Source organism: Nocardia beijingensis NBRC 16342, assembly GCF_001612785.1.
Lineage (GTDB): Bacteria > Actinomycetota > Actinomycetes > Mycobacteriales > Mycobacteriaceae > Nocardia > Nocardia beijingensis.
On record NZ_BDBC01000055.1, the window covers coordinates 1 to 56,296 of the forward strand.

The window sequence follows — 56,296 nt, forward strand, 5'->3', positions numbered from 1 at the left end:
ACGAGCGCCCCGGTGTCGAAATCGGCCCCGATGCCCACCGCGTGCGCCTCCGGCAGCACATAGGACACCAGCATGGTGGTGCCGTTCTGCTGCCGCTTGCCCAACGTCACCGCGAACTCCACATCGGGATGGCGGCTCAGCGCATCATCGATCTCGCCCAGTTCGACGCGGAAACCACGGACCTTCACCTGGAAATCGGAACGCCCGAGGACCTCGATGCCGCCCCCGGCCAGCCGGCGGGCCAGGTCGCCGGTGCGGTACATGCGTGATCCGGGGTTGCCCGCCTCGCCGCCGAACGGGCTGGCGACGAAGCGCTCCGCGGTCAGGCCGGGCCGGTTGAGGTAGCCCTGCGCCAGCGCGGGACCGGACAGATACAGCTCACCGATCACTCCCGCCGGGGCCGGGCGCAACCGGGAATCCAGCACGAACAGACCGAATCCCGGTATCGCGCTGCCGATGGTGATCGGCTCACCCGGCACGAGCGGCGCGCTGCTGGTCGCGATGACCGTGGCCTCGGTGGGGCCGTAACCGTTGATCATCGCGCGGCCGTCCCCGCTCCACCGGCTGACCAGGTGCGGGCCGAACCGGTCCCCGATGACCATCACGACGCGCAGGTCGTCCAGGCCCGCCGGATCGACCGATTCCAGCGCTCCGGGCGTGATCAGCATGTGCGTGACACGTTCGCGCCGCAGCAGATCGGCGAGTTCGAACCCGCCGAACACCGTCGGCGGCGCGATCACCAGCGTGGACCCGGTGGCGAAGGCCAGCAGCAGTTCCAGCACCGAGACGTCGAAGTTCGGTGAGCAGATGTGCATCACCCGCGAGCCTTCGGTGACGTCGTAGCGCTCGCGTTCGGACGCGACCATCGCGCCCAATCCGGAGTGGGTGACCACGACCCCCTTGGGCCTGCCGGTCGAACCGGAGGTGAAGATGACGTAGGCCGGATGCTGCTCGGTGAGCGGACGCACCCGATCGGCGTACGAAACCGGGTGCGCGGGCCGCTGTGCGATCCGCTCCTGGTCGCGCGGGTCGTCGAGGTCGATCCACGGGATGGACGTGCCGAGCGCTTCGCGGTGCGCGGAAGTGGTCAGGCCGAGCGCGGCTCCGGAATCGGACACCATGTAGGCGATCCGCTCGGGCGGGTAGGTGGGATCGACCGGCACGTAGGCGGCGCCCGTCTTGGCGATCGCCCACACCGACAACACCGACTCGACAGAGCGCCGGATGCCGATGGCCACCACGTCGCCGGGGCCGACGCCACGATCGATCAACTCCCGGGCCAGCCGAGACGAGGATTCGTCGAGCTCTCGATAGGTCAGCTGGGTGTCGTCGGCGGGGTCACCTGTCGGACTGAACCGGATGGCCACCGTGTCGGCGGCGGACTCCACCGCGGCCGTGAGCAGTTGCCCGAAGAGCAGACCGCCGGAACGGCGACGGCGGTTTCCACGCGCAGAACGGCGGTCCATCTTCATTTTCCGTGCTCTCCTTCAGGTGGCGCCGGCACTCGCGGCCGTGCACCAACGATCCAACCCACAACCTCGCTACTTGCTCGCAATGGTGTCGCAGACAGCCTGCGCGCACTCTCGCGAGATGCCCCGGACGGTCTGGCCCCGTCGGGACAGTACACAGCCGGTAACCCGCCTACGGCACGGCATACTGCGGCGCGGGCGAATTATGCTGCGTCTCACACCTTTCACCGATCAAGTGTGCCAAGGCGGCGCCGACCCAGACGATGATTCCCGAGATGGCAAGCCGATCAGGCTATCTCGACTACCCCGGTGTCGTGGTCGCGGGACCTCTTGTTACCGTCCGCGGCGTCAGCCGACCCGGTCTCCGCGATGGACGCCTCCCGCTCGATCGGCGCGGCGTGCGCGGTCGGCACCGGTGCGAGGAATGTGGCCGGCACGAGGAGGCCCGCGGTGATCGCCTTCATGCGGACGAGTATTCGGTGAACTCCTCCGTCCCGCACGACCCCATTCATCGGGGCGCGGGGCACGTCATCCGGCCCGTGGTCAGCGGCCCGGATCGCCGCCCCGCGACATCAGTGCGAACCCAGCGGCCGCAGCGACCACGACGTCGCCTCGATCGGCACCGCCGCGGCGGATCGGGCTATGCGGCTGGTCCTGGATCCGGTGATGAATTCGGGATCGGTTCCCATGATGACCCGGCCCTCGCTGTTGACCAGCACCACCCGCTCACCGAACGCGCGGAATCGGGGCAGCAGGACTTCTTCGATGGAAGCGACCGGAACATCGGCGCCGGCGATTCCGAGGAAAGCGCCCGAATCGATCGTCACCGGAATCGCGAAGGTGCAGACATATTGATCGGTGCACGCGTAATCCAGGCACGGGCCGTGGACCCAGCGCCGACCCTGATCGCGCGGAATCGTGAACCATTCCATGGTCGTGTAGTCGTAGAAGTACTCGTTGTGGGGATTCAATTCCAGCACAAGGCGTTGCGATCCGCCCTCTGTGCCGAGGAACCACCATTCCAGGTATCGGGGGCGATCCGCCAGAACGCCGTCAGCCATCACCACGCCCGCGCTTTCGAACAATTTTCCGCGCCGCTCGAGTTCGCCGACGATGGTTTCGCGCAGCGGTGCGAGATCGGTCGACCGGGGCGGCTGCCGCAGCTTCGCGGCGTAGCTTTCCCACAGCGTCGTCAGCGCGTCACCGATGACGCCCAGCGATCGGTAGACCTCCTCGGCCAGCTCCGTGACGGCGTGAACGAGTGATTCGACGGTCACCGGGGGGTGAGAACTATCGGTATCCCTCATCGATCAACTGAGCTCCAAGCGTAAGGCGACGAGGCGGCGGATGCGTGATTCGGTTTGTGATTCTGCCAGTTCTCTGGCCCGGGTGTCGTCTTCTCTCTCGATCGCGTCCACCAGGTCACGATGAGCGGTGGCTTCGGCCGCCGGATCGAGTTTCAGCCGGGGCAGCCAGAGCAGAGCGGACAGTTCGGTCTGCAGCGCCACCTGGGCGCGGGTCAGGCGGGTGGATTGTGCGCACACCGCCATTTCGATATGGAAGCGGCTGTCGGCCCTGCGGGCCGAAATGGGCTCGCTGCTGTCCTGCAGCCGGTCGGCGAGGGTCCGCAGCCGCGCGATATCGCCCCGCAATCCGCGGCGCGCGGCGAACACGGCGGCGGCTCCGGTGACGGCGAAGTGTTCGTCGCCGAGATCGCGCAATTCCTGAACGCTCATTTCCTGCAAACGCGCCAACGCGGTGCCCTCGAGGATCTCCGCCGCTCCGCGGATGAAGCTGCCGCCGCCCCGTCCGCGCTTGGTGTGCACGATTCCCTGCTGGCGGAGTACGGCCAGCGCCTCCCGCAGGGTCATCGTCGAGACGCCCAGCTGGTTGGCGAGGTCGGTCTCACTGGGCAACTGCTGGCCGTCCACCATCAGGCCCAGGCTGATGGCGGCGCAGAGCCGCTGCACCACGGCCTCGGTCTTCGGGCCGCCACCCTCGAGGGGGGCCAGCACGGCGCCGAGCGCGGTCAACCCGGCGTTCTCCTGCTTGGACAACGCGACTCCTCGCGTGGGATGTAACTCGATCCTAGCCAACGAACACTTGAACTATGAACTCTGGATTCAGAGGTAAGTGTCGCTGATCGGACTCCCCGTCGTCCGTCGAGTCCGTCGCGTGTGCGCTCGGCGAACGTAACGCAATCCTTACCTGGCGCGCCTTGAACTATGAAATCTAATGTCTTAGGTTCAGACCGTGCATCTGTCTTTCCGAGCACCGGGACGCGGCGGCGTCACGAGCAGTCACACGCGCACCGGCGGTCACTCCACGGAGGTCGTGCCGAGTCGGCTCGGCAGGCGGCGCGCAGTACGGAGCCAGGGTGTCGGCGATGAATGACGTGCGCCATACCGAAGTCGACGGTATCCGCGTGACCTGGCGTTTCGTCCAGCACCACCTGATCGCGATCGTGGCGGTCGACAACGCCTCGGATGCCTCGCCTGTGGTCTCGTTCGGCCCGGGGAACTATCCCGACCTGGCGCAGGCGCGGGAACTTCTTCCGGAACTGGCGCGGCTGTGGGATGCGGTGCGCCGCGAATTCTGGGCAAAACTCATCCCGCCCTTCGGGCAAACAGCTTGGGCGTGACCCGGCCCACGCCGGTGAGCGCACCGCCCGGATCTGCGCGCCGCCACCGGTAGCCGCTCGGCTCCGTGCGTGTCGGCTGCGCGACCGGGCGGCGTCGTATCCGCGCGCGACCGGGCCTCAATCGCGCGAGATGGCCCCGTCCACGCGCCGCCAGATGCCGAGTGGGTTGTCCGCGCGGATCTCGTCGGCGAGCAGGTCCTCGGGGACGTTCTGATAGGCGACCGGGCGCAGGAAGCGCTCGATGGCGCGGCTGCCGACGGAGGTGGTCGCCGGCGCGCTGGTCGCGGGGAACGGGCCGCCGTGCACCACCGCGTGGCCGACTTCCACCCCGGTGGGCCAGCCGTCGAACAGCACCCGGCCCGCGATCAGTTCGAGCTTGCCCAGCAGGGTCCCGGCCAGCTCGCGATCCGCGGGCGCGGCGTGCACCGTGGCGGTGAGCTGGCCCTCGAGCTCGTCGACCAGGGCGGCGAACTGCTCCTCGCCGGTCACCCGGACGATGATCGACGCGGGTCCGAACACCTCCTGTTGCAGTTCGTGGTCGGCGCGGAACCGGTCGCCGGTGGTCACGAACAACTGCGGCACACCGGTGCACCCCGTCCCGGCGTCGGTGCCCTTCGCCACGGTCCGCACGGCGTCGGTGGCGCCCAAGCGGCGCACACCCGCCTCGAACGCGGACGCGATGCCCGGGTTCAGCATCGGCGCGCCCGGCGCGGCGGCGACCGCGGCGCTCGCCGCCGCGACGAAATCGTCCGCTCCGGGACCGTCGGCCAGGAAGACCAAGCCCGGGCTCGTGCACAGCTGCCCGGCACCGGTGGTCAGCGAGGCGACGAATTCTTCGCCGAGCCGCGCGCCGCGCTCGGCCAGGGCGCCCGGCAGCACGAACACCGGATTCACACTGGACATCTCCGCGAATACGGGGATGGGGACCGGCCGCGCCGCGGCTGCCGCGACGAGCGCGAGCCCGGCCCGCCGCGAACCGGTGAAGCCGACCGCGCGGATGCGCGGGTCGCACACCAGCGCCGAACCGGTGTCCACACCGCCGTGGATCAGCGAGAAGGTGCCCTCGGGCAGGTCGTGCTCCCGGACGGCCTTACGGACCGCGCGCCCGACCAGCTCGGACGTGCCCGGATGGGCCGGGTGTGCCTTGACCACCACGGGCGCGCCCGCCGCCAGCGCGGAGGCGGTGTCGCCACCGGCCACCGAGAAGGCCAGCGGGAAGTTGCTCGCCGCGAACACCGCGACCGGTCCGAGCGGGATCCGGCGTTGGCGCAGATCGGGTTTGGGCAGCGGGCTGCGCGCCGGGTCGGGCCGGTCCAGCCGGGCGCCCGTCCAGCTGCCCTCGCGCACCACGTCGGCGAAGAGCCGCAGCTGGCCGGTGGTGCGGCCGATCTCGGAGCGCACGCGGGCCTCGGGCAGTCCGGTCTCGGCGTTCACCCGGTGGACCAGGACGTCGCCGAGCGCCTCGATCTCGCGCGCGATGGTGTCCAGGAACGCCGCGCGCGCATCGAAGCCGGTGTGCCGATAGCGCTCGAAGGCGGTCGCGGCCAGTTCGGCGGCGCGGGCGACCGTCGCGGCGTCGGCTTCGCCGTACACCGGATCGAGGTCGGCGCCGGTCGCCGGGTTCGTCGCCCGGAACGCTCCGGCGGCGCCGGGGACGTCCGCGGCGCCCACCAGGTTGGCGCCGGTCAGAGGTGCGGCATCGGTGTGTGCGGTGGTCATAGGCTCACTTTCTGCACGAGGTCGGCCGGCTCGGCGAGTTCGACGTCGTCGAGGAAAGCCCCTTGACGAACATATGTTTGGGACCACGGCCAGGAGGCATTACCCCAGCGGACAAGCTCGACAAGGAGGTTCGGATGTCGGCTGCAGTTTGGGTAATCATCGTCGTCATCGCCATTGTCGTCGTCGCGGCCGTTGTCGCGCTCCTGGTCTGGCCGATGCTGCGCAGGCAGCGCCTACGCCGCAGATTCGGCCCGGAGTACGACCGCACGGTACGGGAGCACGAGGACCGCAAGACCGCGGAGCGGGAACTCGCCGAACGCGAGCGCAGGCACGCGCAACTGCGGCTGCGCGAGCTGTCGGACGACGAGAAGCGGGTCTACTCCACTCGCTGGGTAGAGGTGCAGGAGCGGTTCATCGACGACCCCGCCGGGGCGTTGAGCGAAGCCGACCGCCTCGTCACCACCATCATGGCCGAGCGCGGCTATCCCACGGAGAACTACGAGCAGCAGTTGGCTGATCTGTCCGTGGAGCACGCCGAGCCGCTCGGCCACTATCGCGCCGCGCACGACATCGCGACCCGGCCCGCGGGGGCGGCGGTGTCCACCGAGGACCGGCGCACGGCCATCGTGCACTACCGGGAAGTGTTCCAAGATCTGATCGGCGTGGGCGGCCAGGGGAAGAAGGACGTGAAAGCATGAGCACCGAATCCGAACGCCGGCCGTACGGCAATGGGGCGGAAGAGAATTCGACGGGGGAGGAGAGCCGGGCCGAGTCGCGGTACGACGGAACCGAGGCGGCCGATCGTCAGCAAGGGGGAGCGGTCACCGACTCCGCGGCGGCACGGCACGACACCGGGCAGGCCGCGGCGTCCGGCGGGATCGATGACGCCGAACGCGCGCAGGTCACCGGTGCGCCCGGATCGAGCGCCCCCGCCGGCGTGGACGCCGGAGCCGAGCCGGTTCGCGCGGACGCCGCGGCGCAACAGCAGACGATCGGCACCGAGCTCGGTGGCGCCGCGGGCACCGAGCGATCCGACGCGCAAGGCGCACCGACGGCGGAAGGCGCGACCGAGGGGCCCGCGCCGTTATTCCCGGAAGCCGATCTCGATCGCCTGCGCACCCAGTGGCGCGAAGTCCAGGTCGCCTTCGTCGACGATCCCCGTGCCGCGGTCGATCGTGCGGACGAGCTGCTCGGCAATACCATTCACCAGTTGACCGCCACCTACGAGCGGCGCAAGCACGAACTGGACGAGCGGCTCGGCGACACGTCCGACACCGAGGGGCTGCGGCAGGCTCTGCGCGGGTACCGGGCGTTCTTCGACCAGCTGCTCTCGATCGGCTAGCGAAGAGCCGTTGCCGATGAATGTCTTCCGATTGGCCGGCGGGACGGTCGACCGGGCGACGGACTGGGTCGCCCGGCAGATCAAGGAGCGGGTTCCCGCCGCCGACCCCGCCGATCGCGACCCGGAGTTCATCGCGTCCACCGTGGAACTGGGGTGGTCGCTCGTCCGCCTCTATTTCCGCGCGGAGGTGCGCGGCCTGGAGCGGATTCCGGAAGAGGGGCCGGTCCTGCTGGTGGGCAACCACTCCGGCGGGAACGTGTCGCCGGAGGTCCTGGTGACCACGCTGGCCTTCGTGCGACGTTTCGGACCGCGCCGGCCCTTCTTCCAGCTCGCCCACGACATGGTGATGGCCTACCCGGTGATCGGCTCGTTGCTGCGCCGCTTCGGGACGGTCAACGCCAACCCCGGCAACGCGGAGCAGGTGCTGCGGGACGGTGCGGCGGTGCTGGTCTATCCCGGTGGCGACTGGGAAGTGCACCGGCCGACCTGGGAGGAGGACCGGATCGACTTCGCCGGTCGCACCGGTTTCCTCCGCCTGGCCTGGGACCAGCGGGTTCCGATCGTGCCGGTGGTGAACATCGGGGCGCAGCAGAGTCAGTTGGTGCTCACCCGCGGTGATCGGATCGCGCGCCTGCTGCGACTGGATCGAATGCTGCGGCTGAAGGTGTTCCCGATCTCGATCGCTCTGCCGTGGGGACTGAACATCGGTGATCTCGCCGGACATCTGCCGTTGCCGAGCAAGATCACCGTCGAGTTCCTCGACCCGATCGATCTGCGCGAGGCGATGGGGCCCGAACTCGATCCGCAGGCGGCCTACCGGCACGTCACCGGCATCATGCAACACGCGCTGACCAGGCTCGACGAAGAACGCGCCCTGCCGATCGTCGGTTGATCGGAACCCGCGGAGCGATCGTGCCCGCGCGCGGTCACCTTCGTGATACCGTTAGTAACATATATTCGTTCCTGTGATGGAGGTCACCATGCGCGATGTCGCGCATGCCACGATCGGATGGTTCGCCGCGCCCGGCGCCGAGGGCGGCGGAGCGGCGCTGGACCAGGTGGCGATCATGACCGGCGCCGCCGGTCTGGTCGCGGTCGTTCTGCTGTGGGTCGGGTATCTGCACCGGACCCGCCGGATCACCTGGTTGCAGCGCGTCGCCGACCGGATCGGGCGATTGTTCAACCGGCCCGGGTGGGTCGCCCTTCCGCTCGCGATGTTCCTCGCGACCATCCTGACCGCGCTGCTCGGCTTCATCTGGGATGTCAGCCTGCACGTCGGTAACGGCAGGGACAACGGACCACTGGCGAATCCGGCGCACTACTTCATTCTGGCGGGATTGTTCTTCCTGTTCACCGCGGGGATGTCGGCGATCGTGCTGCCCCTGGACGAGAAGCCCGGCGCGGCCGCGGTGCGGATCACCCGCACCTGGTACGCACCCGTCGGCGGCATCCTCATCGCCGGCGCCGGTCTCTACGCCTTGATCGGGTTCCCCCTCGACGACATCTGGCATCGGCTGTTCGGGCAGGACGTCACGCTGTGGGGGCCGACGCATCTGATGCTGATCGGCGGCGCCGGGCTGTCCCTGGTCGGCGTGCTGCTGCTCGAATTCGAGGGCAGGCACAGCAAGCCCGAGCCCGACCGCGCCGACGGCAGGCTGATGTGGCTGCTGCGATCCTTCGCCTTCGGCGGCCTGCTCATCGGGCTCTCGGTGTTCCAGGTGGAGTTCGACTTCGGAGTGCAGCAGTTCCGGCTCGTCCTGCAGCCGATGCTGATCGCCGCCGCGGCCGCGATCTCCCTCGTCGCCGCCCGCGCGAGCCTCGGGCCGTTCAGCACACTGGTGGTGGTCGGCTTCGCCGCCCTGGTCCGCGCCGTGGTCGCCGTGCTGGTCGGCGGACCGATCATCGATGCGCCGCGCAATGTCTTCCCGCTGTATCTCGGCTGCGCGGTGGTGGTGGAACTGCTCGCCCTGCTGCCGCTCATCCGGCGGCCGCTGTGGTGGGGCGCGCTGTGCGGCCTCGGCATCGCGACCGTCGGGCTGTGGCTGGAATCCCTCTGGATCGGGGCGATGTTCGTCAATCCGTGGCCGTCCGCCATGTGGCCGGAACTGCTCGCGATGGCCGTGCCCACCGGCATCGCGGGCGGTGTCGTCGGCGCGCTGCTGGCGATGACGCTGCGCGGCGAGCCGCTGCCGCGCCCGCCGGTGCGCCGCGGGTTGATGGTCGCCGCGGTCGTGATCGTGGCGGCCGCCACCGCCAACGGGTTGCTGGTCGACGTGCCGCAGCAGGCCACCGCCACGGTCGCGCTGCGTGATGCCGGATCGGGGCCGGAAGGCAGGATGGTGCTGGCCGACGTCCGCGTCACGCCCGCCGACCTCGTCGGCTCCGACCCCGAATGGATGCAGATCCTGTCCTGGCAAGGTGGCATCGGCAGTGACAGCCCCGGTCGCGGGCTGGTCGTCGACCACCTGCGACGAGTGGGCGCCGGACACTATGTCTCCACCGAACCCGTCCCCGCGTACGGGTCGTGGAAGACCGTCCTGCGGCTACAGGACGGGCGCGTCCTGACCGCCGCGCCGATCTTCATGGCCGCCGACCCCGGCATCGGCGTGGAAGAGGTTCCCGCGCTCACGTCGTTCACCCGCCCGTTCATCGCCGAGATCACGGTGCTGCAGCGGGAGCGCTCGTTCGACTACCCGTCCTGGCTGTTCGGCGCGGCATCGCTGGTGGTGCTGGTGTGCAGCCTCGTCCTCGTCGGCGCGCTGTCCTGGGGCGCTGCACGGATCAACGACCGATACCCGCACACGAGCCGGGCGGTGGTGGCGGAACCGGCGGTGTCGCGATGACCAGCGGCTCCGGCAGCGTGGACGTGCTGGCCGATCACTCGCTCCTGCTCGCGATACCGGCCTTCCTGCCCGCCTTGGCCGTGGTGGCCGTCGTCGTGTTCGTCGCTGTGCGCGACCGCCGCTCCGAGGAGCGCGATCGCACGCCCGGTGCGCCGTCCGAGCACAGCGCAGAGAAGGAGCAGTGATGGCATCCCTGCGGCGCTGGGGCGCGCTCGTCGTGCTGAGTGGTCTGCTGGTGACCGGTTGCGCCTCCTCCGAGCCCGCCACCGCGCCGTCGACGAGCGCGCCGGCCGGCGACCCGGACAGCCTGGTCGTCGCCGTCCGCATCGCGGCAGGCTCGGTGAGCCCGGCCGACGTCCGCTTGGAGACCCGGGTGGGACGACCGATCGAGCTGGTGGTCGACAGCGACGCCGACGACGAATTGCACGTCCACGCCACGCCGCAGCACACCTTCGCGATCACGCCGGGGACCGGTCAGCGTTTCCGCTTCACCGTGGACGTGCCGGGGCGGGTGGAGATCGAACTGCACCACGCCCGGCGAACGGTGGCGACTCTGCTCGTGCGCGGATGACGGTTCTCGCTCACGGCATCGGCGGCGCCGCCGATCTGCCGATCCCGTTGTCGTACGCGCTCGTCGGCGCCGCCTGGGCTCTCACGTTCTCGTTCGCGGTGCTGGTGCTCGCCTGGCGGGAACCGCGATTGGATCCGCGGTCACCGGGAGTCGCGGTTCCCTCGATGGTGCGTGCGATCGTGGACTCCGGGGTGGTTCGGGGCGTGATCTCGGCAGGGAGCGTGACCTTCACGGTCGTGGTTGTCGCGATCGGGGTTTTCGGAAGTTCCGATCCTGCGCGCAATCCCGTGCCCGGTGTCGTGTACATCTTCCTCTGGGTCGGTGTCATGGTCGCCTCGCTGGTCGCCGGGCCCGTGTGGAAGGTCTTGTCCCCGGTGCGCGCCGTGCACCGGGCGCTGTGCCTCGTGCGGCGCCGTGCACCCGGGCACGGCCCGGTGCGTTATCCCGATTCTTGGGGATACCGGCCCGCGGTGCTGGGTCTGTTCTCCTTCGTCTGGATGGAGTTGGCCTATCCGGAGCCGGGTTCGGTGGCCGCCGTCACCACTTGGCTGGTGGCGTACCTCGTCGTGAACACCACCGGGCTCGTCCTGTTCGGCACCGCGTGGGCCGAGCGTGCCGATCCGCTGGAGGTGTACAGCAGTCTGCTGGGCAGGTTGAGTCCGTTGGGCCGTCGCGAGACCGGTGAACTCGTGCTGCGATCGCCATTGGACAATCTGGCGGGCACGCCGGTCCGCATCGCCGCGGTGGCCGTGGCCGCCACCCTGCTGGGCTCGACCGCGTTCGACAGCTTCTCCACCTTTCCTTCCTGGCGCGGCCTGCTGGCAGACGCGGGCGGATCGGGGGTCGTGCCGACCGTGCTGAAGACGCTGGGGTTGCTGGGTTTCATCGTGGTCGTCGGGGGAGCCTTCCGGACTGCGGCACGGGCCACCGGCGGCCTGCCCGCGGCCGAGCGGAGATTGCTGCCCGTCCGCCTCGCGCACAGCCTGACCCCGATCGTCGCGGGTTATCTCGTCGCTCACTATCTGACGTTCTTGGTCGAGAAGGGCCAGGCGACGGTGCTCTTGTTCGCGGACCCGTTCGGACGGGGATGGAACCTGGCCGGGCTCGCCGACCGCGACGTCGCCTACCTGCTGTCCACCCACCCCGCCGTGTTGGGGACGATCAAGGTGCTGGCCGTGGTGATCGGCCATATTCTCGGCGTCGCCGCCGCGCACGACCGCTGCCTGCAACTGCTGCCACGAGCGCACCGGGTCACGGGTCAGCTGGCTTTGATGCTGACCATGGTCGGCTTCACCTTCACCGGCCTCTACCTCTTGTTCGAGTCCTGACAGAACTTCTGAATCCTCTACCGGGGCAAGGGTTTCCGTCGGCGCTCCACCACAGTGCCACCACGCGAATTCACTGGCTCGGCCTTGGTCGGTTGCTCTAGCGTGGCAGCGGGCCATGCTCATCGCCCGCTGCCAGCTGCCGGACCCGGAAGTGAGTGATGCGAATGAACGTGCGACCGGAGATCAGCACAATGGCCGGGACCGTACGTGGCAGGTGGGACAACGCCGTCGCCGTGTTCCGAGGCATTCCGTACGCCGAGCCGCCGGTGGGCGCACGACGGTTCGCGGCTCCCGTGGCGGCGAAACCGTGGGAGGGTGTCCGGGAGGCGCTGGCATTCGGTCCGCCGGTTCCGTCCGCAGGTCGTGCGACGTCCGGTGTCGACGCGGATTCCGGTAACTGTTTGACGCTCAATGTCTGGACACCCGACCTCGGCGCCGCCGGGCTGCCGGTGCTGGTGTGGATCCACGGCGGCAAATACCTGGAGGGCACCTCGGCCAACCCGCACAACGACGGCGCGACTCTCGCCCGTAGCGGTGCGGTGGTGATCAGCATGGACTACCGCGTCGGCCTGGAAGGGTTCGCCCACATCACCGGAGCCCCGGACAACCGCGGAATTCTCGACCAGGCCGCCGCCTTGCGCTGGGTGCGGGACAATGTCGCCGCGTTCGGCGGCGATCCGGGCAATGTCACCGTGTTGGGCCAATCCGCAGGCGCCGGGTGCATCGCGGCGTTGCTGGCCATGCCGTCGGCGGTAGGGCTGTTCCGCCGGGCGATAGTCCAGAGTCTTCCCGGTACCTTCTTCTCCCGACGGCTCGCCGCCGCGGTGTCGGCGACGATCGCCGCGGAACTCGGCGTGCGGGCCACCGTCGACGAGCTGACCGGTATTCCTCCTCGCACACTCATCGGCGCGACGGACGCGCTCATCCGCAAGATGCCCGATTTCGCCGAAACTTGGGGACCCATGGCGCTGACACCCACCCCGTTCTCACCCGTCGTCGACGGTGAGTTCCTCCCGCGCTCGCCATGGGTGGCGCTGGCCGAGGGCTCGGCACGGGACATCGATCTGCTCGTGGGGCACACCAGGGACGAGTACCGGCTGTTCAACCACTTGTCCGGCGGCGAAGTGACCGACGAGCAGGTCACCGCCGCGCTCGATCGTCTCGCGCCGTCCCCGTACGGCAGCGACGGTTACCGCACCGCCTACTCCGGCGCCACCGCCGGGCAACTGTACGAACTCGTCAACTCCGACTGGCTGTTCCGGATGCCGTGCCTGCACTTGGCCGACGCCCAGCACGCGGGGAACGGTCGCGCCTGGGTCTACGAATTGGGCTGGCACTATCGCCCGGACCAGGGCGCCTCGCACAGTCTCGACTTCCTGCTCGTCTTCGGCACGCTCGACCTCGATGAAGTGCGCTGTCATCCCGCCGCGGGACCGAGCGCGGCGGCCGAAGCCGTCCGCGTCTCCCGCCACATGCGCACCGATTGGCTGAATTTCGCGACCACCGGCGATCCCGGTTGGGCGGCCTACGATCCGCACACCCGCCTCACTCGTGTCCACGGCGCAGAGCCGGACACCCGGCCGTACCCCGAGGAACGCTCTCGGCGCATCTGGTCCGGCCACCGATTCGACACCCTGGACCTGATCACCTGAGGCGGTGATCGGTCCATGCCTGCTGGTCGCGACGCGGATCGGTGATGAGTGCTGGCAGCCGTGACCGCTGGTGGCACCGATGGTTCAGGGGTGGTCGGCGCCGCGGATTCTCACCCGCCGCCTCCTCGATCGGCCGGGAGCAATTCGACGATCGAGCGCGAGCCCGCCGTAACGACGGAACCGACCCGCAGGCGCGCGGATTCGGCGATCTCGCGCAGCCCGCCCAGCGTGCGTTCCCGGCCGCGGACGTAGCACAGCATCCGCAGGTCTCCTTCGGTGTCCGGTGGGCGGCCGTCGGCATCGCCGATGTGGTCCACGACGAGCACCCTTCCGTGCTCCGCGGCCGCGTCGGCGCATCGGCGCAAGATGCGGACGGCTGCCTCATCGTCCCAGTCGTGCAGGACACCGGAGAGCAGATAACCGCCCGCTCCGGCGGGAAGGGATTCGAAGAAGCTGCCCACTCGCGCGTCGGCCCGGTGCTCGAGACCCGCGGTGCGAATGGCCCGCCGGGCGCGAGCCGCCGGGCCCGCCAAATCGACCACCGTCCCGCGCAATTCGTCGTGGGCGCGAAGCAGGGCGATGAGCAAGCTGGCGTCGCCTCCGCCGACATCGATGACGTGACCGAGCGCGCCCCACGGGTAGGCGGCGGCCACCAGGGGGGCGTCGGCCACCAACCGGGCGCCCATCAGAGCGTCGAACGACGCGCCCAGCGCCGGATCGGCGGACAGGTCCTCCCAGAACGGCCGCCCGAACTGCCGAGGAAAGGCGGGCTCGCCGGTGCGGACGGTGTGCAGCAGGTGGACGAAGCACAGATCGGCGCGCCCGACGGCGCCCTCCAGATCGAGCCAGCGTCGCACTCCTTCCGGATGATCGTCACGCAGGCGCTCACCCAGCGACGTCAGCTCGTAACCGCCGCTACCGGGACGAGCCAGCACGCCCGCGGTCACCAGGTGCTCCAGCAGACGCGCCAGCGCGTCCCGATCCGCGTCCACCGCTGCGGCGAGCGCATCGCTCGTCCGCTTTCCCGCGGCGACGTGGTCGGCCAGCCGCAACGTCGCCGCCACCCGGATGGCCATCGGCGTCACGAGGTCGGCGGCGGCCCACAGCGCTCCACCCCATTCGGTCGGCTCCTCGGTCATGGCCCTCCTCAGTTGTCGGCTCTGCCGCGCCGCTCGGCTGGCAGCGCCGGTCAGCGCAGCGGCACCTGCCAGCACAACCGGGTGCCTGCGGCACGCCCGTCCGGCCCGGTGCCTGCGGTGAGGGTGAAGGTCCCGGCCGCTTGCTCGGCGCGCCGGGCGAGATTCGTCAGGCCGCTGGGGGTGATGTCGGTGGGCAGCCCGCAGCCGTCGTCCTCGACGATGATGGCCAGGTCGTCGGCGACGGTGATCTCGATGGTGACCGTGTCGGCGCCGGAGTGTCGTACGGCGTTGCTGACGGCTTCGCGGACGACGGCTTCGGCGTGGTCGGCGAGTTCGGGGTCGATGACCGAGAGTGGGCCGCTGATGCGCACGGAGGTGCGGATGTCGCTGGGGGCGGTCTGCTGGCGGATGGCTTCCTCGATGCGTTGGCGCACCCGCCCGCTGTCGCCGCCGTGCAGGTCGAAGATCGAGGTGCGGATTTCCTGGACGACGTCTTGCAGGTCGTTGATCGCTTCGGTGATGCGTTCGCGCACTTCGGGTACGCGGGTGCGTGGGACGGTGCCTTGCAGGCTGAGTCCGACGGCGAAGAGTCGTTGGATGACGTGGTCGTGCAGGTCGCGGGCGATGCGGTCGCGGTCGGAGAGGATGTCCAGTTCGCGCATGCGTCGTTGTGCGTCGGCCAGTTGCATCGCCAGAGCGGCTTGGTCGGTGAAGGCGGAGGTCAGTTCGAGGATCTCGTTGTCGTAGGGCGCCGACTCGGCTGCCCGCAGCGCGACCAGCACGCCGACGGTGGAATCGGAGGTCTGCATGGGTAGTACGAGGGCGGGCCCGGCGTCGGGGAAGATCTTGCCGAGGTCCGCGCGGCGCGCGTCGTCCACCCGCTGGGGCGAATGCAGCCGGAACGCCTGACCGATGGTGGTGTCGCCCAAGGGCAGCTTGATCAGCCGCTGGTCGTGCGTGGCGCCGGCGGTGTGGGTGATCAGCAGTTCGGTGATCTCATCGGGCGGCCCCTCGGAGTCCGGGACCACGGCGAGGTAGGTCCGTTCGGAGCCGGTGAGCCGGTGTGTGGCTTCGACCAGGTGGGTCAGAACGTGGTCGGGGGCGGTGCCCGCGAGGAATTCGGTGGTGATGTCGCGGGTGGCTTCGATCCAGGCTTGGCGGGTGCGGGCGGATTCGTAGAGGTGGGCGTTGTCGATGGCGATGCCCGCGGCGGCGGCGAGGGCGCGCACGATGACTTCGTCGTCTTCGGTGAAGGGTTGGCCGCCCTTCTTCTCGGTGAGGTAGAGGTTGCCGAATACTTCGTCGCGGATGCGGACGGGTACGCCGAGGAAGGTGCGCATCGGCGGGTGGTGGGCGGGGAATCCGACCGAGGAGGGGTGGTCGGCGAGGTTGTCCAGGCGAATCGGTTTGGGCTGGCTGAACAACAGTCCGAGTACGCCGTGGCCCTGGGGGAGGTCGCCGATCTGCTCGCGGGTCGGTTCGTCGATGCCTTCGTAGATGAACTGGGTGAGTTGCTGGTCGTGGCCACGGACGCCGAGCGCGCCGTAGCGGGCGTCGACCAGCGAGATGGCGGTGTGCACGATGGTGCGCAGGGTGCGGTCCAGGTCGAGGCCGGAGGTGACGGTGAGCATGGCCTCGACGAGGCCGTCCATGCGGTCGCGGGCGTCGATGATCTGCTCGATGCGATCCTTGACCTCGCCGAGCAGTTCACGCAGCCGCAGTTGCGACAGCGTATCGCGCACGGAGTAGGTGTCGGCCGGCGCGAAATCGGCCGTTTGCGCCCCTGGACCGCCATCGTCGCGGCTGCTCGCCATGGCTCAAGAATATGCCGATCAGAACTCGATGGTGGCGCCGGACGGCCGGGACCGGAGTTTGGAGGCGTAGACCGCGGCCTGGGTGCGTCGTTCCAGGCCGAGTTTGGCGAGCAGGCGGGAGACGTAGTTCTTCACCGTCTTCTCGGCCAGGAACATCCGCTGCGCGATCTGGCGGTTGGTCAGTCCTTCGCCGAGCAGGTCGAGCAGTTTGCGTTCCTGATCGGTGAGTCCGGCCAGCGGGCCGTCGTGGTCGGTGTTGGCGCGTAGTCGCTGCATCAGGGCGGCGGCGGCGCGGTTGTCGAGCAGCGAACGCCCGGCGCCGACTTCCTTGATGGCCTTGGCCAGCTCCATGCCCTTGATGTCCTTGACCACGTAGCCGCTGGCTCCGGCGAGGATCGCGTCCAGCATGGCCTGTTCGTCGGTGAACGAGGTGAGGATCAGGCAGCGCAGATCATCGAGCTTGGACAGCAGGTCACGGCACAGTTCGATGCCGTTGCCGTCGGGCAGGCGCACGTCGAGAACGGCCACGTCCGGCCGGAGCGCTGGGATGCGGGCGAGGGCTTGGGCGACGTCGCCCGCCTCGCCGATCACGCTGAGCTCCGGGTCGTCGGAGAGCAGGTCGGCTAGGCCGCGGCGGACGATCTCATGGTCGTCGACCAGAAAAACCGTGATCATCGAGTGTCCAATCCGGGAGCTGGGCTTGGGTTGACACTACGCATCGGGCAGCCCGCACGGTACGGACCAAAGTCCCTTCCTGCGTGGCCACGGAACTCCACACGCAGGTATGTCACTCTCGGCGTCCACGTACCGCGCCGGGATGAAGTATCGGACCGGCCGGAGCCGGGCGGCGATCAGGTGGGCGCTTCGGAGCGGGTGAGTCCTTCGGCGATCAGGATCCGGTGGGCCTGCTGCGCGGCGGAGACCTGCGCGGCGTCGGGCGGTCGGCCGCCGGAGAGTTCTTCCATGCTGCGGGCTAGTACCGCCACCGCGTCGGTGAGTGCCCGTAACCGGCTGTCCAGTTCGTCGAGACGAGACGCTTCCGGGTGCGTGACCGCGGTCGCCTGCTCCGGCATGGTGCCCGCGAGGTCGGCTCCGCGCAGCACGGCCCGCAGATTCTCCGGCAGCAGCGCGAACACGTGATCGAGCTGGCCGGGCGAGAACAGGTCGGCCAGCGCTTCGGTCACCGCGCCCGCGAGGGCGTAGGCCTCATCGCGGGAGACGCCCGCTTCCCGCGCGAACTGGTCGAGGAAGGACGGCACGTCGTGCGGGTAGGGAACGTGTGCGGGCACCCAGCCCTCGTAGAAGATCCCGCGCAGGAGTTCGGGCAGCTGGGCGCTCAGGTGCGCGGCCGCGTTGACACCGATGCGGTCACGCACCGTGTGCAGCCAGGCACGCAGTGCGCGGTGCGCGAAAGCGCGGTCTTCGGTGGCGAGTTCGTCGGTCAGAGTGCGCAGCCACTCGTGCGCGGTGTGCACCGCGGGTGCGAGGGGGTCGCGGTGGTAGCTCATGACGTGTGCCTTTCACGGGTGGATCGTGGTCGAGGTGCCATCTCCACGCTGCTCGTCCCATCCCGGGACCGGTGAGAGGACTCGTACCCGCACTGACGGGACCATGGTCACCCCGATACCGATCACGTCCGCGCGGGCGTCGAATCGCGCAGCGTCGCCAATGCGGCGGTGAGCTGTCGCCGTAGCTCCCCGGCGTCGGACCGCAGCCCCGGCGCGGCGGTGACGCAGACCAGCAGTTCCGGGTCGGCGACCTCGACCTGGGTGCCGGCGCCGGTCGACCGCACCACGACACCGCACGAGAACATCGCCCCTGCGTGGCGGTCGGCCAGCAGCGCCCGGTGGGTCAGCCGCGGGTGACAGACGCTCAGCAGCACGTAGTTCTCGATCTGTTCGCCGATCTGCTCGCGCAGCGTGGCCCGCAGGTCGATTTCGGCGAGCACCACCAGTTCCGCGGCCCGCAATGCGTCCCTGGTCCTGCGCACCGTCTCATCGAAAGGCGCGTCGAGGTGGACCGCGACGGTGGCGACCGGGGCTACGGGCAACCGGATCTCGGTGAGCAGGCGCCGAGGGTCGGTGACCTCGTCCGGGCCGACGAGGTAGGCCTCGGTGGGCGGGCCGATCGGCCGGTAACCGCTGTCGCGCAGCCATTCCCGCAGCGCCTGATACGCCGCCCCGAGGTCGCGGTAGCTGCCACGGTGGCAGGTACGGGCGACGAGGGTCCCGGGCAGGACGACTACCTGTGCGCCGGAACCGGGCCCGAGGTTGGGCGCGGGCTCCACGGCGACGCCGAACTCCACCGGGACCGCGTCGCCTCCGGGCGGGTCGTCGCGGAAGGTGATCGTCGGCGCGCCGCTGGCGACCAGCCCGGCCCGCCGCACGATGCGGGTCACTTCCCGCATTCCCTCGGCGATGTCCTCGCCGAGCAGGCCCGGGTCGGCACGAAGCCCGCGTGCCATCCGCAGCACCGTTTCCGGCGCCGACTCGACCAGGGCGATCTGGTATTCCACCGTGTCCTCCTCGATTCGTCGTACATGCGTCGGCGCGGGCCGGTCGCCTTGGCGTCGGTGGACGCGGGTTTCACCGGGAGCCGGTGACGGTGAAGACGTCCGTGACCGGTCGCCGGGGCGTCGGCGGGATCATGTCGGCGTCGTCGGGCGCGGTGCCCACACGCAGCAGCACTTGCGGTGTCGCCGGGCGGGGAACCAGGCCCGCGAGCAGCCCCCGGGTCGTCGGCAACTCCGTGATATGGGTGAGCGCGCAGGTCGCAAGGCCCGCGGCGGTGCATTCCAGTAGCACGGCCGACAATGCCTCGCCGGTGCGCAGCCACCGCAGCACCGAATCTCCCTCGGTGCCGAGCAGCACCAGCCGCGCGCGATCATCGAGCCGCGCCCGTCGCATGGAACGCGGCGCGGGCGGGAATGCGCGCCCGACTCCCACCCGAGCGAACTCCGCGTCGGACACCAGCGCGGAGGTCGGCACGCCTTCCAGCGTCTCGGAACGTCCGGTCCACCACTCCAATTCGGTCTGGTAGAGCAAGTCGTGGTGGCGCAGCGCGCCGATCTGTTCGGAAGCGGCGGCGAGCCGAGGCCGGGCGCTGTCGTCGAGGACGTCGAGTTCCACTTCGTGCGGGGAGGTGAGCATCCGCAGCCGGGGCAGCAGGTCGGCGAAGCCCCGCGGTTCGGTCATCGGCAGCCGGTCGGTGCGGCGCCGGTCGATGGCGCGTGCGCGGGCATGGATCCCCTCGGGCGGGTCCGTCCAGGGCCGGAATTCGATCACCGCGAGATGGTCGGGCCGCTGCCGGTCCGGCACGCGCACCGTGTCGGTGTGCCAGCCTCGGTCTGCGAAGGCGGTCCGGGCGTGATGCAGCACGGCTCCGCAGCTGATCACCAGTTGCCGGCCGTGCGGGTCGGTCGACGGCAGCAGCCGGTCGGCGTCGGTGTAGAGGTGCAGGCGAGTGCCGTCGAACACCCACCTCCACGGCTGGGTGTTGTGTACCGAAGGCGCCCTGGTGGCCAGCCGCAGGGCGGCGAGGATCACCCGATGGTCGGGTACCGAGAGGGCGGGTGCTTCGTCGTTCGCGGTCATGGTTCCAGTCTTCGCGGGATCGTGCCGGGCGAACACGGGCGTTCCGCCCGCCACGCAGGGTCCTTGGTCACCGTCGTTGCCGCGGTCTCGGCGTGGCCGGTCTACTCCTCGGTCTCCGCCACCCGCCCACGCAGGGTCGTCACGCCCCACCACAACAGCCGCAGCGCGAGACCGGCGTAGATCACGACGGCGAAGTACACCAGGCTCGCGCCGTAGTCGCGGGCCCACGCAGGTAGCAGCACCACCAGTGCGACCAGCATCCCGAGCAGCATGATCGAAGCGAGCACCACCGCGGGAACCGCCAGCGGCGCGGCATCCGGGTCGGGTGCTCCACCGGGTGGGCGTGGGGGTGGACGACGGGGTGACATAGCACACAGCTTGCTCACGCGGCGGTTGCGGCGGGAGGGTACTGCTGCCCCGAAACGTGGGGGCGAACGTCCCGACGTCGGGATGCCCTCAGTCCACCTCGCTCGCCGGACCGGACATATCGAGGATCTCCGCGAGCGGGCGGCGCGGCGTCTGCGGAGCGTCCTGCCCGGAATCGGGCGCCGACCCGACCCGCACGAGCACCTGCGGCAAGCCGAAATTGCCGGTCAGCGTGCGGACCAGCGCACGGCTCTGCGGAACCTCGGTCAGGTGGGTCAGCGGGCAGGTCGCGTACCCCGCGAGGGTGCACTCCAGCAGCACCGTGGACAGCACTTCACCGCAGTGCACCACGTCGTCGGGGGAGTCGCTGTCGGTGGAGAGGACCAGGATCACCGAATGATCGTCGGCGACCTCATCGCGCCGCTCACCGGTGACGGTGGGGAACTTCCGGCCCACGCTCACCCGCTGCCGTTCCTGCTCGGAGATCAGCGACTCCTTGGGCACACCGGCGTCGGCTACGACATGGCCTGTCCACCAGTGCAATTCGGCGTGGTAATCCGGGTCGTAGCGGCGCAGGGACGCGGTCATCTCCGATGCGCGAGCCAGCGTGGGGCGGCTGTCGTCGTGCAGCACGCTCAGCGTGGCGTCGGTGGGATCGAACGTGCTGCGCAGCACGGTTTCGAAATCCGGCCATCCTGGCGGCGCCGCGAACGGCAGCCGGTCGGTGCGCCTGCGCAGGATGGCGTCGGCGCGGGCGCGGTCGCCGTCGGTCACGAAATGGGCCCGATGGAACGTGAGGGTGGCCAGATGATCGCGGCGATTCGGATTGGGGAGGTGGGCGACGAGGGTGCGCCAGCCGGCAGCGGACATGGCCGCGCGCAGATGTCCCAGCGCGACACCACAGCTGATCAGCATCTGACGTCCGGTGGTGTCGGTCGCCGGGAGGCGGCGTTCGGGTACGGCGAACAGCCGCAGCGCTTGGCCGTCGAACGTCCAGTGCCAGGGCTGGCTGTTGTGCAGCGACGGCGCCCGTCCGGCGAGGAGGACGGCCTTCTCGATGGTTTCTCCGGTGGGTAGCTCGTTCATATGGCCGACGGTAGGTCGCCCGCGCCCAGGGGAAAACAGTCGTTGGTCCCGGATCTCGCCGCTGGTGGACCCCACCTCAGGCGGTTGTCGCGGACTTTCGTCCCTGGCCTCGGTCAGCGGTGCGCCCATCTTTTCGCCGCCGTATGGTCGTGCGTGGGGATGACCTCGATCTCCGCGGGCAGGCGGTGCAAGCGGTGGATCGCGGCGAAGGCGGCGGATCGGTCGTGGTCGACGAGAAGCCCTGGCAGTGGGGGCTTTTCGCGCAGCAGCGCGATCTGCTCCCGGCGCCAGACGGCGTCGCCGGCCAGCAGCACGGTTCCACCGTCGTCCACCGCGAGGACGAGACCGATGCTGCCGGGCGTGTGGCCGGAAAGATCCACCGCCAGCACCGAGCCGTCGCCGAAAAGGTCGTGGCTGCTGGAGAAGGTGAGAACGGGAGGTCCGTCGAGGTCGATGGATGGCGTCGGCCGGGAGCCGAGCGGCTCGGCGACTCCCATGGGAGCCGTCTCGGGGTCGGTCGCCCATGCCAGTTCGGCCGTGGTGGCCCGCAGCGCGAGGGAGGCAGGCAGGTCCAGCAGTCCGGCCACGTGGTCCCAGTGGATGTGCGTCGCGATCGCGAAGTCGATCGCGTCGACGGGGACGGCGGACATCGCGAGCGAATCTGCGAGGCCCACAAGTGATGTGCGCGGGGCGACGAGATCCCGATAGGGGCGGCGCAGCTGCGGCAGTATGCGGGAGTGCACGTCGGCGCACATCGCCGGATCGACGATGAAACGAGCCTGGGGATGTTCGACGAGAAAACTGGTCATCGCGATCGCCACCTCGGGCGGACGCAGCGCTCCTTCGATGACTCCGTAGGCCGGAGCGGGCCGCACACCGTGGACCAGCGCGGTCAGCCGCACCCTGGCTCGCGCCGGGGGCAGCCCCGCGTTGGCGAGCGTGTCGAGCAACTGCGTGTCGCGAAGTCGCGGTCGCAGCGTGCGCCACGGCATCGACATCCCGGCGACGCAACACGACCACCACGTCCCGGCAGCACCCGTCCGCGCCGTCAACGGTCCCGCTGATGGCATCCCCACACCGGCCCCTTCCAGCCCGGTCGGCAGCGGCGGCCGACGAACAGCTTTCTCAGGCGAACCACGATGTTAACTCAGCTTCCACCAGTGGACCGGTGCCCGATCGCGAAGCTCGGCACCGTTGCCCGACGCGAGCGGGTGCGGCGTTGGGAACATCTCGCGCCCGGGCACCGTGACCGCCGGGTGCGCGCGATGATGGAAGGGTGCGCACCCGCTTCCACGAGCACCTCGAGCAACTCGCCGACCAATTGCGAGCGATGTGCGTGCGCAACCGGGAGGCCATCGCGATGGCCACCGACGCCCTGCTCGGCGCGGACCTGGAGTTGGCCGAGCGCACTATCGACTACTGCGCCGAAACCGTCGCGATGCGCGACGGCGCCGAACACGCCGCGGTCACCCTCCTCGCGCTCGAAGCTCCCGTCGCGGGAGAACTGCGGCGGGTGGTGACGGCACTGCAGTTGGTCGACGACCTCACCCGGATGAGCACGCTGACCGAGCACATCGCCGACACCGCCAGGCGCAGGCATCCCGCCGACGCGGTGCCGGAACCGGTGCGAAATCTGGTGACGCACATGGGCGAAACGGCCGTGGACCTCGCCGATGCCGCGGTCGGCGTGCTGACCACCGCCGACCCCGGCGACGCCGCCGACCTCGATGCCCGTGACGACACCATGGACGATCTGCACCGCGACCTGCTGGCGGCGATTCTGGCCGAAGGGTGGGACAACGGCACCGCCGCCGCCGTCGACGTCACCCTGCTCGGCCGCTATTACGAACGCTTCGCCGACCACGCCGTGGAGGTCGGCCGCCGCACCCTCTACATGACCACCGGACGCCGGGACGAGGCGCTCCAGCTCCGCGAAAGGTAAGCGCCCGTAGCGGATCCGCTGCGCTCGACAGTGCCACCGGCCGGGACGAGGGGTGACCGGAACGATCCAGGCCGGCCCCTTGGAGGGACCGGCCTGGATGTCATCGGATACCGATCAGGCCAGATCGAACCGATCGTTGTTGGCCACCTTCACCCACGCCGCGACGAAGTCGTCGACGAACTTGGCCTCGGCGTCGTCCTGCGCGTACACCTCGGCCACCGCCCGCAGCACGGAGTGCGATCCGAAGATGAGGTCGTTGGCCGTCGCCGTCCACTTCGGCGCACCGGAGGAGCGGTCGAAGCCTTCGTAGACGTTCTCCGCCGACTCCGACGCCTTCCACTCGGTGTTCTGGTCGAGCAGGTTGACGAAGAAATCGTTCGTCAACACACCCGGCCGGTCGGTGAACACGCCGTGGTCGGTGCCGCCGTAGTTGGCGCCTAGAGCGCGCAGGCCGCCGATGAGCACGGTCAGCTCAGGAGCGGTCACGTCCAGCATGTACGCCCGGTCGAGCAGCAGGCGCTCCAGCGGCGCCTTCTCACCGGCCCGCACGTAGTTGCGGAACCCGTCGGCCCGCGGCTCGAGCACCGCGAACGACTCGACATCGGTGTTCTCCTGGGTCGCGTCCGTCCGTCCCGGCGCGAACGGGACCGTGACGTCGTGGCCCGCGTCCTTGGCGGCCTTCTCGATCGCCGCGGACCCGGCCAGGATGATCAGGTCTGCCAGTGAGACCTTCTTGCCACCGGAGGCCGAACTGTTGAAGTTCTGCTGGATCTGCTCGAGCACCGGCAGCACCTTGGCCAGCTCGTCGGGCTCGTTGACTTCCCAGTTCTTCTGCGGCTCGAGCCGGATGCGGGCGCCGTTGGCGCCGCCGCGCTTGTCGGTGCTGCGGTAGCTGGCCGCCGAGGCCCACGCCGTCTTCACCAACTGCGCGACCGAAAGGCCGGATTCGAGCACCTTGCTCTTCAGGTCCGCGATGTCCGCGTCATCGATCAGTTCGTGATCGACGGCGGGCACCGGGTCCTGCCACAACTGCGGCTCGGGAACCCACGGGCCGAGGTAGCGGCTGATCGGTCCCATGTCGCGGTGCAAGAGCTTGTACCACGCCTTGGCGAACGCCTCGGCCAGCTCCTCGGGGTGATCCAGCCAGCGGCGGGTGATCTCCCGATAGATCGGGTCCTCGCGCAGCGCCAAGTCCGTGGTCAGCATGGTCGGCGTACGCGCGGGACCACCGAACGGATCCGGGATGGCGCCTTCGCCCGCGCCGTCCTTCGGCTTCCACTGCCAGGCGCCCGCGGGGCTCTTGGTCAGCTCCCACTCGTAGCCGTACAGGTTCTGCAGGAAGCCGTTGCCCCACTTGGTGGGGGTGGACGTCCAGACGACCTCGAGGCCGCTGGTGATGGCGTCCTTGCCCTTGCCGGTGCCGTAGGCGCTCTTCCAGCCGAGGCCCTGCTGTTCGATCGGAGCGCCCTCCGGCTCGGCGCCGACCAGGCTCGCGTCACCGGCGCCGTGGGTCTTGCCGAAGCTGTGGCCGCCGACGATCAGCGCGGCGGTCTCCTCGTCGTTCATCGCCATGCGGCCGAACGTCTCGCGGATGTCGCGCGCCGCGGCCACCGGATCCGGCTGTCCGTTGGGACCTTCCGGGTTCACATAGATCAAACCCATCTGGACGGCGCCGAGCGGGTTGGCCAGCTCGCGGTCACCGCTGTAGCGCTCGTCGCCGAGCCAGGTGTCCTCCGGACCCCAGAAGACCTCCTCCGGCTCCCAGATGTCCGGGCGGCCGAAGCCGAAGCCGAAGGTCTTGAAACCCATCGACTCCAGCGCCACGTTGCCCGCGAAGACCAGCAGGTCGGCCCAGGAGATCTTGTTGCCGTACTTCTGCTTGACCGGCCACAGCAACCGGCGCGCCTTGTCCAGGTTGGCGTTGTCCGGCCAGCTGTTCAGCGGCGCGAAACGCTGCGCACCCTGACCGCCGCCGCCGCGGCCGTCGGAGATGCGGTAGGTGCCCGCGGCGTGCCAGCTCATTCGAATGAACAGGCCGCCGTAGTGGCCGTAGTCGGCGGGCCACCAGTCCTGCGAATTGGTCAGGACCGCCGCGACGTCGGCCTTGAGGGCGTCGACGTCGAGTTTCTTGAACTCTTCTGGGTAGTTGAAGTCCTCTCCGAGCGGGTTGGACTTGGACGTGTGGGCGTGCAGCACCGAGACATCGATCTGCTCCGGCCACCAGTCCTTGTTGCTGCGGGGACGATGGTCCGTCTTCGCGGTGGGGGACGGGATCGCCGGGTTCTCGCTCTCGCTCGCGCTCTGCGTCTTGGTGTCAGGATTGGGCGGGCGGCTATCGGATGACACAGCATTCCTTCCTGAATGAGTGATGGGACTGCGATCACGAATGTGATCGGGAAGCCTGTGTTTCGACACAGTCGGGGCACAGGCCCCAGTAGATGACCTCGGCCTCGTCGATCGAGAAGCCACTGTCATCGGACGCGGTCAAACAGGGGGCGTCGCCGATGGCGCAGTCGACATCGGCGATCACCCCGCAAGCTCGGCATACGACGTGATGGTGGTTGTCGCCGACCCGCGATTCGTAGCGGGCGACGGACCCGGACGGCTGGATACGCCGGACCAGGCCGGTGGCGGTGAGCGCGTTCAACGAGTCGTACACCGTCTGATGGGACACCTCGGGCAGAGCGGATCGGACGGCGCGGATGATCGACTCCGTGTCGGCGTGTGGATGGTCGTGCACCGCGCTGAGCACCGCGACCCGGGGACGGGTCACGCGCAGCGAAACTCCTCGCAGCATCTGCTGGAATTCCGAGGCCGTTGGCATGCACGGAAGTCTCGTCCGTTTTCTGGAACGAGTCAAGAGTTTGTTTCGAAGTCGCGCTGTGCTAGCGGTTGCCCCGGAGGGGCCTCGGGGACTGCCGGGCAGCGTACCCAGTGGGGCGCGAGGCGCGGGCGCGTTTGCGCGATCCGATCGTGCCGGGGCCCCTCCGGCTACGGACGGGCAACCCCGCGGGCTCCCCGCGCCGCGGTCGGGCAACCGATCAGGGGCGAGGGTTCGTACGGGTCCATCGCCCGCGTTCCCGGCCGCCGGCCGCGGCGCAGCGGCGGCAGGTCGCGATTCGGGATCACGGCCGGAAAACGGAGCGGATGCAGCCTTCCTTCTTGTGCTTGAAGATGTCGTAGCCGTATACCGCGTCGTCGAGCGGCATGTCGTGGGTGATCAGGTACGAGGGGTCGAGATCGCCCTGCTGGACGTAGTCGAACATGCGGGGGACGAATCGCTGGCCGTATTGCTGGGCGCTGCGGATGGTGAGGCCCTTGTTCGTCACGATGCCCATCGGGAATTTGTCGGTGAGGCCGTAGACGCCGAGCACCGAGACGATTCCACCTTTCCGGCACGCGAGAATCGCTTCCCGCAACGGCGTCGCGCGATCCGTTTCCAGCCGCAGCAGTTGTTTGGCCCGATCGTAGAGCTGCTGAAGTCCGGTACCGTGGCCTTCCATGCCGACGGCGTCGATGCAGGCGTCCGGGCCGCGACCGCCGGTGCTCTCGCGCAGGAATTCCTGGACGCTGTCGACGGCGGTGTAGTCGATCGTCTCTGCGTCGAATCGCTCTTTCGCCACGCGCAGCCGTTCGGGAAAACGGTCGATCATGAAAATCCGGTCGGCGCCGAGTAGTCGAGCGGTGTGCCCGGCCATCAATCCGACGCCACCGCTGCCCCACACCGCGACGGTGTCGCCGGGGTGGATGTCACAGAATTCGGCGCCCATCAGGCCGGTCGGCACGGCATCGGACAGGAAGAGCGCCTGTTCGTCGGTGATACCGTCCGGTATACGGAAGCAGTTGGTGTCGCCGAAGGGGACACGAACATATTGCGCGTGCGAGCCCTGATAACCCCCGAAGGGGTGGGTGTAGCCGTAGATTCCGCCGGTCGGGTAGCCGAGAATCGGTTGCTGCACGGCGGCGTTGGGGTTGGTGGTGTCGCACAGGGAATACAGTTCGTGGTCGCAATACCAGCACGACGAGCATCCGATGAAAGACGGAACCACGACCCGGTCGCCGACGGCGGTTGAGGTGACTTCGGCTCCGGTTTCCACGACTTCGCCCATGAATTCGTGTCCGAAGACGTCGCCTTCCCGCATTCCCGGCAGATATCCGTCGATGAAATGCAGATCGGACCCGCAAGTGGTGGTCAGGCGGACCTGGACGATGACATCGTGCGGATTGACCAGCACCGGGTCGGGGACGTTTTCCACGGCGAGGTCGTCGACGCCGTTCCAGCACAGCGCATGCATGTCTCCTCCTGTTCACCGAGCCGAAGAGCGCGCGCTCGGATTGTGGGCCAGGGTGGGCATTTCGCCGGTCTGCAGCCGGGCTCGAGCACGGTAGAGGGCGGTGAACATGCCCGCGCCGGTCAGCAGGTCGGGCAGCGGGGTCTTGGCTCGCATCGTCACCTCGGTGCCGAGATCGCGCGGTGCTTCCCGGAAGCTCAGTTCGATTTCGAGACCTCGGCTTCCGGAAGGGGCGTCCTGGTCGTCCGCGCCGACGAACCGGAAGTGCCCTTCGTCCTCGCGCAGCGTGGTCTTCCAGGTCGTGCGTCCATCGGCGCCTGCGTACAGCGTCCATTCGTAGATGGACGGTGCGGGCGATGCGACCTCGGCGACGTCGCCGAGCACGTCGGACAGGTTCGCCGGGTCGCGCCAGAACTGTTCGACCTCGGCGCGTGGCCGGGCGATGGTTACGGTCTGGCTGCCCGAGTAGCTGCTCGCGGACTCGATCACCCGCCCCACGAGATCGCCGATCAGGTGTCTGGTGTCATCGATGTAGTGCATGGGCCCTCCTCTCGCTCTCCGTGGTCGCAAGCCACCCGGCACACACGAGAAGCGCCGTGCCCTGCGGTCCGGCAGGAACTCTCTCGCCAGCGGCTACCCGCGACCGGGAACGCCAAACCGTTCCCCGCCGACTCCGGCGGCATCCGCTCGCGCCGCAGCGCCGCCGATCATCTCGATCGGCTGATCTCGGCCTGCTTCGCGGCCAGCCGCGCGGTGAATTCCGGCGATTCGAGCGAGGCGAGCTGCGGCGCGATCTCGGCGTCGACGGCGTCGGCGTGCGCGTCGAGGCTCGCGGTGCGGCGCATGGTGCGTTTGGTGGTGACGAGCAGATCGCGCGGCGCTTCGCCCGCACCAGCGGCGAAGTCGATCGCTCCGGCGAGCAGCGCGTCGTGATCGCCGTCGATCACCCGGTGCGCCAATCCGGCGGCGAGCGCGGCCTCGGCGTCCAGGATCTCGCCGAACAGCGTCATCGCTGCGGCCCGTTGCGGTCCGACGGCGCGTTGCAGCATCCAGGTCATCCCGCCGCCGGGATGCAGGCCGAGCCGCAGGAATCGCGCGTCGAACCGGGCGCGCGGACCGGCGATCCTGACGTCGGCGGCCAACGCGAGATTGAGTCCGGCGCCGACGGCGGCTCCGCCGACCGCCGCGATGGTCGGCAACGCGCAGCGCGCGATCGCGAGGAACCCGTCGTAGATCGCCCGCAGTCCCTCCTCGCGGGCCGCGCCGAGCGCGCTCAGATCGGCTCCCGCGCAGAAAGCGGGCGGCGTTCCGGTGACGACGACCGCGTGCACGCCGGTATCACCCTCCGCCGCGGCGACCGCGGCGGCCAGACCTTCCGACAGCGCCGGTGTCAACGCGTTGCGCCGATCCGGGTCGTGCACGGTGATGACCGCGACCTTGTCCTGCCGCTCACTGCTGATCTCCGCCATGACCGGATCGTAGGCGTCGGCGGCGTCCGTGAGACGCCGGGGCGCGTGCGGGCCTGTGGCTGCGCGTCGAACCTTCTCGCGTTCAGTCCGCGTCGAGCACCTTGCGGGCACGGTCGTAGTACTCGCGCCGCTCCGCAGCACCGTTCGTGCCGCCGTTGATCGATCTGCCGATCGCGCCGATGTCCGATTCGTCGGCCTGATCGTTCAAGTTCTCGGCGTCCCAGAACCACCCGGCGGTGGCGAAGGCGTACTTCGGATCGGCGGCCAGCTCGCGATCACCGACGAAATCGACACCGAGGGCCTCGCTCGCCTTCCGATAGTTGTCGCGGCCGGTCAGCTGCAACGCGCCGCGGCCGTGGAAGCGGGCTCCGTCGCCGGGCTCGGTGTTGCCCAAGCTGCGGCCGACGCCGGACTGCGGCCCGTAATTGCGATCGAAATATCCGTTGTCCCCGTATTCCTCGAGCGTTTTCAGGTCGTCGGTTTCCACCGCGAGCTGGGCGAGGAAGGCGGCTTCCCGCTTCGGCGAATCTATCCCGTAGTCGCGCATCGCCTGGTTGAGGTAGGGTAGATATTCCCGCAATTTCGCGCGCGAGGTGCCGGGAAATATCCGTTCCAACTGTTCCAGGGTCAGTGGTCCCAGCGTCCCGGCCCGGTCGGCGTTGTGCCCGGCCACCGCGGCGAACTTCGTCTCCACCCGCACGAGCGTCGCGACGACTTCGGTCAGCAGCGCCTTCTCCTCTGCCGGCAGCAATATCATCGCGCGGGCCGAAACGACGACGGCAGCGGCTTGCAGCAGCGGCGCCAGACGGGCCGCCTCGTCTCTGATCGTTGTGATCAACTCGGTGTTGTCTTTCGCGACGTCGCCCACCTTGGCGGAAACCCCAGTGGCCTGGGCTTTCAGATCGGTGGCGAGCCGGGCCAGCTTTCCGGACTTCTCGTTGTAACGCGTGGTCACGACGGACTTGTTCGCCACGTCGTACAGGTCGGCCTCATCGAGCAGGACGATCAGGTCGGGGATGTCCTCGGTGTGTCCGCTGCCGAGTTGGTCGACCATGAGATCGAGGGCATTCCGGGTGAACTCGACGACTTCCCGCAACGTGGCGGAGGCTTGGGGTGGGGCGATGAGGCTCTCGATCTGTTCGCGGGCATCGGCGATCGCCGAGGACGCCGCCGTGGTCGATTTCGCCCCCGGCACCTTGGCAGGCAGTGCGAGCAGACCGTAACGCGCCCGCCCCCAGGGATCCGCCGCCAAAGGGTCGTACTGGGAGCCCATGGCCACGATCTTTTCGCATGCTCGGCTTCGGCGTCCGTCGATGTGTCCCCAGGCGTGACGACGCGGCCTGCGCACGCACCGTGGCGAGGGCGCCGCCGATCGGGCGGCGCGGCTCGGCGCAAGTGGCACGCAAGAATCCGCAAGAGCCGAGCAATGTCGCCGCCGCACAGTGGTTTCCATGAACGCGGCGGCCGAATTGCAGCGCAGCATCCGCACCGTGACCGGAGTCCCGGTGGTCGTCACCGCCGTGCATTCGGCCACCCGCTTCACCGACAACACCCGTCAGGTCCCCGATTACCGCAAGGGCCGGGTGCTGCTCGCCGGCGACGCCGCGCACGTGCACTCGCCGTTCGGAGGCCAGGGCCTGAATCTCGGCATCGGCGACGCGGTCGACCTGGGCTGGAAGCTGGCCGCCGAGGTGCGCGGCTGGGCGCCCGACGGCTTGCTCGACACCTACACCGCCGAACGGCATCCCGTCGGCGCCTGGGTGCTGGAGTGGACGAGGGCGCAGGTCGCGTTGATGCGCACCGACATGCGCAGTCGCGCCCTGCGCGCCGTCGTCACCGAACTGCTCGCCTCGCGGGACGGAGCGACCGGCGTGTTCGAGCGCATCTCCGGTGTCCGGCACCGCTACGACCTCGGCGGGACCCACCCGCTCGTCGGGAAGGTCACTCCCGACGTGGAATTGGCCGACGGCACCCGCCTCGGCGCGCATTTCACCGGAGCCGAGGGCGTCCTGCTCGACCTCGCCGATTCCGCCGACCTGCGCTCCCGCGCCGCGGGGTGGTCCGGGCGGGTGCGCGTCGTCACCGCGAAAGCCGCACAGCCGCGCGAGCTTTCGGCGCTCCTGGTGCGTCCCGACGGTTGTGTCGCCTGGGCTGCCGACGGCGGCGACCTGGACGGTGTCGAGGAGTCGCTGGCCCGTTGGTTCGGCGCTCCCGCCTGACCTCCGCACCGACCGTGCCGTACCCGGCGAGCGCCGGGCCGCGGTCAGCTCAGCAGCCGTTGTTCCAGTTGCGCGAGGACGGCTCGGTTGCGCTGCGCGTCCAGGGCGAGCGCGGCGGCCCAGACGTGCGCCGAGATGACTCCGGTCTGGACGCGGTCGATCCAGTCGTGAATGGTGCTGCGCCGATCGAGGGTGTCGCTGTCGAAGGTGATCGGTTCGAGCTCCGGCAGATGCACATAGCGCAGCTGGGTGATCTCCCTTCCGCGGGCGTCGAAGATGCTGGCGGCCCAGACTTCCTCGGGAGTGGAGTCCGGCGCGGTGGTGCCGGTGTCCGGTTCGTTGTCGATCCCGTGCACGACGGCGTCCGCGGCGGCTTGGTGGGCCAGCCCGAATCCCCAGAGGCGGCCGTGCATCCCGGTCATCATCCGTCCGGCGATGTCCAGGATCGGGGAGCCCGCGACGGTGGGGCTGTCATTGGGTGAGAATTCCGCGAAGCCCGCCGCGCTGGTGCTGTCGTCGTCGCCGGTGCCGGTGAAACCCCAGATGTGCACGAGGCCGGTGTCGCTGGTCGGCGCTCCGCTGCGGCGCGTGATCATGGCCGGCAGCAGGATGTCGATGACGGATCGGGCCGGATACCGGATCGCCGGTACGGTGTCCGAACGACGTGTGCTGGTGTTGCGCTTGTGGTTCCGGCGGCCGGACATGAGCGTCTCCGTCGAAGTGTGGTTGCGGACAAGACATCGACCCGGTGGTAGTCAGCGCTGTCAGTGTAGATAGATCGACCGGTGACGTTGTCGACAACAACACATACTCGTGCGCGCCGGACGCCAGGTTGCCCTGCCCCGCCGACCGCGCGCGGTGCACCGGCTCGCCGCATGCCGTGGGCTGTTCGCCCAGGTGGCGGCAGGCGGCGGACGGTTCAGCGGTCGGATCTCCCGGTGCGGCGCCGGCATCAGGGCGTATTGTCAAGCCCCGCTGGCGGACTCGCTCCGGCAGCACAGGCGGGGGCGTGCCTGCGGGCGGGTGGTCAAGCGGTGCGATCCAGCTGCGGTGCCGAATCCCCGATGGTGGCCTCGGTTTCGCCGATGAGGCGGCGCAGGAAGGCTTCCTGCTGCTCGCGCCCGTGGACGGCGGCGCGGTCGAGTCCGCCGGGGGTCAGGTGGGTGTAGGCGGTGCGCGCCAGGTTGACGGGGATGCGCAGGGCCGGGTACCAGGGCGGCACGTAGGGCAGGCCGAGCACCCGCATCGCTTTGGGCCCGAGGAAGGCGCTGCTCATGGACAGGTGCTTGGCGCGGGCGAGCCGTCCGCGCAGCGTGGGCAGATCGGGATAGGACCAGTGCAGGGGATCGTCGGCCATGGGCCGGGCGAGCTGGCGGCTGGTCTCGTCGGGATTGGTGATGGCGGTCATGCAGTGGTCGAGGACGGCGATGCCGTCGCGGAAACTGGTGGGCAGCCATTGGTCTTCGACGCCGATGAGCCAGCCGACGTAGCGGGTGAGGTGGGCGGCGGCGGCCAGCTCGCGCGGGGAGAGGACGACGCCGAGCGCCATGCCGCCGACGACGGGTGCGAGCAGGGCGCCGACGAGGGTGGCGGCCATGTCGGTCTGGTTGATCGGCAGGCCCCATTCCTCGGTGCGCCAATCGGGCATGGCCACGACGTGCCTGCGGACCAGGGAATGGATGAGCCGCACGTGCAGGGTGGAGCGGTAGCCGACACCGTGACGGTCCATGCCGTTCTCGGTGGACACGTCCATCGCCCATTGCAGGGTTTCGGCGAACCGGCGGGCGGGCCCTTTCTCCAGGGCGCCGGTGCGCAGCAGCGTCTTGTTGAAACCGGAGGCCAGATAGCCGCCGATGAAGGAGACGTCGCGCGCGAAGTACAGCCCGTCGTTGCCGCCGGATCGGAACACGCGCTCGCCGTCGCGCAGCAGCCGCGGATCGACCCAGGCCGGGGTCGCCTCCACGACGGTGAAGAATTCGCGCAGCGGCGCGGGCGCGCCGGGGACGCTGTCGATGCCCGACCGCAATGCCCGCTCGAACAACGGACGTGTGCCCGCCATGCCTTCGGCGTACATCCACTCGACGAGGCGGTCCATCGGCTCGTCGCCGACCAGCAGCGATTCGCCGAGCGATTGCCAGCGCTGCGCGGAGGGCTTCCCGATGCGCAGCAGCGCGGCGAACGGGCCGAGGCCGGGCGCCTTACGGGGCCGGTCGGGATGGCGTGCGGGGATGGTCGCGGACGTGGTCATGGGAGGGCTCCTCATCGGGGCGGGTGATGCCGTGTTTCAGCAACGGCACGATGGTGGTGCGGACGAAGGCGCGGGCGCGCACGTCGTCGGTGAAGTCGACGCTGCCGCCGCCCGGGGTGAGCAGCAGCGAATGGGCGAGGCGCGCAACGAGTTCGGCGACCGGGCGTGGGTCGTATTCGTCGACGAGGCCAGCGGACTGGGCGTGGGTGATCATGCCGACGATGTACTCGATGCCGATGGAGACCAGGCGTTCGCCCTGCACCGTGGAGAAGCGCAACGCTTCGTCGGGCGCGACCCGCAGCAGCTGGGTGACCAGCCGGTGGATGCGGGTCTGCAACAGGACGTACAGCGTCGTGTCCTCGATCTGGGCGTCCACACCGGTGGCGGTGGCGGCGATCGCGGTGACCTCGGCGAGCATGCGGCGGGTCTCCCTGGCGAGCACCGCTTCGATCAGGTTGTCCTTGCCCGCGAACCGGCGATGGACGGTGATCCGGCTGAGCTCGGCCCTGCGGGCGATGTCCTCCATGCTGGCCCGGCGGATCCCGACCTGCAGGATGCGTTCCAGCGCGGCGTCCATGATCCGTTCGTCGACGCCGTCGGAACCCTCGCTCATGATACAAACATACAAAGATTGTGTCATTGAGTCAATGATTCGATGGGTGCGGCGTGGACGGTCGTGTTCGTCGCGCTCGTGCCGACGGCCGTGAATAGGATTGCGCGCGAAGCGGTCCGGCGATCCGTACGGCCGCGGGGACACTCAGGAGGCGACGATGACCGGACTGCGATGGCCGACCGCCGCCCTGCGCTGGTCCGTCGCGCTCGCGGTCGCGGCGTCGACTTGTGGGTGCGCGACCCTGCTCGGCGAGCAGGCCCCGCCGCCTTCCGCCGACGAGATCGCCGCCGCGGCAGCGGAATTGACCGGTCTGCCGTCTTCGGAGGCGGCGGAGCGGCAGATGGCGGCGGTCATCGATCAGATCGCGGCCGCCGCCTCGGCGATCGAACCCGAATTGCGCTGGGTCCGGAGCGGGGACCGCGCGCTCGGTCCCTGCTACGGGCCGTATGAGCACACCGGCGGAAGGCGTGTCGTCCTCCCGCGCTACCGCGCCGACGCTTCGCTGCCGGAAGGAGCGTGGCCCGGTTTCCAGGAGACGGCTCGCGTGCTGGCCGCGTCCGTCGGCGCGACGGATGTGCTGCCCGGCGGCGCCTCCTCCCCGGACCGGCACGTCACGTTCGAGGGAGCGGACGGGGCGGAGTGGGACAGCAACACCGAGTTGTCGGTGTTCGCCGATGCCCGCTCGATGACGATCACCGCCACCGTGGGCTGCCGATTGCCCGAGAGCGAGCGGTCGACCGGGTGACGTCCGCCGCTCCGCAGCGATCGAGCGGAGCTGACGGCGAGGGCGTGCGCATGGTTCCCGATGAGGTGCGGCCTTCTGAAAGCCCGAGCCGACCGATAGGTGAGCACCGGCCCTGGGCATGGATTGTCGACCGGCGACGACGGGACCGTGGTTTGTCGGCTTCCGGCGGATCAGGGATGTCGATGTGGGTGGGCGGACCGCTCGAGCGGCAACGCTTCGGCTTCGTGGATCACGAGCCCCGGAACGCTCGCCGGTAGGCGCCCGGGGTTGTGCCGACCTGGGCGCGGAAGCGGCGGCGCAGGTTGACCGCCGAGGTCAGGCCGACGCGGGCCGCGATCGCCTCCACCGGCAGGTCGGTCTCCTCCAGCAGGGTGCGCGCCTCGGCCACCCGGCGCGACAGCAGCCATGCTCCCGGGCTGGTGCCGAGCTGATCGGCGAAGCGCCGGGCCAGCGTGCGCGGCGAGACGCTGAGGTGCGCGGCCAGATCCGCGACCGACAGCGCCGTCCCGAGGCGCGCACCGGCCCACTCGAGCAGGCCGTCCAGCGCGTCCGTCGGCGCCGCCGGCGGCGCGTATTGGACTTGGCCGCCCTCGCGGTGCGGCGGCATCACCATGTGCCGCGCGACGAGCGCGGCGTGCGCGGCGCCGTGATCCTTCCGGACGAGGTGCAGGCACAGGTCTATGCCCGCGCCCGCTCCTGCGCTCGTGGCGACATCGCCGTGGTCCACGTAGAGCACGTCCGGTTCCACCCGGACCCGGGGGAATTCGCGCGCCAGCTGCGCGGCGCGCGCCCAGTGCGTCGTGGCCGAGCGTCCGTCCAGCAGGCCGGTGCGAGCCAGCGCGAACACTCCCGAGCAGATCGTGACGAGCCGCGCCCCGCGGGCGTGTGCCCGCAGCAGCGCGCGGCGCACGGCCGCCGACAGCGGCGCCTCCACCGGCGCCCACCCCGGGATGAGGACGGTGTCCGCGGACGCGAGCGCCGACAGGCCCTGCGACACCTCCAGCGTGTATCCGGCCGATGTGGGTACCGGCCCTGGCGTCTCCGTGCACACGTCGAACTCGTAGTAGTGCGGCACCCCGGCCCGCTGGGTGCCGAATACCTCCGCGGCGCAGCCGAGTTCGAAAGTCGACTGCACCGGCCGCACCAGGGCAACCACGCGATGCATGGCAAGATCGTACCCAGTGGTGTCCATTCGGACACTTTCCCGGACCGCCCGCGCGCGGCACCGTGAAAGCCATGCATTCCGACATCCTCACCCAGGAGGGCTACACCTCCGTCTCCGTCGCGGAATCACCGGTCCGAGAGCTGTTTCCAGGCATCCGGGTACGGCACCTCTGGACCGGGCCGTCCGGAGCGAGCGCCAACGTGCTGGAAATGGACCCGGGTACGTCGTGGCCGCACCGCGATGTCCACGAGCCAGGCCCGGAGGAGGTCTACGTGGTCGCGGGCACGTTCAACGACGGCGCGCGCGACTACCCGGCCGGGACGTTCCTGCACGCCCCGGCCGGATCGTGGCACGTGCCGGCCACCAGCACCGGCTGCACGCTGTTCGTCTTCTACCCGGAGGGTTAGCGGCGCCGCCGGGGCAATACGGGTGTTCCGGCCTCGGCGAGGCCGGTGAGCGCCCGCGGCAGTGGGTCTCGGTGCAGTACGCCGAGGCGTTGGGTGGCGCGGGTGAGGGCGACGTAGAGCTCGGCCGCGCCGCGGGGGCCGTCGGCCAGGATGCGTTCCGGCTCCACGACGAGGACGGCGTCGTATTCCAGTCCCTTGGTCTCCGACGCCGCCACCGCGCCCGGCACATCCGGTGGCCCGATGACGACGCTGGTGCCTTCGCGTGCGGCTTCGTCGCGGACGAAATCGTCGATGGCGGTACTCATCTCGTCCGCGGTGACCTGCCGGGACCACGGCCGCACACCGCACGCGCGAACCGACTCCGGCGGCTGGACGCCGGGCGCGAACTCGGCGAGCAACTCGGCGGCGACAGCCATGATCTCCGCCGGGGTGCGGTAGTTCACCGTGAGCGATCGGTAGACCCACCGGCCGGGCACGTAGGGCTCCAGCATCGCGTCCCACGAGATCGCTCCGGCGGCCGACCGGCGTTGGGCGAGATCGCCGACGATCGTGAAGGATCGTCCCGGGCAGCGCCGCATCAACACGCGCCAATCCATTTCGGACAGTTCCTGTGCTTCGTCCACCACGACGTGCCGGTAGGTCCAGTCCCGGTCCGCCGCGGCGCGTTCGGCGAGCTCCCTGGTGTCGCGTTCGAGGAAGCGCTCCGCGAGGTCCTCCGCGTAGAGCAGGTCCTGGGCGAACAAGTGGTCCTCGTCGTCCATCATGTCCTCGCGGCCGACCAGGATGTCCAGCACACCGGCCGCGTACTCGGCCTGGGCCTTCCGTTCCCGCTCGCCGTCGTCGCCGGGCCGCTCGCGTCCGAGCAGATCGACCAATTCGTCGAGCAGCGGCACGTCCGACACCGTCCACGCATAACCGTCGGAGCGCGACAACGTCGCGTCGGCACCCGCCGCTCGCAGCCGTTGCGGGGACTCGTACAGCTCCGCCAGCAACTGCTGCGGCGTCAGGATCGGCCAGAGTTCGTCGAGCGCGGCGGCGAACCGGGCGTCGTCCGCGAGTTCGGCGCGCAGGTCCGACCGCAGGTTCTCCCATGCGTCGCGGTCCTGCCTGGTCAGCCAGCCCCGGCCGATGCGCGCTATCGCGCGCTCGGTGAGCACCCAGGTGACGATCTCGGCGAACACGGCGCGGGCTTCGTTGTGCGGCAGCCCACTCGCCCGCGCCTCCTCCCGGCCCCACTGCGCGGTCTCGGCGTCGATGCGGACGGTGACATCGGACAATTCGATCGGCACCGGATGCTCCGGGAGCCGCTGCCGATCGGCCACGGCCGCCGCGAGCACGTCCAGGATCGCCAGCGAACCTTTGCGCCGCGCGGCATCCGGGTCGTCCTCCGCGGTGACATGCAGGCCGGGCACCAGATCGCCGGTGGTCGTGAACACGACATTCGTCTCGCCCAGCGACGGCAGCACGCGGCCGATGTGGTTCAGGAACGCCGGGTTGGGGCCGACCACGAGCACACCGTGGCGTTCCATCCGCTCCCGCTGGGTGTAGAGCAGATACGCGACGCGGTGCAGTGCCACGACGGTCTTGCCGGTGCCGGGGCCGCCTTCGATCATCAGCACGCCAGGGTGGTCGAGCCGGATGATCTCGTCCTGTTCGGCCTGGATGGTCGCCACGATGTCGCGCATCCCCTCGCCGCGCGGCGCGTCGACCGCCGCGAGCAGCGCCGCGTCGCCCCGCTCGCCACCGTCGGGGCGGCCGAGGATCTCGTCGGTGAAATCGACGACCCGGCGACCCTTGGTGTGGAACTGCCTGCGCCGGCGCATGTTCTCCGGGCTGGCGGCGGTGGCGACGTAGAAGGCGCGCGCCGCGGGCGCCCGCCAGTCGAGCAACAGCGGTTCGAACTCGTTCTCCGGGTCGAACAGGCCGATCCGGCCGATATAGGAGTGTTCGCCCGACAGCGTGTCCAACCGGCCGAAACACAGCCCGTTGTCCGCCACGTCCAGCCGCTTCACCTCTCTGGCCAGCGTGCGCACTTCGACGTCGCGTTCCATCGGGCTTCCGCCGTTGCCACGCAACGCGGCGGTGTACCCGCTCTTCGCTCGCGCGCGCTCGGCGTCGAGCCGAGCGTAGAGCCCGGCCACGTAGTCGCGCTCGGACCGCAATTCGTCCTCGTACCCCTGAGTTGACACAGGCCCCTCCGCTTTCCTGGCTCGACGATCCCGCGCGAACGCCGTTTCTCACCTGCCCGAGTCGAGCAGCGGCGCCGCAGCCAGCGATTCTGCGGCACGACCCGGGTCTTGCCGCAAGCCCCCGGGTGCGCTATAGGTTGGAGGTGGAAGGGGTGAGTTCGAACAGGGGAATCACGCGTTCGGTCTCGGCCTGGTAATCCGCGAGAACGGGCGCCAGTTCGGTGACCCGCTCGAAGTACTCCTCGCGTTCGTCGCGCGACAGCTCACGCGCGATCACGTCATAGGCGTCGGTGCCCACCTCGACTCGGGCACGCGGATGGGCGCGCAGGTTGTGCACCCACGCCGGATCCTTGGACGCGCCGAGGTAGGACCCGATGACCAGCATCCGCCCGTCGACGGTCACATACGCCAGCGGTGACAGCCGGGGCTCACCCGACTTGGCGCCCGTGGTGTGCAGCAGCAGAAGCCTGCCGCCGGGCAAGCCGCTGACCTCGCCGCCGTTGGCGCGGAATTCCGCGACGATGCCGCGGTTGAAGCCGTCCAGCGCGGCGGTGTCGGAAGCCAATCTGTCCTTGTCGATCTCGGTCATGGTCACTCCACCAGCTTCTCGCTCTTCAACCAGTCGTAGGCGACGTCGGCCGGGTCCTCGCCGTCGATGTCGACGCGACCGTTGAGGTCCTGCATCAGCTCATCGGTGAGGTGCTCGGAGATGGTGCCGAGTAGCGCGCGCAATTGCGGGTGACGTTCGATCACCGCGCCGCGCACGACCGCCGTGCCGCTGTAGGGCAGGAAGAATTTCCGGTCGTCGTCGAGCACCACCAGATTCAGGTTCTTGACCCGTCCGTCGGTGGTGTAGATCATGCCGAAATTGCACGGGGCGCTCTTGGCCGTGGCGGTGTAGACGACACCGGCGTCCATCCGCGTGACGTTGCCGGACGGGACGCCGTTCGGATCGTTGTAGGGGATCCCGTATTTCTGCAGCATCGGAATGAAACCGTCCGAGCGGCTGAAGAATTCGTCGTCGACGCAGAAAGTCCGGTCGGGCACGGGCAGCGCCGCAACGTCGGACAGCGACTCGACGCGCAGGCGTTGCGCGGTCGGCGTCGACGCGCCGAAGGCGTACGTGTCGTTGAAGTTGGCCGGCGGCAGCCACTCCAGATCGTGGTCGCGCTTCTCGATGTCGTGCACGCGCTGCCAGAGTTCGGCGGGGTCGGAGATCGTCTCGGTCTGATTGTGGTAGTTGACCCAGCCGGTGCCGGTGTACTCCCAGAGCACATCGGCGTCGCCGTTCAGCTGGGCCTGCCGGGACGAGGCCGACCCCGGCGCACCGGTCAGGTCGGTGACCTTCGCGCCCGCCGCGGCCAGGTAGGTCGCGGTGATCTTGCCCAGCAGCACGCCCTCGGTGAAGCTCTTCGACGTCACGACCAGCTCGGCGCCCTCGAGCGGCCGGTCGCCGCCGGGCAGGCGCGCGTCGTGGAAGGTTCCCGACGAACTCACCAGACCGCAACCGGCGAGCGCCGCCGCCGACACGACGAGTGCGCAGAGCAGGCCGGCCATCCGGGGTCGTGGCGATCTCATGAGATACCTCGCGGGGTCGCGGCCAGTTCGACGAGGCGGCCGAGCCAGTCGATGATCAACGCGAGGAGGCCGACCAGGATCGCGCCCGAGACGAGCAGTTTGGGCAGGAAGAGGGTGACGCCGGTGGTGATCAGCGTGCCGAGGCTGGTCGCGCCGATGAACGTGCTCAATGTCGCGGTGCCGACCAGGATCACCAGCGCGGTGCGCACACCGTTGAGGATCACCGGCACCGCGAGCGGCAGCTCGACCTGCACCAGCGTGCGCGCGGCGGAATAGCCGATGCCGCGCGACGCCTCGATGGTGCGCTGATCGACCTGCCGGAGTCCGACGATCGTGTTCTGCAGGATGGGCAGCACCGCGTAGACGACGAGCCCGACGATCGCCGTGCGGAATCCCGTGCCCAGCCAGAAGGTGAACAGCACGAGCAGTCCGACCGCGGGCGCGGCCTGGCCGACATTGGCGATATTGACCGCGATGGGCTCGAGCCGCTGCAATGCCGGGCGGGTCAGCGCGATGCCGAGCGGAATCGCGACGACCACCACGATCACGGTGGCCACCACGGTCAGCTTGATGTGCTGCACGATCGTGGTCTGCAGGTTGTCCCAGCCCAGCGACGCCTGCTCGGTCGCGGTGAACGTCGTGGACCGATACCACAGGAGGTATCCGGCGGCGACGACGAGGATGACGAGCGGTTCGAACCACACGTCGATCGGGACGCGGCGCAGGCGGCTCATGACGGCCGGTCCGATCCGAGTTCGTCGTCGGCGGCGACCACCGGCGTCGGCGCCGGATCGGTTCCGTCGACGTAGGTCGCGTAGGAGAGGTCCTCCTCGTCGGAGCGCCCCTCGGCGAGCTTGGCCCGGATCACCTCGGTGACCGTGTCGATGCTCAGCGAGCCGAGGACCGCGCCCCGGCCGTCGGTGACCAGCGCGGCGCCTTGGCTGGTGGCGAGCATGGCGTCGAGCGCGTCGTTGAGCGTCGAGGATCGCGCCACGACGGGCAATCGCCGATCGAGGTAGTCGGAAACCTCCGGTTTGGTCGCCACTTCCGCGAGCGAAGGCCACGATCGCGGTCGCCCGGCCTCGTCGACGACGACGACCCAGGTCTGTCCGGCGGCTTCGGCCCGTTCGATCACGCCTCTGGCCGGTTCGCCGACCCGGGCGATGACGACGTCGTCGTAGGCGACGTCGCGCACCCGCGACACGGTGAGATACGCCAGCTTCGCGCCGGACCCGACGAACTCCTCCACGAACGGCGTGGCCGGATCGGTGAGGATCTCCTCCGGACTCGCGTACTGCTCGACGTGACCTCCCTCGGACAGGATGAGCACCTTGTCGCCGAGCTTGGTGGCCTCCTCGAAGTCGTGGGTGACGATCACGATGGTCTTGCCCAGTTCCTGCTGGATGGCGATCAGGCTGTCCTGCAGGCGCACCCGGGTGATCGGATCGACCGCGCCGAACGGCTCGTCCATGAGCAGGACCGGCGGGTCCGCGGCGAGCGCGCGCGCCACGCCGACGCGCTGCTGCTGGCCACCGGACATGTCCTTCGGCAGCCGGTCGGCGAAGGTGGCGGGATCGAGGCCGACCAGATCCAGCAGGTACTCGGTGCGCTCGGCGATCCGCTTCTTATCCCACCCGAGCACCCGGGGGATGGCGCCGACGTTCTTGGCGACCGTCCAGTGCGGGAACAGGCCGCCGGACTGGATGACGTACCCGATCGACTGGCGGAGCTTGTCGGGGTCCTCCCTGGTGACATCGCGGCCGCCGATGAAGATGCGACCCTCGGTCGGCTCGATCAGGCGGTTGATCATCTTCAACGTGGTCGTCTTGCCGCAGCCGGACGGGCCGACGAACGCGACGATGTCGCCCGCATCGATCTCGAGGTCCAGGCGCCGCACCGCGGGTTCGTCCTGGCCCTTGTAGCGCTTGACCACCGAGTCCAGCGTGATGGACGCGCCGGTCACCGGCCGTTGCGGCGTCGCGGGGGTAGGCCCGTTGGTCACATCGTCGGTCATGACAGTCCCTTCGCGATCGTGAGGCGTCCGAGCAGGACGAGGAGTGCGTCGAACACCAGCGCGATGATGACGATGAGGATGGTTCCGGTGAGCGCCATCTCCAGCGAATTCGCGCCGCCGAGGCGGGAAAGGCCGTTGAAGATCAGTGAGCCGAGGCCGGGCCCGAGCACATAGGCGACGATGGCGGCGACGCCGACGATCATCTGGGTGGACACTCTGATACCGGTGAGGATCACCGGCCACGCGATCGGCAATTCGACGGTCAGCAGAATGCGCGGGCGCGAAAAGCCGATTCCGCGAGCGGACTCGACGACCGAGGCCGGCACCGACCGCAATCCCACGATCGCGTTGCCGACCACCGGCAAAGCCGCGAAGAACGCCAGCATCACGAATGACGGGACCACGCCCAACCCGAACGGGACCAGCAGGATAGCCAGCAGCGCCAGCGAGGGAATGGTCAGCGCGACCCGGCTCGAGGTCAGCGAAAGCGCGGACAGCAGCGGAAGCCGATAGACCGCCACCGCGATGAGGACGGCGACGACGGTGCCGACCAGGACCGTCTGGAACGCGAGCGAGGCATGCTGATAGGCGAGGAACGCCAAGACGTCGCCCCGCCCCCGGACATAACTCCATAAATTCACGGGATTCCCATCGTCAGGCGAAAACCGGTCCGTACCTGTACGCGTAGAGCCGCCCGAGCCGTCGATAAGCAGTGGGTTACGCGGGTTCCATGTCCGGCGGCGTGCGGAAAGCGAATCGCAGCGTCGGCGAATTGGCGTTCCTTTTCGACCGTAACCGATTCGCTGCGGCACAGGAGTTCGGTGGGCACGAGTCGTCCAGTCGCCAAGGATGGGCTACGCGGCCCGTGTGACGGGTTCGGTCGTCGAGCAGCACACGGCCTCGCCCGCGCCGGTCGGCGTGCTGCGGATGAGCTTGCGATGCTCGGCGGACATGCCACGGCCTTTCGCTCGAATCGGACGACCGGGTCAGAGGAAACCACGCCCCCTTCGGTTCGGCCAGCATTACGGTCAGCCGGATCGAAATGGGTCGACTTTCGCGATGCCCGTGGTGGAGCAGGTGCGGTCGGGGACGGCGACAGCGCACCGACGGGCGCACCCAGCGGGAACCGAGGCGCGGCGGGCCGTGCTGCGGCGACACCCGCCGGGCAACAAAGGTGCGGCTACCTCCGTTCTCGTCGCGGCGTCGCCCTTGCTCGACGGTGTCGGGGGACGCTACTTCGAGGACTGCGACGAGGCCGTGGTCGGTGTCTTCGGCGCGCGCAACGGAGTCGCCGAGTACGCGCTCGACCCCGAGGCCGCCGCGCGGCTGTGGCAGGTGTCGAGCGCCATCCTGGCCGCGTGAAGGTCTGCCGGTGAGCCATCGCGGGCACTCCGCTGGGCGGGAAAGAACGTTCCCCAGGCCCGGTAGCGACGCCGCGAGACCGCGCTGAGCGGTTGCGCGGTGAGCGACCCCGGCGTAGTCCCGGCGAAGCTCGACACGTCCCGGCAGAGGTGGGACTGATCGGAATAGCCACAGGTCACCGCCACCTCGGCGGCGGGAATGCCCGCAAGCAGCCCTTCGACCGCATGCCGGAACCGGACCAGCATCGCGGCCCGTTTCGGGGTCAGCCCGATCTGGGCTTCGAATCTGGCCCACAACCGTTTGCGGCTCCATCCGCAAGCTTCGGCGAGCTCGTCGACCCGCACCTGCCCTCGGCTCGCGACGATGCGTTCCCAGCCGGCCGCGACTTCCGGGTCCGGCGTCCTGGTCGGCTCGGCGCACTGCCGCAGGAACGAGTTCGTCAGCGCGAAACGCTCCTCCCACGTCTCGGCATTCGCGAGCCGCTCACGCAGCCACACCGCCCGGCGTCCCCATAGATCCTCCAAGCCGACGACCGTGTGGCCCAGAGCGGCCGGGTCGATACTCGACAACGAATAGGCCCGCAGCGGTGACAAGCGCACCTCGACGCATTCGGCCCGCTCGGTGCGCACGCGCATGGTTCCGTGGGGGAATCCGGAGACGAAGCCGCTGAACGCCTGCTTGCCCGCCGTGCTGTCGACGATCAATTCGTTCTCTCCGAACTCGATGAGCACCGTGACCGCGGGCAGCGCGGTGACCCGGAGGTCCAATCCGCCCGCGCCACCAGCGCGATACCCGAGCATCGCCGTGCCACCCACGGCGGGACGGTGAAAAACCCATCCGCCGTCCTGGTCCCCTTCGAGCCCGTTCGCTCCCACTCGCCCAGGCTAACCGCACCGACCCGTCCCGGGGGTGGACCGGTCAGGGCCGGTCGACGCGGCCGAGAGCGAAGCGGGCCAGCTCGGTGGAGACGATCTCCGGTCGCCCGCCGGACTGTCTCGCGGCGGCGGTGAGTACGTCGAGGTGGTGGTAGCCGGGGGCGATCACCGTCTCACCGTGACTACGCGCCCCCGCCGCGACGACGATCCCGGCGCCGCCGATCAGGTTGAGGGTCGGATTGGCGAAGATACCGCCGGGGTGGGTGCGGTGCCGGGTGATCTCGGGGGCTCGCGCTTGGAAGACGTCGAACGCCAGTCGCATCGGGAAGTACCACTCGGTGAAGTCCAGCGGTTGCGCGGCGAGGCTACGCGAGAGGTCGGCGATGTCGGTGACCTCATGGGTGGCCTCGGTGAACAGTGTGCCGTCGCGGTCCGCCACGCCCGCGGTCACGGCCGGTGCGTCGTAGTCGAGCCAGGTGTAGAGCGGGCCGCCGGGTTGATCGGGAATCGCTTTGCGATCCGGACCGAACAACATGCCGGCGAGGCCGCGCAGCGCCGGGAACGCGGTGACGTCGCCGGGAGCCGGGAAGTCCTTGTCCGCGACGGCGCCGCCGCCGAAGAAGCCGAATCCCGCTTGCAGCAGGGCGAGCGGCTGGGAGTTGGCGTCGAGGAACGCGCCGAGCGCGGCGGCGTTCGTGATCCGGAAATCACGGACCGACGGGGAACCGGTCGCGGCCGCCGCCGCGTCCCGCGACAGCAGCAGGCGGTAGGTGGCCTCCTGGTTGACATCGCTCGGAACGTAACGCGCGAGATCGGATTCCGCGTCGGGTGCGAGATGAGCCGCCAGCCCCGCGATGCCGAGCAGGTTCATCGTCTCGGGATTGATGACCGCAGGCAGAGCCAGCACTCGAGGCAGCACGCCACGGTCCAGCGCGGCCTCGATCCCGGCGGAGCCGATGCCGCCGATGGAGAGGTCGAGGAAGTCCGGGATGCCGTTGAGCGCCGACAGCGAGGTATCGATCGCGGAGTCGAGGGCGAAATAGCCCGCACACTGGTCGGCGCCCGCGGCTCCGCCGAAATCCCATTCGGCGAACAACGCGGTGAGCACCCCGCCCAGCGAATGCCCGCCGCACAGCGTCTTCCGCTTCCGCGACACCGGATCGGGCAGTTCCGCGGTGAGCAGATCGTATTGGTCCTGCACGGTCTGCGCGACACCGACGTGACCGAGCCACCCGAGCTGGTCGTCCGGCACGACGCCGCCGAATCGGCGGCCCTCGATCTCGGCGCCGCGATAGTAGTAGTCGATGGCGAGATGCACATCGCGGGCTGCCAGACCGGCCTGCCTGCCGAGGTGGTCCTCCAGGCAGCTGGAACGGCGATCCAGCGCCCAGAACTCCAGATGCCGGCCCTGTTCCGCCGCCGCGGCGACGGTATTGCGAGCGAGGCTGTCGAACGCGCCCGCGCCCTCGAAGATTCCCGGCTGCGCCACCAGCACGGCATCGGCGTCGGCCGACCGCGCCGGGCCCGCGACATCTCGGTAGCGCAGGTACGACAGCCGGTCACAGGCGGCCGGATGCGGTCCGACGGTATCCGGCAAGGGGATACGCAGGCTCACAACGGATTCCGCCACGGACGTGATCGGCGACGAGGAAATCACCACGGTCTCGATACGTTCCGGTCCGTCGGCCCGTGCCGTTGCGCTCGGTGCCGCGGCCGCGACGACCAGTGCGGCGGTCGACACGCCGGATGTCAAGAAACGAAGAACCCTGGCATGATGCCGGAGGAAACCACTGTGGCTCGGCAACGGTTGTGTCGACATCGACAACCCCTCGTCACGACAGCGGAGCGGCCGTATCGCCGAAATGCTCCGCACCGGTGCGAGGAACGTACGGCGGCGGCCCCCCGCTGTCAACGGCGGTCGGTCGGCTTGTGAAACATCCCGAATCCGAATCGGTTTGTTCTGTCCTCCGACCCATATGCCGATCGAGCCCTTGCTCCTCACCTGGCCCCGTGTCTGCTCGGAGCCGTGCCGCGCCAGCCTGTCGTTGACCCGCGATCACGGGTTCGTCACCGGAACGCGTGCTGCGATATAGCCGTCGGGGCGGATGAGTATCGCGGTGTTACCGGTGATGTCGTAGTTGCGGTGAACACTGCCGTCTCCATCGATCAGGGTGTCGGTCCCGGAAGCCGCTGTATCGGTGGTGATCCGGACTGCTCGCGGTGCGTCGATGCGGAGGTCGTCGAGGTCATGGACCGTGCCGGGATCGTTGCCCTGGTCGAAGGTGAGCAGGGTCCAATGCGGGCCGCGCAGCAGATCGAAAACCCGGACTTCGCGACCGGACGACGCGTCGATACCCACGGCGTCAGGAGCGCGGTCGCCGGCACGAACGCGGCAGCCTCGCGGGCCGGGTGCGGTGAGTGGGCTGTCGGGGTAGGCGATGGTGAGCCCGGTCGTGAAATCGTCGGTGAGCCCACGGACGGCGGACGCTCCGTCGCCGTTGCCCGCGGAGTGCATGAGCGCGTGCAGGCGGTCGGTGCTGTCGTCGAGAACCGCCCGCGCGACCGCGCGGCGTTCGATTTCGTAAGTGTCCAAGAGGGTCTCCTCGGCGCCGTCGAGAACGGCGGCGAGTTTCCAGCCGAGGTTGTAGGCATCCTGGATGCCGGTGTTCATGCCCTGCCCGCCAGCGGGGGAGTGGACATGCGCGGCGTCCCCGGCGAGGAAGACCCGACCGACCCGGTAACGGTCCGCCAGGCAGACGTTGATCCGGTACAGCGACAACCACCCCGCGTCCTCGATACGGACGTCTCGCAGCCCGGAATGCTCGGCGAACAGGCGGCGGAACAGCCCGAGCGTCGGCGCCGCCGGATCGGGATCGTCGTCGGGAATGGAGGCCTGGAATTGCCAGACATCGGTACTGGGCAGCGGGAAAAGCGAGAGGATCCCGTGCTCGGGGCTCATCCACACGTGCTGGCAGCGACTGTCCAAGCCCTCGATCCGCACATCGCCGAGCCACCAACGGTGGTCGCCATAGGACACGCCGGCGAGTGTGGCACCGATCCGCTCCCGCACCACACTGCGTCCACCGTCGCAGCCGACGACGTAGCGGGCGCGCATGCGCCGGTCGCCGACGGGCGTGGACATGGTCACCGTCACGGCCTCACCTGTCTGCGCGACGGCGCTGACCTCGGTTCCCCATTCGACCCGGCCGCCGAGTTCGGCGAGCCGGTCGCGCAAGATCTGCTCGAACAGCGGCTGCGACAACCACACCGGCGCGTAGGGAACCCCTGGATCGCGCACTCCCAGCGCGGCCTCCACGGCCTCGGAGATCACGCGGTCACCGTGGTAGTGCCGGGTCGGCACATGTACCCGGCCCAGCTCCAGCACTCGATCGATCACGCCGAGGTCGTCGGCCACCTCCAAGGCCCGAGGCTGGATCGTCTTGGCCCGCGAAGCCGTGCTCGGCCCGGCGGCGCGGTCGACAATGCGGTAGTCGGCACCACGGCGGGCCAGGTCGATCGCCAGTGCCAGACCGGTCGGGCCTGCGCCGACGACGAGAACATCGGTTTCGGTCTGCATTTCATCTACCTACCTTAGGTATCTATTTTTGCGACGGCATGCCATCCGCTGGAGGGGATGGGATGCGAGTACTGTATACCTAACTTAGGTATCTAACAAGGGGAGTGAATGGGCAGCGACGACAAAGCACTGAAAGGCCTGCTGCCGCGCATGGCGCAGCTCAGCAATACGCTGGGCCGCGGGCAGTTGTTCGAAACAGCCACTGCCGCGGCCGGAATCGCCCTGGAACGACCCGCGGTGACGATCCTGGTGATCCTGGAATCCGCCGGGCGCCCATTGCGGGTCGGGGAGATCGCGGCCCGGATGCAAGTGGCCGGACCGCACGTCACGCGCCAGCTCAACGGTCTCGAGCGGCGTCGCTTGGTGGAGCGTGTGCCGGACCCGGACGACCAGCGCGCCCGATTGATCACCCTCACCGCCACCGGTGCGAAGATGATCGGGCGCTACCTGCGAGTCATCGACGGATGGTTCGACCAGGCCCTGTCCGGATGGTCGAAGTCCGATCAGCGCGACCTCGTTCGCCTGCTCGGTCGTCTGGTCGATGATCTGTCGACGCACCTGGACACCGTCGTTGAGGACGCTGTCGCCGAATAGTGTTGCGACGCGGCATCAATCATCCGGCACCGGCCGGGATCGGTGCACCGCCTGGACGGCGCATGACCGCCGGCGGCGCGGGGCCGCTTCAGTGCCGCGTCAGCCTTGGTTCCATGCCAGGCGCAGTGCGCCGTTGACGAGGTAGCAGGCGAACAGGATCGCCGCCGGGGTGAGTGACGCGGCGGCGTACAGCGCAAACGCGCCGGTGCCGAACCAGGCCAATTCGAAGAGCATTCGAGCGAAGCCGTGCAATGGGTAGGTGGCATTCGTTCCGCCGCCGGCGGCGAAAAGGCCCCACAGTACGGCCAGCACCAGGGGTGCGCCGATGCCCGCCGCGAACCTGATCGGCCACTGCGCGTTCACGGTGAAACCCCAGTATCCGGCGCTGCCAAGCACGCTCAGCTCCAACAGGAACATCAGGCCGAGATCGACCGCTTTGACCACGCCGAGCACAACTACCTCCAGTGACAACCGCTCTTTCTAGAGAGCAATGCTCTCACTACTTCCGGCGGTGCGTCAAGCGGTCCTGCTCGCCGTCCGGCGCGGGGGTGATCAGGCAGTGTCGGTAGGGTGGCGGCATGCAGGTCGGGGAACCGAGTAGAACCGCCATGGCCGTAGCGCGAGCGCGGGCCCACCATCAGGTCGCCGCCGAGCCGCGGGTGTTCACCGATCCGCTGGCGTCGCGCATCGTCGGCGAAACCGCGCTCGGGGCAGACGAATTCGATCGAGGCGTCGACGAAGATCTGGCTCGTCGGCGGCGCCTGTTCATCGCGGCGCGCAGCCGCTTCGCCGATGACGTCGTGGCGGCCGCCGTCGCCAGGGGCACGGGCCAGGTGGTCGTGCTCGGTGCGGGGCTGGACACCAGCGCCTACCGCAATACCTCCGAGAACGTGCGATTCTTCGAGGTCGATCACCCCGCCACCCAGGAATGGAAGCGGCGCAGGCTGGCCGAGAGCGGAATCGCGATCCCGTCATCGCTGACGTTCGCCCCGATCGACTTCGAACAGTCGACACTCGCCGCCGGATTGGCCGCGGCGGGTCTGGACCGCACCCGCGACGCCGTGTTCGTCTGGCTGGGCGTCGCCGTGTATCTGACCAGGACGTCGGTCGACGACACGCTGCGCTACATCGCCGGTCACGGCGCGGCCGCGGAGGTGGTCTTCGACTACGTCTACCCGCTGTCCGACGCCCCGGCCGATGGCAGGCGGGCACGCGCGGATCGAGTCGCCGCGGTGGGCGAACCGTGGATCAGTTTCTTCACCGCGGAGCAGATCCGCAGTGCGTTGCTGTCCTTCGGCTTCACCCGCGTCGAAGACCACACCGCGACAGAGTTGCTCAGTGGCTATGGCGTCGCAACCACTGCTTGGCCCGCGGATTCGGTGCCACACCTGGTCCACGCCTCCACGGTGTGAGCCCGCCCCGCCGATCATCGCCGGTCCGGCGAATCCCGATGCACCCGATCGGCTACCACCTTGCGACAGATCGGCGTCAGAGGTCGGCGACCAAGGCCGCGGCCGCTTCGATCGCCGCGGCCTCGTGGTCGAGCAGGACGTCGCCGCCCTGGGTCGTGACGATCGGCGTGTACGGGTCATCCTGGAACTGCTCGCCCAGCAGTTCGCGCAGGACGGCCAGCCCGCAGAACGGAACATAGTGCGGGCTGTAGCCGCCTTCCTGTACGAAGGCGATCCGGCCCGCGGAGGTGGCGGCCGCGATGTCCAGCATCCGGCGGGTCAGGTGCCGGAAGCCGCCGCTGGTGACCATTTGCCGGGCCAGCGGATCGAGAATGCTCGCGTCGAAGCCGGACGCGACGATGATCAACTCCGGCGCGAAGGCGTGCAGCGCCGGTTCGACGACTCGGTCGATCGCATGCAGATACGCGGCGTCTCCGCTGCCGGGCGGGAGGGGAACGTTGATCGCGTACCCGTGTCCGTCGCCCGCGCCGCGCTCCTCCCGGTAGCCGGAGTCCGGTGGGAAGCACAGATGCTGGTGGATCGAGAGGGTCAGCACCGACGGGTCCTCGTACCAGATGTCCTGGGTGCCGTTGCCGTGGTGGACGTCCCAGTCGACGACGGCGATGCGCCGCACGCCGAGAACGTCTTTGGCGTAGGCGGCGGCGATGGAAACGTTGTTGAACAGGCAGAATCCCATGCCGGTAGCGCGGGTCGCGTGGTGGCCCGGCGGATTGACCAGCGCGTAACCGTTGTCGACCGTCCCCGCCAGCACCTGTTTCACGAGTGCGATCGCACCGCCCGCCGACAGCGCGGCGATCTCGTATCCGCCCTTGCCGAACGAGGAGACGCCGTCACCGGCGTCCCCACCCTTGGGCTGTAGATTCTCGGCCTTGATCCGCTCCAGGTGTTGTGCGGTGTGCACCCGCAAGATGTCGGCCTCTTCGGCGGGTTCGGCCTTGATCGAGTGCAACTTGTCCAGCAGCCCGGACACCGAGACCAATTCGTGGAACCGCCGTTTGGTGTCGGGATGCGCGAGGTGGTGGCCGATCGGCTGGAGACCGGCCGTCGCGTCGGACGGGAACAGACTTCCGCTGCCGGTGTCGGCCCACCCGTAGAGGGTGTTCCATACGTATCCAGTTGTCATCGTGAACTCCTAGCGGTCGGCGGACCGCCACGCCGTCCACCTTGGTCTCGTCCCGCCGCGGCGGGTGCTCGGGCTCATTACAAGCACGGCAGCGATCGTTCCGCAACCAGAGAGGTTGCCACGCTTGGGCGGCGGGCGGCGCGAACCCTCGGCGCTCGAACCGGCGCCTCCGCGAGCGACCACGCTTCGGGCAAGCGGTCGTCGAGGATCCCGGCGGAACGCACGTCGTCGGGGGCGTTTCCCTGTCCCGCGCAACGTGCGGCGTTTAATTCCCAAGAACGGGAAGCGAATTGCCCAGGCGTCTTGCGGATCCGAAGCGGATACAGTGGCGTCGTGACATACGAGATCACGGCCGAGCAGATCGAAATCCCCCAGGACGACGCGACGCCCATGGCGGCCTACCTCGCCCGGCCGCAGGGATCGGGCGACTATCCGCTCGTCCTGGTCGGAGCGGAGTTGTGGGGCCTGACGAACGAGGTCCGGGCCGTGGTGCGCGATGTGGCCGCGCTGGGCTATGTGGCGATCGCGCCGAATCTGTACCACCGCTCCGGCCCCGAGACCTCGTCCGGGATCGAGGAGAGCGACGCCAACCGCGCCCACGCGTTCGAACTGCTGGGCCGATTGACACGCGACGGTGTCGAGGCGGACCTGCGCGCCGCCGCCGACCATGCCCGCGCCCATGCCGGGGCTGGTGACCGGACCGGCATGCTCGGCTTCAGCCTCGGTGGTCATGTCACCTATTTCGCGGCGACCCGGCTGCCCCTGCACGCCGCCGCGATCTACTATCCGGGCTGGCTGCCCGACGCGGGTACGGCGTTGAGCGTTCCTGAGCCGTTGCTGGCGGCGACGTCGCGGATCACCGCCCGGCTGGCGCTGTTCTTCGCCGGGCAGGACCACGTCATCGATGCCGATCAGCGGGACCGGATCGGTGCGGCGCTGTCGGCGGCGGGCGTTCGCCACGATGTCGTGGTGTATCCGCAGGCCCGGCACGCCTTCTTCTTTCCGGGCCGCGAGGTCTACGACAAGCAGGCCGCCGAGGATTCCTGGCGGCGCGTGCGCGACCTCTTCGCCGCCGAGTTGAGCGCGTCCTGATCCGGCGGGGTCGGCGGCGCGGACTTCCCTTCAGCAGGCGAACGGTGGCAGCGCCGCGAACTCCGGGGCCAACCGGGCGGTCGGGACGGTGTGCGCGATCCAGCGACGGGCACGGCTGAGCGGATGGTCGGGGAACTCCGCGTCCCAGCGCATGTCGTCGGCGGCGTTGTACGGTAGCCGCCCCCGTACCTCGGGGGCGTACGGATGCGGCGGGTACATGCCGTCGAAGCCGATCTTGGTGGCCAGCAGGGCCTCACGCAGTCCCGTGGTCCCGGTTTCGGGACACAGGATCTGGAGAACCGCGCTGCTGCGGGCCTTCGGAACGATGACGGACGCGGCGAACACCAAGCCGTGTGGCTGCTGGGGCAAAGGCAGTTTCTCCATCCGCAGCAGCGCGGGCTGCGCGTCGAGCCACACCACGAACGCCTCGATCAGGCAGCCGTTCTCGGCGCTCCGCTCGGCCAGGCGACGGCGCAGGGTCGGCAGATCCTCCAATGGCGCGGGCAGATCCGGGACGAGGTCGAAGTACGACACGTTCACCATGTCGCCGGTATGGGTATTCCGCCAGGTCGCGGTGTCGACCTGCTCCAGATTCGCGGTGTCGAACGAGATGGGCACGCGCCCAGCGTATCCGGCGATCCGGACATGCGATCGCGCCGATGACTGGGGTCGGCGGAGCCTCGGCTCGGTCATCGGAGCCGGAGGTGCCGCCGGCTCGGTCGGATAGATTGGGGAAGCACTGGTGGTGGTCGATGTGGTGGAGGAGGCGCGGTGGGCGCGAATGCGGAGACGGCGACTGGTCCGGCCACGTTCGACGATCTGGTCGGGGAGATCCGCGCCCGCTGGAATTCGCTGTCGGCCTCGCACAGGAAGCTGGCCGAGCGCGTCCTGTCGGACCCGGAGGCGGTGGCGTTCATGACCGTGTCCGATCTGGCGAGCGCGGTGGCGGTCAACGAGGCGACCGTGGTGCGGTTCGCCAACGGTCTCGGGCTGAAGGGGTACCCCGGTTTGGCCCGCCTGTGCCAGGAACGGCTGCGCGAGCGGGCGCAGCTGCTGCGGCGTTTCGAGAACCTCGAGCACTTGATGGAGCAGGATGCGGGCCTGCGGGAGCGTCAGGTGGTGCTGGACCAGGCGAATATCGCCCGCTCCTTCGCCGGCATCGCGGACGCCACCTGGGACGCGGTGGCCGCGCGGCTGGCGCGCGCGCCGCGAGTGCACGTGATGGGTCTGCGCAAGTGCCACGCCCCGGCGTACCTGCTGGGCTACCTGCTCGGTCTGCTGCGCGAGGACGTGGTGAGCCTGACGGGGACCAGTGGTTCGCTGACGGACGAGCTGCGCCGCGTTCGCGCGGGGGATTGTTTCGTGGTCCTCTCGATCCATCGCTACAGCCTGGACACCGTCCGCGCGGCGCAGTGGGCCCGCAGGCGCGGTGCGCACGTGGTGGCGCTGACCGACACCCCGGCCTCACCTCTGGCGGCGGCGGCGCACGAGACCTTCTACGTCGAGGCGTCGAGCGCGAGCGTGCTGCGTTCGATGACCGCGTTCACGTCGATCGTCCAGGCGATGTCCGGCGCGGTGGCTCACCTGCTCGGCCACGAGGTGCGCGAGACGCTGCTGGAAGAGGAGCGACTGCTGGACGAATTCGGCGTCTACGCCGCCGACGGCGACTGATCTTCCGGAGTCCGTGGCTGATCCACCGGCGCCATCACCACATTCCGGCCCGCGCGACGCTGGTGCAGCACGCCCGCGGCCACGGCCAGGCAGGTGACCACGAGAGTCAGCGCCAGCGGCGTCCTGGTGCCGGATCCGAAGACCATTCCCGCCACGATGCCCAGCAGGGTGAGCAGCACCAGGTACGGCAGGTAGGAAGCCCCCCACATCCGCACCGCGGGCGCGGCGGATTCCACGGCGGCGCCGTTGCGCCGGCCGGCGATGTAGGTGGCGCAGATGTACAGGTAGACGACCACCGCGACCGCGCCGGACGAACTGAGCAGGAAGCTGAAGACCGCCCCGGTGGGCAGGAAGTAGTTCGCGGCCACGGCCAGGAATCCGGCGCTCGCGGCGGCGAGAACACCGGCCGTCGGCACGCCGGAACGGGTGGTGCGGCCGAGTGGTCGCGGTCCCTCTCCGCGCCGGGCCAGGGAGAACAGCATGCGGGAGGCGGAGTAGAGCCCGGAGTTCAGGCATGACAGCACCGCGGTGAGCACGATCAGATTCATGATGGTCCTGGCGCCGGGGATGTTCAGCAGGTTCAGCACCGCGGTGTACGGACTTTCGGTGATCTCGGCGCTGTCCCATGGCAGCAATGTCACGACCACCAGCATCGAGCCCACGTAGAAGATCAGGATGCGCCCGGCGACGCTGCGCATGCTCGCCCGAACGGCCTCGACGGGATCGGCGGCCTCACCCGCGGCGATGGTCACCAATTCGGTGCCGAAGTAGGAGAAGAAGACCGTCAGCGACGCGGCGAGTAGGGGAGCGAAGCCGTTGGGCAGCAGGCCGCCCCGGCCCAGCAGGTTCGTCGTGCCCGGCGCTGGGTAGTGCGGGAACGCGCCGCAGATCGCGGCGATGCCGATGCCGATGAAGACGACGATCGCGGCGACCTTGACGAGGGCGAACCAGAACTCGAAACGCGCGAACGAGCTGACCGCGGCCAGATTGACTCCGGTCAGAACGCTCAGGAAGAGCAAGGCGAACGCCCAGGCGGGCACGGCGGGCATCAGTTGACCGGCGATCGCGCCACCCGCGACGGCCTCGAAAGCGACCGTCACGCACCAGTGGTAGCTGTACACCCAGCCGACCGACAGCCCGGCCCACGGCCCGAGTTCGCGCGCGGCGTAGCTGGAGAACGAACCGGTTTCCGGACTGGCCGTGGCCAATTCGGCCAGCATGCGCATCACCAGGATGACGACCAAGCCGGTGAACAGATAGGCCAGGACGATGCCGGGCCCGGCGGCGGCGATCGCGTTGCCGCTGCCGACGAACAAACCGGCGCCGATGACGCCGCCGATGCCGATCATCGTGAGCTGACGAGTGTTGATGGCGTGCTTCAGGTTTCCCGCGTGGGGGATTGCGGTGGGCACGATGCCTCCCAAGGACCGTGGGCTGTGACCCGGGTAACTGATGGTCGGTCATGCAACACCGCCCACCCCGCCTGTGCAAATCGATTTGCATCCACGGCTGAGAATGCAATTCATATGGCATAGTGTGGCTTCGACCCCGAGCAGGAGGAACTGAACGACATGTCCACGGTGCTGGTGAGCAGGTCCGGTCCCATCGCGACGCTGACGTTGAACCGCCCGGAGCGGCTCAACGCGGTCAGCGAAGAGCTCTACGAAGCGTTGATCGGTCATCTGGTCGTCGCCGATTCCGATCCGCAGGTGCGCTGCGTGATCCTGCACGGCGCCGGCCGCGCGTTCTGCGCGGGCGCCGATCTGAAAGCGCACCGCTCCGGCACTCGAACGCCCGCCGAGCAAGCCCACTACCTCGATCTGGCGCAGCGGGCGTGCGAGCAGATCCAGCGGATGGACACGCCGGTGGTCGCCGCCGTCGCGGGCTACGCGCTCGGCGCCGGCGCCGAGCTGGCCGTCAGCGCGGACTTTCTCGTCATGGCCGAGGACGCGCAGATCGGCTTTCCCGAAGTGAGCATCGGGACGTTCGTCGGCGGCGGAGTCACCCATCGGCTGCCCCGGCTGATCGGTCTGCGCCGGGCTGCCGACCTGCTCATCCTCGGCGAACGATGCGACGGCACAAGGGC

At 69.2% G+C, this 56,296-nt stretch carries 56 protein-coding genes (1 of these 56 cut by a window edge); 19 read left to right on the forward strand and 37 right to left on the reverse strand.

Going from position 1 to position 56,296, the window contains the following annotated elements:
- From NB3_RS27230 to NB3_RS27240, 4 genes are all read right to left on the reverse strand, one after another.
- Positions 1 to 1,472: non-ribosomal peptide synthetase (locus NB3_RS27230; RefSeq protein ID WP_157112031.1), on the reverse strand; the 1,472-nt coding region annotated here is incomplete at its 3' end.
- 284 nt (positions 1,473 to 1,756) lie between these two features.
- Entirely contained in the window at positions 1,757 to 1,933 is a 177-nt protein-coding gene (locus NB3_RS35290; RefSeq protein WP_157112032.1) for a hypothetical protein, read from the reverse strand.
- Positions 1,934 to 2,041: 108 nt separating this feature from the next.
- Positions 2,042 to 2,746 (reverse strand): cache domain-containing protein, encoded by a 705-nt coding sequence (locus NB3_RS27235; RefSeq protein WP_067809073.1) that lies wholly within the window; start codon positions 2,744 to 2,746, stop codon positions 2,042 to 2,044.
- Between the two features lie 33 nt (positions 2,747 to 2,779).
- Positions 2,780 to 3,502, reverse strand: coding sequence for a FadR/GntR family transcriptional regulator (locus tag NB3_RS27240; RefSeq protein WP_067809222.1), 723 nt, complete (start codon positions 3,500 to 3,502; stop codon positions 2,780 to 2,782).
- Between the two features lie 353 nt (positions 3,503 to 3,855).
- Here NB3_RS27240 and NB3_RS27245 point away from each other — a divergent pair, with 353 nt between their 5' ends.
- A complete protein-coding gene (locus tag NB3_RS27245) occupies positions 3,856 to 4,110 on the forward strand; it encodes a hypothetical protein (protein WP_067809076.1) in 255 nt (84 codons plus the stop codon).
- A 117-nt stretch (positions 4,111 to 4,227) separates the two neighbouring features.
- Here NB3_RS27245 and NB3_RS27250 read toward each other — a convergent pair whose 3' ends face one another.
- A complete protein-coding gene (locus NB3_RS27250) occupies positions 4,228 to 5,829 on the reverse strand; it encodes an aldehyde dehydrogenase (NADP(+)) (protein ID WP_067809078.1) in 1,602 nt (533 codons plus the stop codon).
- A gap of 134 nt (positions 5,830 to 5,963) precedes the next feature.
- Here NB3_RS27250 and NB3_RS27255 point away from each other — a divergent pair, with 134 nt between their 5' ends.
- The 8 genes from NB3_RS27255 to NB3_RS27290 all read left to right on the forward strand — a co-directional run bounded on the left by NB3_RS27255 (position 5,964) and on the right by NB3_RS27290 (position 13,565).
- Complete coding sequence (locus NB3_RS27255; RefSeq protein WP_067809080.1) at positions 5,964 to 6,527, forward strand: hypothetical protein; 564 nt, start codon at positions 5,964 to 5,966, stop codon at positions 6,525 to 6,527.
- Positions 6,524 to 7,171: a hypothetical protein gene (locus tag NB3_RS35295; RefSeq protein ID WP_067809082.1), complete on the forward strand. Its 648-nt coding sequence runs from the start codon at positions 6,524 to 6,526 to the stop codon at positions 7,169 to 7,171. Before NB3_RS27255 ends, NB3_RS35295 begins: the two co-directional genes overlap by 4 nt.
- A gap of 16 nt (positions 7,172 to 7,187) precedes the next feature.
- Positions 7,188 to 8,063, forward strand: coding sequence for a lysophospholipid acyltransferase family protein (locus tag NB3_RS27265; protein WP_067809084.1), 876 nt, complete (start codon positions 7,188 to 7,190; stop codon positions 8,061 to 8,063).
- Between the two features lie 76 nt (positions 8,064 to 8,139).
- Positions 8,140 to 10,014, forward strand: coding sequence for a hypothetical protein (locus NB3_RS27270; RefSeq protein WP_371855945.1), 1,875 nt, complete (start codon positions 8,140 to 8,142; stop codon positions 10,012 to 10,014).
- Positions 10,011 to 10,199, forward strand: a complete 189-nt coding sequence (locus NB3_RS27275; protein ID WP_067809086.1) for a hypothetical protein — start codon at positions 10,011 to 10,013, stop codon at positions 10,197 to 10,199. Before NB3_RS27270 ends, NB3_RS27275 begins: the two co-directional genes overlap by 4 nt.
- Positions 10,199 to 10,585: a hypothetical protein gene (locus NB3_RS27280; RefSeq protein WP_067809089.1), complete on the forward strand. Its 387-nt coding sequence runs from the start codon at positions 10,199 to 10,201 to the stop codon at positions 10,583 to 10,585. The genes NB3_RS27275 and NB3_RS27280 overlap by 1 nt, the downstream gene beginning before the upstream one ends.
- Positions 10,582 to 11,913 (forward strand): hypothetical protein, encoded by a 1,332-nt coding sequence (locus NB3_RS27285; protein ID WP_067809091.1) that lies wholly within the window; start codon positions 10,582 to 10,584, stop codon positions 11,911 to 11,913. The genes NB3_RS27280 and NB3_RS27285 overlap by 4 nt, the downstream gene beginning before the upstream one ends.
- A gap of 164 nt (positions 11,914 to 12,077) precedes the next feature.
- Positions 12,078 to 13,565, forward strand: coding sequence for a carboxylesterase/lipase family protein (locus tag NB3_RS27290; protein ID WP_157112033.1), 1,488 nt, complete (start codon positions 12,078 to 12,080; stop codon positions 13,563 to 13,565).
- 110 nt (positions 13,566 to 13,675) lie between these two features.
- On the opposite strand, the gene NB3_RS27295 is transcribed toward NB3_RS27290, so the two are convergent.
- The 9 genes from NB3_RS27295 to NB3_RS27335 form a co-directional block, all read right to left on the reverse strand.
- On the reverse strand, positions 13,676 to 14,704 hold the full coding sequence (locus NB3_RS27295; RefSeq protein WP_067809094.1) for a methyltransferase: 1,029 nt from the start codon (positions 14,702 to 14,704) through the stop codon (positions 13,676 to 13,678).
- Positions 14,705 to 14,754: 50 nt separating this feature from the next.
- Entirely contained in the window at positions 14,755 to 16,518 is a 1,764-nt protein-coding gene (locus tag NB3_RS27300) for a sensor histidine kinase (RefSeq protein WP_169810754.1), read from the reverse strand.
- Positions 16,519 to 16,536: 18 nt separating this feature from the next.
- Positions 16,537 to 17,193: a response regulator gene (locus NB3_RS27305; protein ID WP_067809095.1), complete on the reverse strand. Its 657-nt coding sequence runs from the start codon at positions 17,191 to 17,193 to the stop codon at positions 16,537 to 16,539.
- A 176-nt stretch (positions 17,194 to 17,369) separates the two neighbouring features.
- The gene (locus NB3_RS27310) at positions 17,370 to 18,026 is read right to left on the reverse strand and encodes a DUF2267 domain-containing protein (RefSeq protein WP_067809096.1); all 657 of its coding nucleotides are present in this window, start codon (positions 18,024 to 18,026) and stop codon (positions 17,370 to 17,372) included.
- 122 nt (positions 18,027 to 18,148) lie between these two features.
- Entirely contained in the window at positions 18,149 to 19,033 is an 885-nt protein-coding gene (locus NB3_RS34545; RefSeq protein ID WP_084823723.1) for a DUF302 domain-containing protein, read from the reverse strand.
- A 70-nt stretch (positions 19,034 to 19,103) separates the two neighbouring features.
- Complete coding sequence (locus NB3_RS27320; protein WP_067809230.1) at positions 19,104 to 20,111, reverse strand: Acg family FMN-binding oxidoreductase; 1,008 nt, start codon at positions 20,109 to 20,111, stop codon at positions 19,104 to 19,106.
- 101 nt (positions 20,112 to 20,212) lie between these two features.
- Complete coding sequence (locus tag NB3_RS27325; RefSeq protein ID WP_157112034.1) at positions 20,213 to 20,479, reverse strand: hypothetical protein; 267 nt, start codon at positions 20,477 to 20,479, stop codon at positions 20,213 to 20,215.
- Between the two features lie 88 nt (positions 20,480 to 20,567).
- Complete coding sequence (locus NB3_RS27330) at positions 20,568 to 21,563, reverse strand: Acg family FMN-binding oxidoreductase (RefSeq protein ID WP_067809100.1); 996 nt, start codon at positions 21,561 to 21,563, stop codon at positions 20,568 to 20,570.
- Between the two features lie 113 nt (positions 21,564 to 21,676).
- Positions 21,677 to 22,561 (reverse strand): MBL fold metallo-hydrolase, encoded by an 885-nt coding sequence (locus NB3_RS27335; protein WP_244892108.1) that lies wholly within the window; start codon positions 22,559 to 22,561, stop codon positions 21,677 to 21,679.
- 278 nt (positions 22,562 to 22,839) lie between these two features.
- Here NB3_RS27335 and NB3_RS27340 point away from each other — a divergent pair, with 278 nt between their 5' ends.
- Positions 22,840 to 23,505, forward strand: coding sequence for a phosphate signaling complex PhoU family protein (locus tag NB3_RS27340; RefSeq protein WP_067809105.1), 666 nt, complete (start codon positions 22,840 to 22,842; stop codon positions 23,503 to 23,505).
- Positions 23,506 to 23,619: 114 nt separating this feature from the next.
- On the opposite strand, the gene katG is transcribed toward NB3_RS27340, so the two are convergent.
- The 6 genes from katG to NB3_RS34550 form a co-directional block, all read right to left on the reverse strand.
- Entirely contained in the window at positions 23,620 to 25,851 is a 2,232-nt protein-coding gene (gene katG, locus NB3_RS27345) for a catalase/peroxidase HPI (protein ID WP_067809107.1), read from the reverse strand.
- A 34-nt stretch (positions 25,852 to 25,885) separates the two neighbouring features.
- Complete coding sequence (locus NB3_RS27350; protein WP_067809109.1) at positions 25,886 to 26,329, reverse strand: Fur family transcriptional regulator; 444 nt, start codon at positions 26,327 to 26,329, stop codon at positions 25,886 to 25,888.
- A gap of 301 nt (positions 26,330 to 26,630) precedes the next feature.
- Positions 26,631 to 27,800 carry a zinc-dependent alcohol dehydrogenase gene (locus NB3_RS27355; protein ID WP_067809111.1) on the reverse strand — a complete coding sequence of 390 codons (1,170 nt, stop codon included), beginning with the start codon at positions 27,798 to 27,800 and terminating at the stop codon, positions 26,631 to 26,633.
- Between the two features lie 12 nt (positions 27,801 to 27,812).
- Positions 27,813 to 28,337 carry an SRPBCC family protein gene (locus NB3_RS27360; protein WP_067809114.1) on the reverse strand — a complete coding sequence of 175 codons (525 nt, stop codon included), beginning with the start codon at positions 28,335 to 28,337 and terminating at the stop codon, positions 27,813 to 27,815.
- Positions 28,338 to 28,504: 167 nt separating this feature from the next.
- Positions 28,505 to 29,266 (reverse strand): enoyl-CoA hydratase, encoded by a 762-nt coding sequence (locus NB3_RS27365; RefSeq protein WP_067809116.1) that lies wholly within the window; start codon positions 29,264 to 29,266, stop codon positions 28,505 to 28,507.
- An 82-nt stretch (positions 29,267 to 29,348) separates the two neighbouring features.
- The gene (locus NB3_RS34550) at positions 29,349 to 30,539 is read right to left on the reverse strand and encodes a glycoside hydrolase family 19 protein (protein ID WP_169810755.1); all 1,191 of its coding nucleotides are present in this window, start codon (positions 30,537 to 30,539) and stop codon (positions 29,349 to 29,351) included.
- A 178-nt stretch (positions 30,540 to 30,717) separates the two neighbouring features.
- Here NB3_RS34550 and NB3_RS27375 point away from each other — a divergent pair, with 178 nt between their 5' ends.
- On the forward strand, positions 30,718 to 31,485 hold the full coding sequence (locus NB3_RS27375; protein ID WP_084823725.1) for an FAD-dependent monooxygenase: 768 nt from the start codon (positions 30,718 to 30,720) through the stop codon (positions 31,483 to 31,485).
- A gap of 44 nt (positions 31,486 to 31,529) precedes the next feature.
- On the opposite strand, the gene NB3_RS27380 is transcribed toward NB3_RS27375, so the two are convergent.
- From NB3_RS27380 to NB3_RS27390, 3 genes are all read right to left on the reverse strand, one after another.
- Entirely contained in the window at positions 31,530 to 32,189 is a 660-nt protein-coding gene (locus tag NB3_RS27380) for a hypothetical protein (RefSeq protein WP_067809118.1), read from the reverse strand.
- Between the two features lie 323 nt (positions 32,190 to 32,512).
- Positions 32,513 to 33,733, reverse strand: a complete 1,221-nt coding sequence (locus NB3_RS27385; protein WP_067809120.1) for an oxygenase MpaB family protein — start codon at positions 33,731 to 33,733, stop codon at positions 32,513 to 32,515.
- Positions 33,684 to 34,346 carry a TetR/AcrR family transcriptional regulator gene (locus tag NB3_RS27390; protein ID WP_067809122.1) on the reverse strand — a complete coding sequence of 221 codons (663 nt, stop codon included), beginning with the start codon at positions 34,344 to 34,346 and terminating at the stop codon, positions 33,684 to 33,686. The genes NB3_RS27385 and NB3_RS27390 overlap by 50 nt, the downstream gene beginning before the upstream one ends.
- Before the next feature lie 157 nt (positions 34,347 to 34,503).
- Between NB3_RS27390 and NB3_RS27395 the strand changes: the two genes are divergently transcribed.
- Positions 34,504 to 35,091, forward strand: coding sequence for an LppA family lipoprotein (locus NB3_RS27395; protein ID WP_157112036.1), 588 nt, complete (start codon positions 34,504 to 34,506; stop codon positions 35,089 to 35,091).
- Between the two features lie 229 nt (positions 35,092 to 35,320).
- On the opposite strand, the gene NB3_RS27400 is transcribed toward NB3_RS27395, so the two are convergent.
- Positions 35,321 to 36,256 (reverse strand): GlxA family transcriptional regulator, encoded by a 936-nt coding sequence (locus NB3_RS27400; RefSeq protein WP_067809127.1) that lies wholly within the window; start codon positions 36,254 to 36,256, stop codon positions 35,321 to 35,323.
- A 71-nt stretch (positions 36,257 to 36,327) separates the two neighbouring features.
- Here NB3_RS27400 and NB3_RS27405 point away from each other — a divergent pair, with 71 nt between their 5' ends.
- Positions 36,328 to 36,663 (forward strand): cupin domain-containing protein, encoded by a 336-nt coding sequence (locus NB3_RS27405; RefSeq protein WP_067809234.1) that lies wholly within the window; start codon positions 36,328 to 36,330, stop codon positions 36,661 to 36,663.
- On the opposite strand, the gene helR is transcribed toward NB3_RS27405, so the two are convergent.
- The 8 genes from helR to NB3_RS27445 form a co-directional block, all read right to left on the reverse strand.
- Positions 36,660 to 38,852: an RNA polymerase recycling motor ATPase HelR gene (gene helR / locus NB3_RS27410; RefSeq protein WP_174553245.1), complete on the reverse strand. Its 2,193-nt coding sequence runs from the start codon at positions 38,850 to 38,852 to the stop codon at positions 36,660 to 36,662. The genes NB3_RS27405 and helR overlap by 4 nt on opposite strands.
- A 130-nt stretch (positions 38,853 to 38,982) precedes the next feature.
- Positions 38,983 to 39,441, reverse strand: coding sequence for a nitroreductase/quinone reductase family protein (locus NB3_RS27415; RefSeq protein ID WP_067809129.1), 459 nt, complete (start codon positions 39,439 to 39,441; stop codon positions 38,983 to 38,985).
- Between the two features lie 2 nt (positions 39,442 to 39,443).
- Entirely contained in the window at positions 39,444 to 40,430 is a 987-nt protein-coding gene (locus NB3_RS27420; RefSeq protein ID WP_067809131.1) for a glycine betaine ABC transporter substrate-binding protein, read from the reverse strand.
- Positions 40,427 to 41,164, reverse strand: coding sequence for an ABC transporter permease (locus NB3_RS27425; protein ID WP_067809132.1), 738 nt, complete (start codon positions 41,162 to 41,164; stop codon positions 40,427 to 40,429). Before NB3_RS27425 ends, NB3_RS27420 begins: the two co-directional genes overlap by 4 nt.
- A complete protein-coding gene (locus tag NB3_RS27430; RefSeq protein WP_067809133.1) occupies positions 41,161 to 42,444 on the reverse strand; it encodes an ATP-binding cassette domain-containing protein in 1,284 nt (427 codons plus the stop codon). The genes NB3_RS27425 and NB3_RS27430 overlap by 4 nt, the downstream gene beginning before the upstream one ends.
- Positions 42,441 to 43,085 carry an ABC transporter permease gene (locus NB3_RS27435; RefSeq protein ID WP_067809134.1) on the reverse strand — a complete coding sequence of 215 codons (645 nt, stop codon included), beginning with the start codon at positions 43,083 to 43,085 and terminating at the stop codon, positions 42,441 to 42,443. Before NB3_RS27435 ends, NB3_RS27430 begins: the two co-directional genes overlap by 4 nt.
- Positions 43,086 to 43,676: 591 nt before the next feature.
- Entirely contained in the window at positions 43,677 to 44,681 is a 1,005-nt protein-coding gene (locus NB3_RS27440) for a helix-turn-helix domain-containing protein (protein WP_067809135.1), read from the reverse strand.
- Between the two features lie 43 nt (positions 44,682 to 44,724).
- Positions 44,725 to 46,296, reverse strand: a complete 1,572-nt coding sequence (locus NB3_RS27445; RefSeq protein WP_244892109.1) for a hypothetical protein — start codon at positions 46,294 to 46,296, stop codon at positions 44,725 to 44,727.
- A 19-nt stretch (positions 46,297 to 46,315) separates the two neighbouring features.
- On the opposite strand from NB3_RS27445, the gene NB3_RS36390 reads away from it, so the two are divergent.
- A complete protein-coding gene (locus tag NB3_RS36390; protein WP_244892110.1) occupies positions 46,316 to 46,456 on the forward strand; it encodes a hypothetical protein in 141 nt (46 codons plus the stop codon).
- Between the two features lie 281 nt (positions 46,457 to 46,737).
- Here NB3_RS36390 and NB3_RS27450 read toward each other — a convergent pair whose 3' ends face one another.
- Entirely contained in the window at positions 46,738 to 48,258 is a 1,521-nt protein-coding gene (locus NB3_RS27450) for an FAD-dependent monooxygenase (protein ID WP_067809136.1), read from the reverse strand.
- Positions 48,259 to 48,366: 108 nt separating this feature from the next.
- Between NB3_RS27450 and NB3_RS27455 the strand changes: the two genes are divergently transcribed.
- Entirely contained in the window at positions 48,367 to 48,852 is a 486-nt protein-coding gene (locus NB3_RS27455) for a MarR family winged helix-turn-helix transcriptional regulator (RefSeq protein ID WP_067809138.1), read from the forward strand.
- 99 nt (positions 48,853 to 48,951) lie between these two features.
- Here NB3_RS27455 and NB3_RS27460 read toward each other — a convergent pair whose 3' ends face one another.
- Positions 48,952 to 49,323, reverse strand: coding sequence for a YrdB family protein (locus NB3_RS27460; RefSeq protein WP_244892111.1), 372 nt, complete (start codon positions 49,321 to 49,323; stop codon positions 48,952 to 48,954).
- A gap of 137 nt (positions 49,324 to 49,460) precedes the next feature.
- Here NB3_RS27460 and NB3_RS27465 point away from each other — a divergent pair, with 137 nt between their 5' ends.
- On the forward strand, positions 49,461 to 50,264 hold the full coding sequence (locus NB3_RS27465; protein WP_244892112.1) for a class I SAM-dependent methyltransferase: 804 nt from the start codon (positions 49,461 to 49,463) through the stop codon (positions 50,262 to 50,264).
- Between the two features lie 76 nt (positions 50,265 to 50,340).
- On the opposite strand, the gene NB3_RS27470 is transcribed toward NB3_RS27465, so the two are convergent.
- Positions 50,341 to 51,447 (reverse strand): histone deacetylase-like amidohydrolase, encoded by a 1,107-nt coding sequence (locus NB3_RS27470; RefSeq protein ID WP_067809144.1) that lies wholly within the window; start codon positions 51,445 to 51,447, stop codon positions 50,341 to 50,343.
- A 333-nt stretch (positions 51,448 to 51,780) separates the two neighbouring features.
- Here NB3_RS27470 and NB3_RS35715 point away from each other — a divergent pair, with 333 nt between their 5' ends.
- Positions 51,781 to 52,539, forward strand: coding sequence for a dienelactone hydrolase family protein (locus NB3_RS35715; protein ID WP_084823726.1), 759 nt, complete (start codon positions 51,781 to 51,783; stop codon positions 52,537 to 52,539).
- Positions 52,540 to 52,569: 30 nt separating this feature from the next.
- Here the strand turns inward: NB3_RS35715 and NB3_RS27480 are convergent, their stop codons facing one another.
- Complete coding sequence (locus NB3_RS27480) at positions 52,570 to 53,157, reverse strand: hypothetical protein (protein WP_084823727.1); 588 nt, start codon at positions 53,155 to 53,157, stop codon at positions 52,570 to 52,572.
- Positions 53,158 to 53,310: 153 nt separating this feature from the next.
- Between NB3_RS27480 and NB3_RS27485 the strand changes: the two genes are divergently transcribed.
- On the forward strand, positions 53,311 to 54,210 hold the full coding sequence (locus tag NB3_RS27485) for a MurR/RpiR family transcriptional regulator (RefSeq protein ID WP_067809148.1): 900 nt from the start codon (positions 53,311 to 53,313) through the stop codon (positions 54,208 to 54,210).
- Here the strand turns inward: NB3_RS27485 and NB3_RS27490 are convergent.
- Positions 54,189 to 55,622 (reverse strand): amino acid permease, encoded by a 1,434-nt coding sequence (locus NB3_RS27490; protein ID WP_218020648.1) that lies wholly within the window; start codon positions 55,620 to 55,622, stop codon positions 54,189 to 54,191. The genes NB3_RS27485 and NB3_RS27490 overlap by 22 nt on opposite strands.
- 159 nt (positions 55,623 to 55,781) lie before the next feature.
- Here NB3_RS27490 and NB3_RS27495 point away from each other — a divergent pair, with 159 nt between their 5' ends.
- A protein-coding gene (locus NB3_RS27495; RefSeq protein WP_067809152.1) for an enoyl-CoA hydratase/isomerase family protein crosses the window boundary here: on the forward strand, positions 55,782 to 56,296 show its 5' portion. Its footprint extends 259 nt past the window's final position; the window shows 515 of its 774 coding nt (coding positions 1-515); its start codon is at positions 55,782 to 55,784; its stop codon lies beyond the right edge, outside the window.

Bases quoted from the DNA above. Each gene is read 5' to 3' on its own strand.
- NB3_RS34550 (WP_169810755.1), bottom strand. From the start codon at position 30,539: ATGGGCTCCCAGTACGACCCTTTGGCGGCGGATCCCTGGGGGCGGGCG.
- NB3_RS27400 (WP_067809127.1), bottom strand. From the start codon at position 36,256: ATGCATCGCGTGGTTGCCCTGGTGCGGCCGGTGCAGTCGACTTTCGAA.
- NB3_RS27465 (WP_244892112.1), top strand. From the start codon at position 49,461: ATGGCCGTAGCGCGAGCGCGGGCCCACCATCAGGTCGCCGCCGAGCCG.
- NB3_RS27305 (WP_067809095.1), bottom strand. From the start codon at position 17,193: ATGATCACGGTTTTTCTGGTCGACGACCATGAGATCGTCCGCCGCGGC.
- NB3_RS27470 (WP_067809144.1), bottom strand. From the start codon at position 51,447: ATGACAACTGGATACGTATGGAACACCCTCTACGGGTGGGCCGACACC.
- NB3_RS27415 (WP_067809129.1), bottom strand. From the start codon at position 39,441: ATGACCGAGATCGACAAGGACAGATTGGCTTCCGACACCGCCGCGCTG.
- NB3_RS27405 (WP_067809234.1), top strand. From the start codon at position 36,328: ATGCATTCCGACATCCTCACCCAGGAGGGCTACACCTCCGTCTCCGTC.
- NB3_RS27360 (WP_067809114.1), bottom strand. From the start codon at position 28,337: ATGCACTACATCGATGACACCAGACACCTGATCGGCGATCTCGTGGGG.
- NB3_RS27365 (WP_067809116.1), bottom strand. From the start codon at position 29,266: ATGGCGGAGATCAGCAGTGAGCGGCAGGACAAGGTCGCGGTCATCACC.
- NB3_RS27265 (WP_067809084.1), top strand. From the start codon at position 7,188: ATGAATGTCTTCCGATTGGCCGGCGGGACGGTCGACCGGGCGACGGAC.
- NB3_RS27300 (WP_169810754.1), bottom strand. From the start codon at position 16,518: ATGGCGAGCAGCCGCGACGATGGCGGTCCAGGGGCGCAAACGGCCGAT.
- NB3_RS27280 (WP_067809089.1), top strand. From the start codon at position 10,199: ATGGCATCCCTGCGGCGCTGGGGCGCGCTCGTCGTGCTGAGTGGTCTG.
- NB3_RS27330 (WP_067809100.1), bottom strand. From the start codon at position 21,563: ATGAACGAGCTACCCACCGGAGAAACCATCGAGAAGGCCGTCCTCCTC.
- NB3_RS27420 (WP_067809131.1), bottom strand. From the start codon at position 40,430: ATGAGATCGCCACGACCCCGGATGGCCGGCCTGCTCTGCGCACTCGTC.
- NB3_RS27455 (WP_067809138.1), top strand. From the start codon at position 48,367: ATGGGCAGCGACGACAAAGCACTGAAAGGCCTGCTGCCGCGCATGGCG.
- NB3_RS27255 (WP_067809080.1), top strand. From the start codon at position 5,964: ATGTCGGCTGCAGTTTGGGTAATCATCGTCGTCATCGCCATTGTCGTC.
- NB3_RS27450 (WP_067809136.1), bottom strand. From the start codon at position 48,258: ATGCAGACCGAAACCGATGTTCTCGTCGTCGGCGCAGGCCCGACCGGT.
- NB3_RS27320 (WP_067809230.1), bottom strand. From the start codon at position 20,111: ATGACCGCGAACGACGAAGCACCCGCCCTCTCGGTACCCGACCATCGG.
- NB3_RS35295 (WP_067809082.1), top strand. From the start codon at position 6,524: ATGAGCACCGAATCCGAACGCCGGCCGTACGGCAATGGGGCGGAAGAG.
- NB3_RS27275 (WP_067809086.1), top strand. From the start codon at position 10,011: ATGACCAGCGGCTCCGGCAGCGTGGACGTGCTGGCCGATCACTCGCTC.
- NB3_RS27425 (WP_067809132.1), bottom strand. From the start codon at position 41,164: ATGAGCCGCCTGCGCCGCGTCCCGATCGACGTGTGGTTCGAACCGCTC.
- NB3_RS27390 (WP_067809122.1), bottom strand. From the start codon at position 34,346: ATGAGCGAGGGTTCCGACGGCGTCGACGAACGGATCATGGACGCCGCG.
- NB3_RS27350 (WP_067809109.1), bottom strand. From the start codon at position 26,329: ATGCCAACGGCCTCGGAATTCCAGCAGATGCTGCGAGGAGTTTCGCTG.
- NB3_RS27325 (WP_157112034.1), bottom strand. From the start codon at position 20,479: ATGTCACCCCGTCGTCCACCCCCACGCCCACCCGGTGGAGCACCCGAC.
- NB3_RS27375 (WP_084823725.1), top strand. From the start codon at position 30,718: ATGAACGCGGCGGCCGAATTGCAGCGCAGCATCCGCACCGTGACCGGA.
- NB3_RS27285 (WP_067809091.1), top strand. From the start codon at position 10,582: ATGACGGTTCTCGCTCACGGCATCGGCGGCGCCGCCGATCTGCCGATC.
- NB3_RS35290 (WP_157112032.1), bottom strand. From the start codon at position 1,933: ATGAAGGCGATCACCGCGGGCCTCCTCGTGCCGGCCACATTCCTCGCA.
- NB3_RS27250 (WP_067809078.1), bottom strand. From the start codon at position 5,829: ATGACCACCGCACACACCGATGCCGCACCTCTGACCGGCGCCAACCTG.
- NB3_RS27295 (WP_067809094.1), bottom strand. From the start codon at position 14,704: ATGACCGAGGAGCCGACCGAATGGGGTGGAGCGCTGTGGGCCGCCGCC.
- NB3_RS27380 (WP_067809118.1), bottom strand. From the start codon at position 32,189: ATGTCCGGCCGCCGGAACCACAAGCGCAACACCAGCACACGTCGTTCG.
- NB3_RS27430 (WP_067809133.1), bottom strand. From the start codon at position 42,444: ATGACCGACGATGTGACCAACGGGCCTACCCCCGCGACGCCGCAACGG.
- NB3_RS27310 (WP_067809096.1), bottom strand. From the start codon at position 18,026: ATGAGCTACCACCGCGACCCCCTCGCACCCGCGGTGCACACCGCGCAC.
- NB3_RS27385 (WP_067809120.1), bottom strand. From the start codon at position 33,733: ATGACCACGTCCGCGACCATCCCCGCACGCCATCCCGACCGGCCCCGT.
- NB3_RS27270 (WP_371855945.1), top strand. From the start codon at position 8,140: ATGGAGGTCACCATGCGCGATGTCGCGCATGCCACGATCGGATGGTTC.
- NB3_RS27355 (WP_067809111.1), bottom strand. From the start codon at position 27,800: ATGCATGCGCTGTGCTGGAACGGCGTCGACGACCTCGCCGTGGAAAAC.
- NB3_RS27395 (WP_157112036.1), top strand. From the start codon at position 34,504: ATGACCGGACTGCGATGGCCGACCGCCGCCCTGCGCTGGTCCGTCGCG.
- NB3_RS27335 (WP_244892108.1), bottom strand. From the start codon at position 22,561: ATGTCGATGCCGTGGCGCACGCTGCGACCGCGACTTCGCGACACGCAG.
- NB3_RS27245 (WP_067809076.1), top strand. From the start codon at position 3,856: ATGAATGACGTGCGCCATACCGAAGTCGACGGTATCCGCGTGACCTGG.
- NB3_RS27290 (WP_157112033.1), top strand. From the start codon at position 12,078: ATGAACGTGCGACCGGAGATCAGCACAATGGCCGGGACCGTACGTGGC.